53 protein-coding genes (2 of these 53 running past the window's edge) are annotated in these 55,447 nt (G+C 66.0%); 29 read left to right on the top strand and 24 right to left on the bottom strand.

Going from position 1 to position 55,447, the window contains the following annotated elements:
• The 5 genes from gabD to P5703_RS21560 form a co-directional block, all read left to right on the top strand.
• On the top strand, window positions 1–283 hold the 3' portion of the coding sequence (gabD, locus tag P5703_RS21580; protein WP_017245864.1) for an NADP-dependent succinate-semialdehyde dehydrogenase. 1,166 nt of this gene lie to the left of the window's left edge; only the last 283 of its 1,449 coding nucleotides appear in the window; its start codon lies beyond the left edge, outside the window; the stop codon is at window positions 281–283.
• 149 nt (window positions 284–432) lie between these two features.
• Window positions 433–1,638 carry an HDOD domain-containing protein gene (locus P5703_RS21575; protein ID WP_017245865.1) on the top strand — a complete coding sequence of 402 codons (1,206 nt, stop codon included), beginning with the start codon at window positions 433–435 and terminating at the stop codon, window positions 1,636–1,638.
• 221 nt (window positions 1,639–1,859) lie between these two features.
• Entirely contained in the window at window positions 1,860–3,965 is a 2,106-nt protein-coding gene (locus P5703_RS21570; protein WP_285589704.1) for a 3-hydroxyacyl-CoA dehydrogenase NAD-binding domain-containing protein, read from the top strand.
• A 43-nt stretch (window positions 3,966–4,008) separates the two neighbouring features.
• Complete coding sequence (locus tag P5703_RS21565) at window positions 4,009–5,205, top strand: acyl-CoA dehydrogenase family protein (protein ID WP_285589701.1); 1,197 nt, start codon at window positions 4,009–4,011, stop codon at window positions 5,203–5,205.
• Window positions 5,206–5,217: 12 nt separating this feature from the next.
• Window positions 5,218–6,360, top strand: a complete 1,143-nt coding sequence (locus P5703_RS21560) for an acyl-CoA dehydrogenase family protein (RefSeq protein WP_111481802.1) — start codon at window positions 5,218–5,220, stop codon at window positions 6,358–6,360.
• A gap of 365 nt (window positions 6,361–6,725) precedes the next feature.
• On the opposite strand, the gene P5703_RS21555 is transcribed toward P5703_RS21560, so the two are convergent.
• The 5 genes from P5703_RS21555 to P5703_RS21535 form a co-directional block, all read right to left on the bottom strand.
• A complete protein-coding gene (locus tag P5703_RS21555) occupies window positions 6,726–7,769 on the bottom strand; it encodes a hypothetical protein (RefSeq protein WP_014595388.1) in 1,044 nt (347 codons plus the stop codon).
• Window positions 7,766–9,064: a hypothetical protein gene (locus P5703_RS21550; RefSeq protein ID WP_052301441.1), complete on the bottom strand. Its 1,299-nt coding sequence runs from the start codon at window positions 9,062–9,064 to the stop codon at window positions 7,766–7,768. Before P5703_RS21550 ends, P5703_RS21555 begins: the two co-directional genes overlap by 4 nt.
• A gap of 608 nt (window positions 9,065–9,672) precedes the next feature.
• Window positions 9,673–10,557 (bottom strand): SH3 domain-containing protein, encoded by an 885-nt coding sequence (locus tag P5703_RS21545; RefSeq protein WP_014595390.1) that lies wholly within the window; start codon window positions 10,555–10,557, stop codon window positions 9,673–9,675.
• Window positions 10,558–10,900: 343 nt separating this feature from the next.
• Entirely contained in the window at window positions 10,901–12,247 is a 1,347-nt protein-coding gene (locus P5703_RS21540) for a spinster family MFS transporter (protein ID WP_053527746.1), read from the bottom strand.
• 142 nt (window positions 12,248–12,389) lie between these two features.
• A complete protein-coding gene (locus P5703_RS21535; protein WP_019407376.1) occupies window positions 12,390–13,274 on the bottom strand; it encodes an alpha/beta hydrolase family protein in 885 nt (294 codons plus the stop codon).
• Between the two features lie 98 nt (window positions 13,275–13,372).
• Here P5703_RS21535 and P5703_RS21530 point away from each other — a divergent pair, with 98 nt between their 5' ends.
• Window positions 13,373–13,951, top strand: a complete 579-nt coding sequence (locus P5703_RS21530) for a TetR/AcrR family transcriptional regulator (RefSeq protein WP_011911353.1) — start codon at window positions 13,373–13,375, stop codon at window positions 13,949–13,951.
• Between the two features lie 13 nt (window positions 13,952–13,964).
• Here the strand turns inward: P5703_RS21530 and P5703_RS21525 are convergent, their stop codons facing one another.
• On the bottom strand, window positions 13,965–14,750 hold the full coding sequence (locus P5703_RS21525) for an IclR family transcriptional regulator (RefSeq protein WP_014595394.1): 786 nt from the start codon (window positions 14,748–14,750) through the stop codon (window positions 13,965–13,967).
• 169 nt (window positions 14,751–14,919) lie between these two features.
• Here P5703_RS21525 and P5703_RS21520 point away from each other — a divergent pair, with 169 nt between their 5' ends.
• The 5 genes from P5703_RS21520 to P5703_RS21500 all read left to right on the top strand — a co-directional run bounded on the left by P5703_RS21520 (window position 14,920) and on the right by P5703_RS21500 (window position 20,337).
• Window positions 14,920–16,539, top strand: a complete 1,620-nt coding sequence (locus P5703_RS21520) for an AMP-binding protein (RefSeq protein WP_011911355.1) — start codon at window positions 14,920–14,922, stop codon at window positions 16,537–16,539.
• A 296-nt stretch (window positions 16,540–16,835) separates the two neighbouring features.
• On the top strand, window positions 16,836–17,072 hold the full coding sequence (gene rpmB / locus P5703_RS21515) for a 50S ribosomal protein L28 (RefSeq protein WP_003242523.1): 237 nt from the start codon (window positions 16,836–16,838) through the stop codon (window positions 17,070–17,072).
• A gap of 11 nt (window positions 17,073–17,083) precedes the next feature.
• The gene (rpmG, locus tag P5703_RS21510) at window positions 17,084–17,239 is read left to right on the top strand and encodes a 50S ribosomal protein L33 (protein ID WP_003284185.1); all 156 of its coding nucleotides are present in this window, start codon (window positions 17,084–17,086) and stop codon (window positions 17,237–17,239) included.
• Window positions 17,240–17,420: 181 nt separating this feature from the next.
• Window positions 17,421–19,571, top strand: coding sequence for an adenosylcobalamin-dependent ribonucleoside-diphosphate reductase (locus tag P5703_RS21505; protein ID WP_014595396.1), 2,151 nt, complete (start codon window positions 17,421–17,423; stop codon window positions 19,569–19,571).
• A 58-nt stretch (window positions 19,572–19,629) separates the two neighbouring features.
• On the top strand, window positions 19,630–20,337 hold the full coding sequence (locus P5703_RS21500; RefSeq protein ID WP_011911357.1) for a TSCPD domain-containing protein: 708 nt from the start codon (window positions 19,630–19,632) through the stop codon (window positions 20,335–20,337).
• A gap of 76 nt (window positions 20,338–20,413) precedes the next feature.
• Here the strand turns inward: P5703_RS21500 and ppnN are convergent, their stop codons facing one another.
• The 3 genes from ppnN to P5703_RS21485 all read right to left on the bottom strand — a co-directional run bounded on the left by ppnN (window position 20,414) and on the right by P5703_RS21485 (window position 23,291).
• Entirely contained in the window at window positions 20,414–21,787 is a 1,374-nt protein-coding gene (gene ppnN / locus P5703_RS21495) for a nucleotide 5'-monophosphate nucleosidase PpnN (protein ID WP_013981310.1), read from the bottom strand.
• Window positions 21,788–22,028: 241 nt separating this feature from the next.
• Window positions 22,029–22,982 (bottom strand): homoserine kinase, encoded by a 954-nt coding sequence (locus tag P5703_RS21490; protein WP_011911359.1) that lies wholly within the window; start codon window positions 22,980–22,982, stop codon window positions 22,029–22,031.
• Between the two features lie 24 nt (window positions 22,983–23,006).
• Window positions 23,007–23,291, bottom strand: coding sequence for a DUF2782 domain-containing protein (locus tag P5703_RS21485; protein WP_013981312.1), 285 nt, complete (start codon window positions 23,289–23,291; stop codon window positions 23,007–23,009).
• Window positions 23,292–23,367: 76 nt separating this feature from the next.
• On the opposite strand from P5703_RS21485, the gene polA reads away from it, so the two are divergent.
• The gene (gene polA, locus P5703_RS21480; RefSeq protein WP_017245873.1) at window positions 23,368–26,112 is read left to right on the top strand and encodes a DNA polymerase I; all 2,745 of its coding nucleotides are present in this window, start codon (window positions 23,368–23,370) and stop codon (window positions 26,110–26,112) included.
• Between the two features lie 283 nt (window positions 26,113–26,395).
• Here the strand turns inward: polA and P5703_RS21475 are convergent, their stop codons facing one another.
• The 6 genes from P5703_RS21475 to P5703_RS21450 all read right to left on the bottom strand — a co-directional run bounded on the left by P5703_RS21475 (window position 26,396) and on the right by P5703_RS21450 (window position 30,701).
• A complete protein-coding gene (locus P5703_RS21475; protein ID WP_279643052.1) occupies window positions 26,396–28,348 on the bottom strand; it encodes a DUF7844 domain-containing protein in 1,953 nt (650 codons plus the stop codon).
• Window positions 28,345–28,665 carry a DUF2388 domain-containing protein gene (locus tag P5703_RS21470; RefSeq protein WP_017245875.1) on the bottom strand — a complete coding sequence of 107 codons (321 nt, stop codon included), beginning with the start codon at window positions 28,663–28,665 and terminating at the stop codon, window positions 28,345–28,347. The genes P5703_RS21475 and P5703_RS21470 overlap by 4 nt, the downstream gene beginning before the upstream one ends.
• 42 nt (window positions 28,666–28,707) lie before the next feature.
• The gene (locus tag P5703_RS21465; protein WP_181122724.1) at window positions 28,708–29,004 is read right to left on the bottom strand and encodes a DUF2388 domain-containing protein; all 297 of its coding nucleotides are present in this window, start codon (window positions 29,002–29,004) and stop codon (window positions 28,708–28,710) included.
• A gap of 108 nt (window positions 29,005–29,112) precedes the next feature.
• Entirely contained in the window at window positions 29,113–29,430 is a 318-nt protein-coding gene (locus P5703_RS21460) for a DUF2388 domain-containing protein (protein WP_011911365.1), read from the bottom strand.
• 106 nt (window positions 29,431–29,536) lie between these two features.
• Window positions 29,537–29,746, bottom strand: coding sequence for a DUF1127 domain-containing protein (locus P5703_RS21455; RefSeq protein ID WP_279643051.1), 210 nt, complete (start codon window positions 29,744–29,746; stop codon window positions 29,537–29,539).
• A gap of 154 nt (window positions 29,747–29,900) precedes the next feature.
• Window positions 29,901–30,701 (bottom strand): AraC family transcriptional regulator, encoded by an 801-nt coding sequence (locus P5703_RS21450; RefSeq protein WP_026006628.1) that lies wholly within the window; start codon window positions 30,699–30,701, stop codon window positions 29,901–29,903.
• An 88-nt stretch (window positions 30,702–30,789) separates the two neighbouring features.
• Here P5703_RS21450 and P5703_RS21445 point away from each other — a divergent pair, with 88 nt between their 5' ends.
• Both P5703_RS21445 and mdaB read left to right on the top strand, forming a co-directional pair.
• A complete protein-coding gene (locus P5703_RS21445; protein WP_279643050.1) occupies window positions 30,790–31,779 on the top strand; it encodes a bile acid:sodium symporter family protein in 990 nt (329 codons plus the stop codon).
• A gap of 121 nt (window positions 31,780–31,900) precedes the next feature.
• Entirely contained in the window at window positions 31,901–32,491 is a 591-nt protein-coding gene (gene mdaB / locus P5703_RS21440; protein ID WP_017245877.1) for an NADPH:quinone oxidoreductase MdaB, read from the top strand.
• A 69-nt stretch (window positions 32,492–32,560) separates the two neighbouring features.
• On the opposite strand, the gene P5703_RS21435 is transcribed toward mdaB, so the two are convergent.
• From P5703_RS21435 to P5703_RS21425, 3 genes are read right to left on the bottom strand one after another with little or no spacing between them, the layout of a single operon-like run.
• A complete protein-coding gene (locus P5703_RS21435; protein ID WP_017245878.1) occupies window positions 32,561–33,997 on the bottom strand; it encodes an NAD(P)(+) transhydrogenase (Re/Si-specific) subunit beta in 1,437 nt (478 codons plus the stop codon).
• A 3-nt stretch (window positions 33,998–34,000) separates the two neighbouring features.
• Window positions 34,001–34,318 carry an NAD(P) transhydrogenase subunit alpha part 2 gene (locus P5703_RS21430; protein WP_003284152.1) on the bottom strand — a complete coding sequence of 106 codons (318 nt, stop codon included), beginning with the start codon at window positions 34,316–34,318 and terminating at the stop codon, window positions 34,001–34,003.
• Between the two features lie 13 nt (window positions 34,319–34,331).
• Entirely contained in the window at window positions 34,332–35,453 is a 1,122-nt protein-coding gene (locus P5703_RS21425) for a Re/Si-specific NAD(P)(+) transhydrogenase subunit alpha (protein ID WP_279643049.1), read from the bottom strand.
• Between P5703_RS21425 and P5703_RS21420 the strand changes: the two genes are divergently transcribed.
• From P5703_RS21420 to P5703_RS21375, 10 genes are all read left to right on the top strand, one after another.
• Window positions 35,446–35,613, top strand: coding sequence for a hypothetical protein (locus P5703_RS21420; RefSeq protein ID WP_155397247.1), 168 nt, complete (start codon window positions 35,446–35,448; stop codon window positions 35,611–35,613). The two genes, P5703_RS21425 and P5703_RS21420, sit on opposite strands and share 8 nt — an antisense overlap.
• 383 nt (window positions 35,614–35,996) lie before the next feature.
• The gene (gene gspE / locus P5703_RS21415; protein ID WP_502989189.1) at window positions 35,997–37,487 is read left to right on the top strand and encodes a type II secretion system ATPase GspE; all 1,491 of its coding nucleotides are present in this window, start codon (window positions 35,997–35,999) and stop codon (window positions 37,485–37,487) included.
• Between the two features lie 150 nt (window positions 37,488–37,637).
• Window positions 37,638–38,852, top strand: coding sequence for a GspF family T2SS innner membrane protein variant XcpS (gene xcpS, locus P5703_RS21410; protein ID WP_013981326.1), 1,215 nt, complete (start codon window positions 37,638–37,640; stop codon window positions 38,850–38,852).
• Between the two features lie 5 nt (window positions 38,853–38,857).
• Window positions 38,858–39,298: a type II secretion system major pseudopilin GspG gene (gene gspG / locus P5703_RS21405; RefSeq protein WP_011911373.1), complete on the top strand. Its 441-nt coding sequence runs from the start codon at window positions 38,858–38,860 to the stop codon at window positions 39,296–39,298.
• 3 nt (window positions 39,299–39,301) lie between these two features.
• Window positions 39,302–39,871 carry a type II secretion system minor pseudopilin GspH gene (gene gspH, locus P5703_RS21400; protein ID WP_017245881.1) on the top strand — a complete coding sequence of 190 codons (570 nt, stop codon included), beginning with the start codon at window positions 39,302–39,304 and terminating at the stop codon, window positions 39,869–39,871.
• Window positions 39,868–40,284 (top strand): type II secretion system minor pseudopilin GspI, encoded by a 417-nt coding sequence (gene gspI, locus P5703_RS21395; RefSeq protein WP_014595404.1) that lies wholly within the window; start codon window positions 39,868–39,870, stop codon window positions 40,282–40,284. Before gspH ends, gspI begins: the two co-directional genes overlap by 4 nt.
• Window positions 40,284–40,997, top strand: coding sequence for a type II secretion system minor pseudopilin GspJ (gspJ, locus tag P5703_RS21390; RefSeq protein ID WP_125875800.1), 714 nt, complete (start codon window positions 40,284–40,286; stop codon window positions 40,995–40,997). Before gspI ends, gspJ begins: the two co-directional genes overlap by 1 nt.
• Window positions 40,994–41,983: a type II secretion system minor pseudopilin GspK gene (gene gspK, locus P5703_RS21385; RefSeq protein WP_013981330.1), complete on the top strand. Its 990-nt coding sequence runs from the start codon at window positions 40,994–40,996 to the stop codon at window positions 41,981–41,983. Before gspJ ends, gspK begins: the two co-directional genes overlap by 4 nt.
• Window positions 41,984–41,985: 2 nt before the next feature.
• Window positions 41,986–43,116: a type II secretion system protein GspL gene (gene gspL / locus P5703_RS21380; protein ID WP_234492696.1), complete on the top strand. Its 1,131-nt coding sequence runs from the start codon at window positions 41,986–41,988 to the stop codon at window positions 43,114–43,116.
• On the top strand, window positions 43,116–43,634 hold the full coding sequence (locus P5703_RS21375; protein WP_019407387.1) for a type II secretion system protein M: 519 nt from the start codon (window positions 43,116–43,118) through the stop codon (window positions 43,632–43,634). The genes gspL and P5703_RS21375 overlap by 1 nt, the downstream gene beginning before the upstream one ends.
• A 37-nt stretch (window positions 43,635–43,671) precedes the next feature.
• Here P5703_RS21375 and P5703_RS21370 read toward each other — a convergent pair whose 3' ends face one another.
• The 3 genes from P5703_RS21370 to P5703_RS21360 form a co-directional block, all read right to left on the bottom strand.
• On the bottom strand, window positions 43,672–45,075 hold the full coding sequence (locus P5703_RS21370) for an aminoacyl-tRNA deacylase and HDOD domain-containing protein (protein WP_285589647.1): 1,404 nt from the start codon (window positions 45,073–45,075) through the stop codon (window positions 43,672–43,674).
• Between the two features lie 75 nt (window positions 45,076–45,150).
• Window positions 45,151–47,223, bottom strand: a complete 2,073-nt coding sequence (gene recG / locus P5703_RS21365; RefSeq protein ID WP_151320511.1) for an ATP-dependent DNA helicase RecG — start codon at window positions 47,221–47,223, stop codon at window positions 45,151–45,153.
• A gap of 4 nt (window positions 47,224–47,227) precedes the next feature.
• Complete coding sequence (locus tag P5703_RS21360; protein ID WP_013981335.1) at window positions 47,228–48,148, bottom strand: hydrogen peroxide-inducible genes activator; 921 nt, start codon at window positions 48,146–48,148, stop codon at window positions 47,228–47,230.
• A gap of 131 nt (window positions 48,149–48,279) precedes the next feature.
• On the opposite strand from P5703_RS21360, the gene P5703_RS21355 reads away from it, so the two are divergent.
• From P5703_RS21355 to P5703_RS21340, 4 genes are all read left to right on the top strand, one after another.
• Window positions 48,280–49,140 carry an NAD-dependent epimerase/dehydratase family protein gene (locus P5703_RS21355; protein WP_019407389.1) on the top strand — a complete coding sequence of 287 codons (861 nt, stop codon included), beginning with the start codon at window positions 48,280–48,282 and terminating at the stop codon, window positions 49,138–49,140.
• 183 nt (window positions 49,141–49,323) lie between these two features.
• Complete coding sequence (locus tag P5703_RS21350) at window positions 49,324–50,496, top strand: zinc-dependent alcohol dehydrogenase (RefSeq protein ID WP_011911384.1); 1,173 nt, start codon at window positions 49,324–49,326, stop codon at window positions 50,494–50,496.
• A gap of 59 nt (window positions 50,497–50,555) precedes the next feature.
• Window positions 50,556–51,074: a hypothetical protein gene (locus P5703_RS21345; RefSeq protein WP_045158144.1), complete on the top strand. Its 519-nt coding sequence runs from the start codon at window positions 50,556–50,558 to the stop codon at window positions 51,072–51,074.
• A 118-nt stretch (window positions 51,075–51,192) separates the two neighbouring features.
• Window positions 51,193–52,125: an AEC family transporter gene (locus P5703_RS21340; RefSeq protein WP_011911386.1), complete on the top strand. Its 933-nt coding sequence runs from the start codon at window positions 51,193–51,195 to the stop codon at window positions 52,123–52,125.
• 70 nt (window positions 52,126–52,195) lie between these two features.
• Here the strand turns inward: P5703_RS21340 and P5703_RS21335 are convergent, their stop codons facing one another.
• Window positions 52,196–53,143: a N5-glutamine methyltransferase family protein gene (locus tag P5703_RS21335; RefSeq protein WP_126527099.1), complete on the bottom strand. Its 948-nt coding sequence runs from the start codon at window positions 53,141–53,143 to the stop codon at window positions 52,196–52,198.
• A gap of 23 nt (window positions 53,144–53,166) precedes the next feature.
• Complete coding sequence (locus P5703_RS21330; RefSeq protein ID WP_095460380.1) at window positions 53,167–54,588, bottom strand: iron-containing redox enzyme family protein; 1,422 nt, start codon at window positions 54,586–54,588, stop codon at window positions 53,167–53,169.
• 187 nt (window positions 54,589–54,775) lie between these two features.
• Here P5703_RS21330 and P5703_RS21325 point away from each other — a divergent pair, with 187 nt between their 5' ends.
• Complete coding sequence (locus tag P5703_RS21325) at window positions 54,776–54,991, top strand: hypothetical protein (RefSeq protein WP_014595411.1); 216 nt, start codon at window positions 54,776–54,778, stop codon at window positions 54,989–54,991.
• Window positions 54,992–55,106: 115 nt separating this feature from the next.
• On the opposite strand, the gene P5703_RS21320 is transcribed toward P5703_RS21325, so the two are convergent.
• Window positions 55,107–55,447, bottom strand: partial view of a lactonase family protein gene (locus P5703_RS21320; protein ID WP_020308004.1) — the final stretch only. 823 nt of this gene lie beyond the right edge of the window; the window shows 341 of its 1,164 coding nt (coding positions 824–1,164); its start codon lies beyond the right edge, outside the window — the gene reads right to left on this strand; the stop codon is at window positions 55,107–55,109.

Raw genomic sequence — 55,447 nt, 5'->3', positions numbered from 1 at the left:
CCCGCTGGCGCCGCTGTTCCGCTTCAAGGACGAGGCCGAAGCGATCGCCAAGGCCAATGACACCGAGTTCGGTCTGGCGTCCTATTTCTATGCTCGCGATCTGGGCCGGGTGTTCCGCGTCGCCGAGGCGCTGGAGTACGGCATGGTCGGCATCAACACCGGGCTGATCTCCACCGAGGTGGCGCCGTTCGGAGGGGTCAAGTCGTCCGGCCTGGGCCGTGAGGGCTCCAAGTACGGCATCGAGGACTACCTGGAAATCAAGTACCTCTGCATGGGCATCTGACGCCCCCTGCGACAGTCGGTCTCAGGGGCTGGCTGTCGCGTTCTCCTGCGGTCAGAATCGCGCCCCCAGCGGCGTGCCCATTTCTTGCGGAGCAGTCGTCGCCCTGGCCATCTGGCCAGGCTGTAGTGACCTGTTCAGCGAGTAATGCAGTGAGCGTCTCGGCCCAAGTCTCCTTCGTACTGGTCGCCTACAACGAACCGTGGCGGGCGGACCAGCTTTGTCAGCTGGTACGCGAGCTACGTCCCGGCATGCGCGTGCAACCGGCAGCCGATGGCCATGCTGCCCTGGCGGCGTGCCAGCGCCAGGTGCCCAGCCTGCTGATCGTCGATGGCGAACTGGACGGGCTTGATGGTCGGCAGCTCCTGCGCGAGCTGCGTCGCCATGGTCCGACCCAGCGCCTGCCCTGCGTGCTGATCAGTGCCCGTACCGATACCGCCAGCGTGCGCACCGTGCTGCCGCTCGCACCGGCCGCCTATCTCGGCAAACCCTACGATCTGGCTGACCTGCGCGAGCGCCTGGACAAGCTGCTGCCGCGTTCGGCGGGTCACGCCGGCGCGCCGCGCCGCGCCGTGGTCGATGACCTCGACAGCTTTCTCGAACGCATGCGTCCGCACAATCGCGGCGCGCCGCTGCTGGAGACCGTGCTGAGTGCACTGCAACGCCTGCAGGGCGGCGATCAGGACTATGCCCAGCTCGAGGAGCTGCTGGCTCGCGATCCGCAGGTGACGGCGCGGCTGATCAGCGTCGCCAGCAGCGCAACACAGCCGCCGAAGTCCTGTCTGAGCCTGGCGCAGGCGCAACGGCAGCTGGGCTTGGCGCGCAGTCTGCAACTGGTGACCGAGCTGGCTCTGCAGCACAACGCCCGGCTGGTCGAGCCGCGTCTCGCCGAGCTGGCGGCGCAGCTCAGCGCCCAGGCCCTGCGCACGGCGCGTCTGGCGAGCTGGTTGGCACGCCAGCTGAAGTTGGATGTCGAGCTCTGTTTCAGCGCCGGGTTGCTGCAGAACATCGGCGAGCTGGCGCTCCTGCGCAGCCTGCAAGAATGGCTCGACAGCGGCGGCGCGCTGGATGAGGCGCAGCTGCAGCGCTGCCTGCGTGAGCGTGCAGCCGGCTTCGGCTCGGCGCTGCGGGCGCAGTGGGCGCTGCCCTTGGAGCTGCGTCAGGTGATCAGCGCCTACTACGCCCTGGGGGCTGGTGTGCTGCGCCGCGAAGCGCTGGTGCTCAATGTCACGCGGTTGCTGGTCGAGCTGCCCGAGGGCGCCGAACCTGCCTCGCTGGCCAGCGAACGTACGGTACGTTTGCTGCGCATCGACCCCGATCTTCTGGCCCGCGCCCCTCGCCACGCTGTCGGCGGCTAGCCGGCTTCTGGTCCGATATTCCCTGCATTGATAGCGGCCACCGGTCGCCTCGAGGTTGCCCGCCAGCCCTTGCGTGGCGCGGTGCTGCGCCTTCTTTTCGCGCGAACGCCCTGGCCGTGTGGTGCTATCGACACGTGGAAATGAGTCATTTATTCTGCAGTGCGAAACATGGTTCCGTGAAATAACAATTCCAATCAGCATTCACAGAAAGGGAGGCCTGCATGACGGATGTCATTCGGCTCGAACGCCGGGGCGATATCGCTCTGATCCTGGTCAATAACCCGCCGGTCAACGCCCTTGGCCATGCCGTACGAAAAGGCCTGTTGGATGCCTTTCAAGAGGCTGACGAGGCGCCCGAGGTGACGGCCGTGGTGCTGGTCTGCGAAGGCCCGACCTTCATGGCCGGCGCCGATATCAAGGAGTTCGGCAAACCGCCGCAGGCACCGAGCCTGCCGGAGGTGATCGAGGTGATCGAGGGCTGCCGCAAGCCGAGCGTCGCGGTGATCCACGGCACCGCCCTGGGTGGTGGGCTGGAGGTCGCGCTGGGCTGCCATTACCGTATCGCCCGGTCGGACGCCAAGGTCGGCCTGCCGGAGGTGAAGCTGGGCCTGCTGCCCGGCGCCGGCGGTACCCAGCGCTTGCCGCGGCTGGCCGGTGTCGAGAAGGCGCTGGAGATGATCGTCAGCGGCCAGCCCATCGGTGCGGCGGAGGCGCTGGAGCACCATATCGTCGACGAGCTGTTCGAAGGCGATCTGATCGAGGCCGGTCTGACCTATGCGCGTCGCCTTGTCGAGGAGGGCCGCGGTCCGCGCCGCAGTGGCGAGCAGACCCGCGGTCTGGAAGGCGTCGACAACGAGGCGCTGATTCGCGCCAAGCACGCCGAGGTGGCCAAGCGCATGCCGGGGCTGTTCTCGCCGCTGCGCTGCATTGCCGCGGTGGAAGCCGCCACCAGGCTGCCGCTGGCCGAAGGCCTCAAGCGCGAGCGCGAGTTGTTCACCGAGTGCCTGAATTCACCGCAGCGCGGCGCGCTGATCCATTCGTTCTTCGCCGAGCGTCAGGCCGGCAAGATCGACGACCTACCATCCGACGTCACCCCCCGCCCGATCAGGACCGCCGCGGTGATCGGCGGCGGCACCATGGGCGTCGGCATCGCCTTGAGCTTCGCCAACGCCGGGGTGCCGGTGAAGCTGCTGGAAATCAATGACGAGGCGTTGCAACGCGGCCTGCAGCGTGCCCGCGAAACCTACGCGGCGAGCGTCAAGCGCGGCAGCCTGACCGAGGATGCGATGGAGCAGCGCCTCGCGCTGATCGCTGGCGTCACCGACTACGGCGCCCTGGCTGATGCCGACGTGGTGGTCGAGGCCGTGTTCGAAGAGATGGGCGTCAAGCAGCAGGTGTTCGATCAGCTGGATGCGGTGTGCAAACCCGGTGCGATTCTCGCCTCCAACACCTCGTCACTCGATTTGAACGCCATCGCCGCCTTCACCAGGCGCCCCGAGGACGTGGTCGGCCTGCACTTCTTCAGCCCGGCCAATGTCATGCGCCTGCTGGAAGTGGTGCGCGGTGAGCGGACCAGCGATGAAGTGCTCGCCACCGCCATGGCGATCGGCAAGCAGCTGAAGAAGGTCTCGGTGGTGGTCGGCGTCTGCGACGGCTTCGTCGGCAACCGCATGGTCTTCCAGTACGGCCGCGAGGCGGAGTTCCTGCTGGAGGAAGGCGCCACGCCACAACAGGTCGACGCTGCCCTGCGCAATTTCGGCATGGCCATGGGACCGTTCGCCATGCGCGATCTGTCCGGTCTCGACATCGGCCAGGCGATCCGCAAGCGCCAGCGCGCGACGCTGCCGGCGCACCTGGATTTCCCCACCGTCTCGGACAAGCTCTGCGCCGCCGGCATGCTCGGGCAGAAGACCGGTGCCGGCTACTACCGCTACGAACCCGGCAACCGCACCCCGCAGGAGAATCCCGACCTCGCGCCCATGCTGGAAGCCGCGTCGCGGGAAAAGGGCATCAAGCGGCAGGCGCTGGACGAGCAGTACATCGTCGAGCGCTGCATCTTCGCGCTGGTCAACGAGGGCGCGAAGATTCTTGAGGAAGGCGTTGCCCAGCGCTCCAGCGACATCGACGTCATCTACCTCAACGGCTACGGCTTCCCGGCCTTCCGCGGCGGGCCGATGTACTACGCCGACAGCGTCGGCCTGGACAAGGTGCTGGCGCGAGTAAAAGAACTGCACGCGCGTTGCGGCGACTGGTGGAAGCCGGCGCCACTGCTGGAAAAACTGGCCGCCGAAGGCCGCACCTTCACCGAATGGCAGGCCGGGCAATGAACGCGACCCGCCTGCATTCCGAACGCACCATGAGGACCTTCCCATGAACGTCAACTACACGGCCGAAGAGCTCGCCTTCCGCGATGAAGTACGCGCCTTTCTGAAAAGCGAGCTGCCGGCGGACATCGCCGCCAAGGTCAAGCTCGGCAAGCACATGTCCAAGGACGATCACCAGCGCTGGCAGCAGATCCTGGTCAAGCGCGGCTGGTACGCGCCGGGCTGGCCGGTGGAGCTGGGCGGCACCACCTGGGGCCCGGTGGAAAAGCACATCTTCGACGAGGAGTGCTCCGCCTTCGGCGCACCGCGTACCGTGCCCTTCGGCGTCAACATGGTCGCTCCGGTGATCATCAAGTTCGGCACCCAGCAGCAGATCGACCATTACCTGCCGCGCATCCTCTCCGGTGAGGACTGGTGGTGCCAGGGCTATTCCGAGCCCGGTGCCGGTTCCGACCTGGCCAGCCTCAAGACCCGCGCCGTGCGTGACGGCGACCACTACGTGGTCAACGGCCAGAAGACCTGGACCACCCTTGGTCAGCACGCCAACATGATCTTCTGCCTGGTGCGCACCGACCCCGAGGCCCAGCAGCAGCGTGGCATCAGCTTCCTGCTGATCGACATGAAGAGCCCGGGCATCAGCGTGCGGCCGATCATCACCCTGGACGGCGACCACGAGGTCAACGAAGTCTTCTTCGACAATGTCCGCGTGCCGGTGGAAAACCTTGTCGGTGAGGAAAACCTGGGCTGGACCTGCGCCAAGTACCTGCTGACCCACGAGCGCACGGGCCTGGCCGGCATCGGCTCGTCCAAGGCGGTGCTGGCACATCTCAAGCGCATCGCCATGAAGGAAGTCTGCGACGGCAAGCCGATGCTCGAAGACCCGCTGTTCCGCGCTCAGGTCGCCGAGGTCGAGATGCAGCTGATGGCCATCGAGATGAGCACCCTGCGCATCCTCGCGGCGGCGAAGGAGGGCGGCGTACCCGGCGCCGAGTCGTCGATCCTCAAGATCAAGGGCACCGAGATCCGTCAGGCGATCACTCACCTCTTGCGCAAGGTCATCGGCCCCTACGCGTTGCCCTTCCTCGAAGAGGAGCTGCAGCTGGACTACGAAGGCGAGCTCTTGCACGCCGACTACAGCGCATCGTTGGCCGGCGATTACTTCAACATGCGCAAGCTGTCGATCTTCGGCGGCTCCAACGAAATCCAGAAGAACATCGTCTCGAAGATGATTCTCGAGCTGTAAGGGGACAACGCCATGGACTTCAAACTGACCGAAGAGCAGCAGATGCTGCAAGACACCGCGGCGCGCCTGGTGCGCGACGCCTATCCGTTCGAACAGCGCGAGAAGTTCAGCGAGTCCGAGCTGGGCTTTTCCGCCGAATTCTGGTCGCAGCTGGGCGAACTGGGCCTGACCGCGGTGCCGTTCTCCGAGGAGATCGGCGGCTTTGGTGGTAGCGGCGTGGAAACCATGCTGGTCATGACCGAGCTGGGCCGCGGCCTGACGCTGGAGCCGTATCTGCAATCGGTGATCCTGGCGGGTGGCCTGATCAACCAGCTCGGTTCCGACGCGCAGAAGCAGGACCTGCTGCCGCAGGTCGCCGCCGGTTCGCTGCAACTGGCGGTCGCGTTCGACGAGCCGCAGAGCCACTACAACCTGAACGATGTACAGACCCGCGCCGAAGCGGTCGACGGCGGCTATCGGCTCTCCGGACGCAAGGCCGTGGTCATCGGCGGGCACAGTGCCGGGCAGATCATCGTTTCCGCGCGCACGTCCGGCGACAGCCGCGACGAGGCCGGCATCAGCCTTTTCCTCATCGACCCGAACGCCCAGGGCGTCAGCCGTCGCGTCTACCCGACCATCGACGGGCGCAAGGGCTGCGACTTGTTCCTCGACAACGTGCAGGTGGGTGCCGAGGCGCTGCTTGGCAAGCTGGGCAATGCCTTGCCCGCGATGCGCTACCAGCAGGGCCGCGCGATCGCCGCGCAGTGCGCCGATGCCCTCGGCAGCATGGATGAAGCCTGCAAGCTGACCCTCGACTACCTGAAGACACGCAAGCAGTTCGGCGTGCCGATCGGCAAGTTCCAGGTCCTGCAGCACCGCATGGTGGACATGCAGACCGAGCTGGAGCAGGCCACCAGCATGGCGATCCTCGCCGCGACCTTTGCCGATGGCGAAGACAACGACGAGCGCAGCCGTATCATCGCCGCCGCCAAATACATCTGCGCCCGCGCGGCGCGCAAGGTGGCCGAGGAAGCCATCCAGCTGCACGGCGGCATCGGCATGACCTGGGAATACAACCTTGCCCATCACGCCAAGCGGCTGGTGATGATCGCCCACCAGTTCGGTGACGACGACCACCACCTGAAGGCCTATGCGAAGCTGATGCAGGTGGCCTGATCGCCCCGCCTGCAGCATGAAAAAACCCGCTCTCAGGAGCGGGTTTTTTATGGCCCGATGGTTGTGTGTGGTTCGAGAGTGCAGAGGGTGGAGCGTGGGCTTCACATCCGCGTGGCCGGGTCGGTGCCCCTAGCCCGACAGGGCGGACGTCGTCTTCAACATCCATGCGAAATAAATCGGTGGCGCGTTGCGGTGGTTCGGGGCGCGATCCACCCTGCGGATAAAAAGAGCGATTGCGATGCAAACAGCCGAAGGCATACGCAGCTTTTACCAGGCGGTGATCGCACCGACTGCGGCTCATTCGTTCCAGATATGAAAAAGGCCGGGCAATGCCCGGCCTTTTTAGCGACGCGATCAGCTGGCGATCAGATGCTGTCGAGTTGCGGGTTCAGGCGGTCCAGCAGGCGCTTGCTGCGGCGGCCATCCTGCAGGTCGCCCAGATCTGACAGGCGCACGCGCTCTTTCGGTTCGACCTTCAACTCCATGCCGCTGACCTTGCCGAGCAGAGCCTTCCTGAGCAGTTCGCAGCCGTCTTTCATGCCCTTTGGCAGGTCCTTGAATACACGGTTGCAGTCCTTCTCGGTCCGTTCAACGACCTTCTCGTAATGCGCTTGGCGTTGTTTGTCGGCGCTGCCTTCGCTGGGGTTCAGGGGGGTGTTGTAACGCTGATACAGCGCAATGCTGCGCTCGGCCATGCCGCGATCCTTGACGCTGAACAAGGCGCTTTGCAATTCGGCGCGCTCGACGCTCGATACCAACTCGCCCAGCTCGCTCATGAATGCCCGCTGCTCCCGGCCATTGCCACCGAAGCTCTCGCTCAGGCGCTGCAGCTTGCGATTCAAATCCCGCAGGTTGCTCAGGCGGTAGCTGACACGCGAATCGAACAGCTCTGGCAGATCGACCGCCAGCTCTGTTTCCAGCGTGCCGGCATCGTCATCGATATCCACGTAGATCTCGACGTCGTAGGGCTTGAGTTCGGCCAGGCCGCTGATCAGGGCGGGTTCGAAACCGCGAGCGGTAGCCATGCCTCGGCCGAAGCCGCCGCCGGCCATCGCGCCGAAGCTGCTCAGGCCGCCGAGGGCATGGCTGTCGGCCTCGACGCCGTTGAAGCGCAAGCGCAAGCGGGTCCGCTCGTCGTTTATGGAACGGTCGCTGATGATGACTTCAGCCACCTGCAGGCTTGGCTCGCGTTCACCGGCTTCCACTTTGAGCTCGGAGATCGTCACGCGGCCGCCGAATGGGCTGGACGAAACCGACTTCCAACGCAGGGTGTCCTCAAGCTCGTGCTCGTAAACCCAGTCTTCGATCAGCTTTTCTGCCTGGCTGCTGCTGTAGGCGCTCAGGCCGAAGTAGCCGGCCACCAGCACGGCAACGGCAGCGCCGGCGATCAGGGGTAGGCGCTTGCTCATTCGTCATCTCCTTGGAGCTCGGCACGTTCGGGCCAGGCTTGTTGTATCAGCGATTTCGCCTCTTCCGGCGTCCAGTCCGGGTCACCGATTTCATGTCGTGCGAGTTTCAGCGGATCGCGCAGATCCGCGCAGCCCTTTTCGCTGCAGGCCTGCAGCGTATTGGCGCTGATCAGCGTCAGCGGCAGGTTCTGCTCATCCTTGCGCGATGCATCCAGGCGCGCCTCGCCCTTGACCAGGAACCAGCCCTCGTCGGCGTCTTGCTCGCTGTCTCTGGTATCCAGTACGGCCGCGTACGGATAGTCGATCTTCCAGCCACCATCGGTTTTGCCATCGATATGGACGATCTGGCTGTAGCGTTGCGCGCGGCCTTGCATCATCGCGGCATAACCGCCGCCACTGAACGGCGAATAGCTGGCATCGCTGAGGATGCGGCCGTAAAGTTCTTCGGGTTTGCGAGTTTCGCGGCGTAACTGGCGATACAGCTGCAGCTGTTGCTCTGCCTGACGAGCCAGCAGCTCGCGCTGGCGCTGGGCTTCACGCTCGCGCTCCAGCTCGGCGCGGCGCTGCAGTTCAGCTTCCTTGCGCTCATATGCGAACAGGTGGTTATCGGCGCGAGCCGGGTCGTATTCCCACTTCTGCGTGCGGTAATGACGGGACAGCGATATGTCGTAGAGCCAGAAGTCCCGATCGCCCTCGTACAGCCCTTTTTCCAAATCCCGCATGCCGTAGAACTGGATCGCCCTGATCTTGGGCGCGCTCTTGTCGAGGTGTGCGGTGGCGAGGTCGATCGTCCGGCGAATACTTTCCAGGTCGCGGAAAAGGTCACGGTTTTCGGTAAGAGCGATCAGTGTGACGTTGCCACCATTCCAATGGCCGCCATAGCTATGGCCCATGCGCAGCAGGTAATGCACCTTGCTGGCAGGTTCGCTATGCAACAGCAGCAACAGGTTCTTGCGTTGGTCAATGCCCACTACCGGAAGCTGCGGCGCGTCGCCGTAGATTTCCAGGCCATCGAGGAAGCTGCCTTTGAACTGATGCAGACGCACGCCATCGCGGCGGTTGAGCGTCAGCGAGCCGTTGCCCTGCGCGTAGCCGTCCGGGCCGCATGTCACGCCGCTGGATGTCGCGGAGATATTCGCTATGTCGTCCTCCGGCTTGAACCCCAGGCGGAAGCGGCAGCCGCTCTGATCCGCGATCTCGGTGATGAAGTCGGCCTTGGCAAAAACGTCCCGGGCCAGCGGAGGTTGCCAGCCGTTGACGCTGAACTCTTTGGTGATAACCGGGGCGGGGGCCACAGCCTGCTCTATTGGGGCTGGCTTTTCTGCCGGCTCAGCGGGTTGGGCGTCGGCCACAGGTGCTGTCGGCGCTGGGGATGTAGCTGGGGGTTGTGGTGCTTCGGCTTCTGCTTGCGTCGGTTTGGCCGGTTCCGGCTCTGCGGTGGCCGGAGCGGTCTCGCGCGCAGCAGGTGAAGCGGCAGCGGGGGCTTCAGCAAGCGCTTGGGCGACGGTTGGCGCAGGGGCTTGCTCGGCGGCTGGTTGCGTGGCTACGGGGGCAGTACTCGCCGCTTGTGCCAGCCAGCCTGCGGCTTGGCTGGAGTGGCCGCGGGCTTGCGTCTTGCCAGCGCTGTCTACGCTGGTCCAGCTCAGCTGCGTAGCGCTCGAGCACTGGCTAGCGAACAGGCCGCCGAGTTTTGGCAGCAACCGGTTGATGGAGTCCTGGTTTGCTGGGCCGGCAAAAGCGAAACGCAGCTGTAGGTTGTCGCTGCACCAAGGTTCGCCATCGGCATGGTCGACAAAGACCTCGACGTTTTCCGCCTTCGAATAGGCCAGTCGGTGGCTGGCTGCCTGGGCCGAAGCCGCCACGGCCAGGCTTAAGGCCAGTAGGGAAATGTGGCGTACGTTCATCAGATCAGCTCCCAGGCACCGTCGGCCGCCTGACAGGCTTTTGCAGTCTGCTGCTCATTGCTGCCCTGGGCTGTCACGTCGTACTTGATCGTCCGGCAGGTGGCCTGTGCCGTCATGGTCTGCTCGACCGGAACAGCATCCAGGTCGATGGCGTCTAGGTCGATTCCCTTGGAGGCTGCGCTAGCGACATCAAGGCTGTCGAGATCGGTAGCCGTTTCGGCTGCAGCGGTCTGGGTCGACTGGGCGGGCTTTTTGACCTGTGCCACCAGCGGCGCGTAGACGTAGCCGATGGTTACGCCGCGGCGGCCCACCATGATCCAGTCATTTTCGGTGCGACCAATTGCAGTAAAGGTAGTGCCGACGGGCAGACCGGCAACCTTGTCGGCTTTCAGGTCGGGTGCATTACGCACGTTCGCTGACTTGACCGCCTGATAGGGCTGGTTGATCAGCGTCATGTTCGCTACCGGCTGCACCTTGGGCGTGTGCTTGACCGCAACTTCGCGTTGCACGGTTTCGGTCTTGACCGGGGTAATGGTGGCTTTGGCATCGCTATGGCTCGATGACCACTGAGTGGCTTGCCCGTCCTGAGCATGCTGCAGCGCCTGCTGAGTCTGCAGGGCCAGCGCTTCGCGGTCCCGCGCATCGAGCTTGGCGCCGATGGTCTTGCCCAGGTAACCACCGGCCAGTGCGCCTGCGATCATCGCAGCGGTGCGACCGCTACCGTTCCCGACCTGACTGCCGATGAGAATGCCTGCAGCGGTGCCGACCAAGGTGCCGATGTTCTCTTTACTCGCCCACTCGTTTTCGGCCATGTTGGCGCAACCGGCGCTGAACACGGTGGCGGTGCTGAGCAGCAGCACGCTGGTTTTTTTTGCGAAGCGCATGAGGTAGTCCTTATCTGAATGGCTGGCAGGTGGCATTCAGGACTGACGCGACGGCCGTTGCTGTGCCGACGGGGCTGCCGTTTCAATCCCTGAAATGGCCGGCAATTACACACAAATATGGCCTGCATCACAAACTCAAAAAGCGTCTAGAACGGCAGGCCGAGTTCGAGCAGCGGTAGTTTCAATCGCCTGGTAGGGCCGTGAAGGTCGGCCCCCAGCTCCGCGGGGCCGACCACTTTGGCGGGCTGAAGTTGTCGCCACACCTGACTTGTTGGGCAATGACGGCCTGACCGTTGGCGGCCGATGCGCATGATGAAAGTACAGGTCGCCATGCTTCGATTTGTCACGTTGGGGCTGGCGCAGCTGCGCTCTGCGGCTTCCATTCCTGCAAGCGATCCAGGCTGCCGCGGTAGTGCTTGAGCCCCATGCCGAGCAGGATCATCGCACCGACAAGGGCGATGCCGGTGACGATCAGCAGCGAATAGCGCAGGGCGTTGTCGTCGCCGAAGACGAAATCGGTGCCCAGCGCCACCGCGGTCGGGCCGATGCCCAGGCCGACCATGGTGATGACGAACAGGTATACCGCCGACGCCTGGCCGCGCATGGAGTTGGGCATGATCTCCTGGATCGCCGCCGGGCCCACGCCGAAGGGCATGGCGATGGTGAAGACATGCAGGGCGATCAGCGCCAGCGCCAGTTCGCCGGTGCCGGCCAGGTAGGCGAGATTGAGCGGCAGGGTCAGGGCGGCGGAGATGATGCCCACGCGCAGTGGCGCGTCGCGATAACCGCGCCGGTGCAGCAGGTCCGACAGTCGCCCGCCGGCGATGATGCCGATCGAGCCGGCCACCGCGACGACCGAGCCGTAGAGCACGCCGACGTCGCTGGCCGACCAGCCGTAGGTGCGGATAAAGAAGGTCGGAATCCATGCCGAACTGCCATAGGCGGCGAAGGCCAGGCAGGCGAAGCCGAAGTTATGGCAGAGCACGGTACGGCGGTTCTGGCGAATGTAGCCGGCCACTTCGCTCAACGGCACCTCGACGCCGGCGCCGACGCCCTTGCGCGATGGCTCGCGAATCAGCAGCAGGACGGCGGCGAAGAGCACACCGGCCGCGCCGAGCACAAGAAAGATCAGCTGCCACGGGCGCACCATGCCGAGCACCGGCAGTTCGACGTCGCCCTGTGCCGAGGCGAACTTGACCACCAGCCCGCCGAGCAGGAACGCCAGACCCGAGCCGATGTAGATGCCCATGGAGTAAACGCTCATCGCGGTACCGCGCAGCTTCGGCGGGAAGCTGTCGGCGATCAGCGAGTAGGCCGAGGGCGAGAGCGCCGCCTCGCCGACCCCGACGCCGATGCGGAACACGAGAAAGTGCCAGAAGGTCTTGGCCGTGCCGCACAGCGCGGTCATCAGACTCCAGACCAGCACGCCGATGGCGATGATGCCGCGGCGGCTCTTGCGGTCGGCCAGGCGCCCGATGGGCACGCCGCAGATGGTGTAGAACACTGCGAAGGAAAAGCCCATGAGCAGGCTCATGTGGGTGTCGGTGATATCCAGATCGCGGCGGATCGGCTCCACCAGCAGGTTGAGAATCTGCCGGTCGACGAAGGACAGCACGTAGGCGAGCATCAGGATCGCGACCGTCATCCAGGCGCGGGTGCTCGAGGGATAGCCGTTATTGTTGTTGTGCATGGCAAGCTCCGATTAGCGAGGGGGGCTGCAGCCCATCCTCACTTTTGTCGGAGATCGCCGATCCGGCAAGCGGAATAACTCTCACATATGTTCCGAAATATGCTTGATATGTTTCGCTCTGCGAAACTGTATCTGTGGTCTATTACGCAACAGCGCCCTGCTTGTCTGCCACCAGTTCCGGTAGAAGATGCCGCGTCCAGAGGCTGTCGGCGAATTGCCGGCGGAAGAAGCCGAAGTGGCCGATGCGTGTGGCGCCGATTTCTGCCGGGGCGATGCGCTGCATGGTCTTTGGCGCCGAGCTGTAGAACCCGTGGAGGGATTCGGTGTTTCGTGCCGACATCATCTCGTCGTCGCTGAAGGACAGTGAGGTCAGCGGAGTCCGCACTGCGGCGAAGGCCTGACGCACGGGCTCGCCCTCCACACCGACCAGGTATTGCGGGTGCAGGCACCAGCGCCGCCACTGGCGAATCACCCCGGCGGGCAGGTCGCCGACTGCGCCGATGCGACCGCCTGGGAAGTAGCCTGCCACCGCGGTCAGCACGGGCGCCAGGCCATGCCAGAGCAGCCAGGCCTTGTTGCGGATCTGCGGGCTGTTCTCGCGCCAGTAGCCGCTGCCGGCGGCGATGGTGACGATGCGGGTCAGGCGTTCGTGGCCGTCGACCAGTGGCAGGATCTGCGCACCGACGCTGTGTCCGATCCAGTACAGAGGCAACCCGCCGGCGACCTCGGCCGCCGCGGCGAGCACGGCGCTGCAGTCGTGACGGCCCCAGTCGAGGATGTCCACGTTCAGCTGCCGCAGCGGCATCCGACGCGAGCGCCCCATGCCCAGGTAATCGAAGGTCACCGCCAGGTAGCCCCGGTCGGCCAGCCAGTTGGCGAAATCGGTATAGAAGCGCTGCGGTACGCCCATTGCCGGGGCGATCAGCACGACGCCGGCTGGCTCCTGGTCGGGCTGGTACCAGCAGCTGGACAGGACATGGCCGTTGCCGTTGTCGATGAAGCGTTCTTCAACCTGTATCGTCGCCATCTTGTTGTTCTCCGCACTGTTGCGATTGCCACGTCGGTGCAGTATACGAGCAGTAGAAGATAATTCTAGAAAAATATTCTAGTTAGACGGGAGGCCGGATGGCCCGCAGTAGCCGCAAGCAGGAAATCCTTCAGGCCGCGCTCGCTTGTTTCACTGAATTCGGTGTCGAGGCGACGACCATCGAGATGATTCGTGATCGCTCCGGCGCCAGCATCGGCAGCCTCTATCACCACTTCGGCAATCGCGAGCGGATCATCGCCGCGCTGTATCTGGAGGGCATTGGCGAGTACGCCGCGCTGCTCGAGGCCGGGCTGATCGAGACGCTGGATGCCGAGGCCTGCGTCCGGCTGTTCGTCACCAGCTATATCGACTGGGTGGTGGCGAATCCGGACTGGGCGCGTTTCGTCCTGCACAACCGCGGGCGGGTCGAGGCGGGGGAAATGGGCGAGCAGCTACGCGAGGTCAACCGCGTGCATGGTGAACGGGTCGGAGCGATCCTGCGTCGGCATCGCGAAAGCGGAGCCTTTCGCCGCATGCCCGGCGACTGCTTCCTGGCAGTGGTGATCGGCCCCTGCCACGACATGGCGCGCAACTGGCTGGCCGGACGTTCGCGCACCTCGCTGGCCGACTGCCGCGAGCTGCTGGCGGATATCGCCTGGGTCAGCGTCAGGGCCTAATCAGGCGGGCAGGCTAGACGCCCAGGCTCTCGATATCGCGGGCCAGCATCTCCAGCTGATGCGCCAGCGAGCCCTTGAGGGTCTCCTCGCTGAGCTGGAACGACGGGGCACCGCAGGTCAACGCCATGATGCTGCCATCGGCCAGGTGCAGCGGCACGCCGGCGGCCATCACGTTGCGGTCCCAGTCACCCAGTGACAGGCAGAAGCCGTGCCGGGCGAACTCCTCGAACGAGGCCTGCAGGGAGTCGCGGATCGCCACCCAGCCCTCTCCATATTTGGCCGCCAGCGCCGCCATCAGGTGCTCACGCTCTTTTTCCGGGGTGGCGGCGAGAAAGGCGCGGCCGGCTGCGGTGGTGGCCAGCGGCAGACGCACGCCAGCGTCCATGCGCAGGGTGGTGACCTCGGCCGGGCGGCAGTTCTCCACGTAGATCATCGACAGCCGGTCGCGGCAGGTCAGACCCACCGTGGTGTTGGTACGGCGGGCGAAGTCGTCCATGTAGGGTTTGGCCAGCTGGCGCACCCGCAGATTGGACACATAGGCGTAGCCGAGCGCCAGCACGCCGGAGTCGAGCTGGTATTTCTCCAGCTGCTGGGAGTAGCTGAGGTAGCCGAGCTTGGTCAGGGTATAGGTCATGCGCGACACCGTGGGCTTGGGCAGCCCGGTGATGCGTGCGATGTCCTGGTTGCCCATCACCACCGAGCCGTGGGTGAAGGCGCGCAACACGTCCAGCCCGCGGGCCAGGGCCTCGACGAACTTGCGATCCTTGGGAGTGCCGGTGTCTTCGATGTCGTCGCTCATGGTTTCGGTCTTTCTGGCTAGTGGGCAGCGGTGGCGAACGATAGCAGATCGCCCGACCGCGAGCAGTGCGGCCAATGGCGATCATTGCGAGGAGAAAATCGATCGTCTAATATCGAATTCGACATCCAGTTTCGCACAGTAAAACAATAATTCATTTTGGAGAATGTCGATGTCCGCTCCCGTGCAAGGCTACGTGGCCGCCGAACTGGCCCGTGGCGGCTATCAGAACGTCCATGACCTCTTGACCCTGGCCTGCGCGAAGCACCCGCACCGCACGGCATTCTCCTGTGGCGATGACCGCCTCAGCTACGCCGACCTGGCCCGGCAGGCCGACGCCTTCGCCCGGTACCTGCGCCATCATGCGGGGCTGCAACCCGGTGATCGCCTGGCGCTGCAGCTGCCCAACTCGTTGCAGTACCCCATCGCCACCTTCGGCGCGCTCAAGGCGGGGCTGGTGATCGTTAACACCAATCCGCAATACACCGCCGCCGAAGCGCGCCACCAGTTCCGCGACTCCGGTGCCAGGGCGATTCTCGTGCTCGACCGGCTGTTGCCGCTGGTGCGGGCGGTGCAGGCCGACACCGCACTGGAACGGATCATCCTCACCAGCGTCGAGGATCTGCAGGCGCCGGTCTATGACAGCCTGGAGCCGGCAACAGAGCGCTTCATGCAGGCGCTGCGGCTGGGTGAACAGAGCCCGGCGCTGGACTGCGTGGTCGGGCTCGAGCGGCTGGCGCTGCTGCAATACACCGGCGGTACCACCGGTGTGTCCAAGGGCGCGATGCTCAGTCACCGCAACCTGCTGGCCAACGTGCTGCAGACCATCGAGCTGTTCGACAAGCCGGGCCTGCTGGAGCCGGAGAAGGATGTGCGCATCGCGCCGTTGCCGCTGTATCACATCATGGCTTTCGCCACGAACTGCCTGAGCTCGGTGGGCATGGGGCTGCACACCGTGTTCATTCGCGACGGGCGCAACCTGGACGAAACCATCGGCGCCATGCAGCGTCACCCATTCAGCCTGCTCAGCGGCATCAACACGCTGTTCGTCGGGCTGATGAACCACCCGCAATTTCGCAGCATCGATTTCTCGCACCTCAAATGGGCGACCTCCGGCGGTGCGCCGCTCAACAGTGAGGTCGGGCGCCGCTGGCAGGTGTTGACCGGCGCGCCGATCCGCGAAGGCTTCGGTCTCACCGAGGCGTCACCGGTGGTGGCCACCGGGACCGCGCTGAGCCCCTATCGCGAGGGTTACATCGGCCAGGCACTGATCGATACCGAGCTGCGCACCGTGGACGACGACGGCAATGACGTGCCGGCAGAAAGCCCGGGCGAGCTCTGGTTGCGCGGCCCGCAGGTGATGCAGGGCTACTGGCAGCGACCGGAGGAGACGGCCAAGGTGATCACCGCGGACGGCTGGCTCAAGACCGGTGACATCGCGCTGCTGGATGCCGAGGGTTTCGTGAAGATCGTCGATCGCAAGAAGGACATGATCCTGGTGTCCGGCTTCAACGTGTTCCCCAACGAGATCGAGGATGTGCTGATGCAGCACCCTTCGGTACGCGAATGCGTGGCGGTGGGGATCCCTGATGCGCGCAAGGGCGAGGCGGTGAAGGTCTTTGTCAGCCTGCGGGAGGCAACCGATGATCAGGCCCTGCTCGAGCATTGCCGCCAGTTCCTGACCGGCTACAAGCTGCCGAGCGCCATCGAGATCCGCGACGAGCTGCCGAAGACGGCGGTGGGCAAGCTGCTGCGCCGTCAGCTGCGTGACGAGGCGCGGGCAGCGGGCTGATCGCTGCCTATATATATGTAGCGAGGCGACGAGCGGGGCTGTTGCAGCGGGCGCCCCACGGGCTTGCCGGCGGGGCTCGGCAAGCCCAGCGCAGCCGGGCGGAAAAATCAATCCGCGCTTGTTGCTCCGGGGCCTTTCTGATATAAAGCAGCGCTCTTTTCTAGGGGCCCGGTATCTTCGCTCGCAGCGTGACCGGTAAGACCCCCATGAATCGTGGCGCTGAGCGCCGAACTGACAAGTGAATTCAAGCGGCCAACCCATGCCGGGTTGGGCATGTGGTTTTAGAGGGCTGAGGCATGTCGAGAGTCTGTCAAGTTACCGGTAAGGGTCCGGTAACCGGGAACAACATTTCCCACGCGAACAACAAAACCCGTCGTCGTTTCCTGCCGAACCTGCAGCATCATCGCTTCTGGGTCGAGTCCGAGAAGCGCTTCGTGCGTCTGCGCGTCTCCGCCAAGGGCATGCGCGTTATCGATAAGCGTGGCATCGACGTCGTTCTGGCCGAGCTGCGCGCCCGCGGCGAAAAGGTTTAAGGAGAGCAATCATGCGTGACCTGATCCGTTTGGTGTCCAGCGCCGGTACCGGCCACTTCTACACCACCGACAAGAACAAGCGCACCACCCCCGACAAGATCGAAATCAAGAAATTCGATCCGGTCGTTCGCAAGCACGTGATCTACAAGGAAGCCAAGATCAAGTAATTGATCGGCCCTTGAAGGAAGAACCCGCCTCACGGCGGGTTTTTTCGTTTATGGGCCGGCACCTGGCGCCCCGTTCGTCAGCGCTCCGGGTAATTTGACAAGAGTCATATGCTCCCCACGGAAATTCGCTATCGTACGAGCTTCCCTTTCTCCCACTTTTCGGCACGAGGATGCGCAGCGCATGGCGAAGACGGACGGGCCCATCGCGGCAGACAGCAAGAGCACTTCCAGCATCGCCCTGCAGGCGGCTTCCGAGGACATCTGGTCGCAGAAATACCGCCTGAGCAGCAAGGACGGCACGCCCATCGACCAGACCGTCGATGACACCTGGCAGCGAGTCGCCCGTGCCCTGGCCGACGTCGAACCGGCCAAGCAGCGTGAGCACTGGTACGAGCGCTTCCTCTGGGCGCTGCGCAATGGCGCCATCCCGGCCGGGCGGATCATTTCCAACGCCGGCGCGCAGGACTACAAGCCGGCCACCTCGACCATCAACTGCACCGTCTCCGGCTCGATCACCGACTCGATGGACGACATTCTCGGCAAGGTCCACGAGGCCGGGCTGACGCTCAAGGCCGGCTGCGGCATCGGCTACGAGTTCAGCACCTTGCGTCCGCGCGGCTCGTTCGTTTCCGGCGCCGGCGCGCACACCAGCGGCCCGCTGTCGTTCATGGATATCTTCGACAAGATGTGCTTCACCGTGAGTTCGGCCGGTGGCCGCCGCGGCGCGCAGATGGGCACTTTCGACGTCGGCCATCCGGACGTGCGCGAGTTTATCCGTGCCAAGCGCGAGGACGGCCGCCTGCGTCAGTTCAACCTGAGCCTGCTGATCACCGACGAGTTCATGCAGACCGTCGAGGCCGACGGCGAGTGGCCGCTGATCTTCCCGGTGCATGCCAAGGAAGCCGCCGAGCTGGATCTGGCCGACGATGCCCAGGTGATCTGGCGCGAATGGCCGGTGCACGACGGCTACATCGTGCGCGATGATGGCCTGGTGGCCTGCAAGATCTACGGGCGGGTCAAGGCTCGGCATCTGTGGGACATGATCATGGTCTCCACCTACGACTACGCCGAGCCAGGCTTCATCCTCATCGACCGGGTCAACCAGCTGAACAACAACTGGTGGTGCGAGGCGATCCGCGCGACCAACCCCTGCGGTGAGCAGCCGCTGCCGCCATACGGCTCCTGCCTGCTGGGCTCGATCAACCTGACCCACTTCGTCATCGACCCGTTCGGCGTCGAAGCGCGCTTCGACTGGGACAAGTACCGCGAAGTGGTGCGCGTCTTCACCCGCATGCTGGACAACGTCGTCGAGATCAACGGCCTGCCGCTGGAGCAGCAGCGCCACGAGATCGAGAGCAAGCGCCGCCACGGCATGGGCTTCCTCGGTCTCGGCTCGACCCTGACCTTGCTCAAGCTGCGCTATGGCAGCCCGGAAGCCTGCGTGTTCACCGAGGAAGTTTCCCGCGAGATGGCGCTGGTCGGCTGGGAGCAGGCGCTGGAGCTGTCGAAGGAGAAGGGCCCGGCGCCGCTGTTGAGCCAGAACTTCGAGGTTACCGCAGAGATGCTGCGCAAGCGTCCGGAGATGGCCAAGGACGGCTACAAGGTTGGCGACCAGATTGCCGGCCGTGTGCTGCACGCCAAATACTCGCGGTATATGCAGAAGATCGCCGAATACGCGCCCGATCTGATCGAGGCACTGGCCGAGCAGGGCGCGCGCTTCACCCACCACAGCTCCATCGCGCCCACCGGCACCATCAGCCTCAGCCTGGCCAACAACGCTTCCAACGGCATCGAGCCGAGCTTCGCCCATCACTACTCGCGCAACCTGATCCGTCCGGGCCGCAAGGCCAAGGAGAAGATCGAGGTGTTCAGCTACGAGCTGTTGGCCTATCGCACGCTGATCAACGCGCGCGCCAAGCCAGGCTCCGACGAGCCGGGCGAGAAGCTGCCGGACTACTTCATCACCGCCGATGACGTCAGCCCGACCCAGCATGTGGACATCCAGGCCGCGGCGCAGAAGTGGGTCGACTCATCGATCTCCAAGACCGCCAACGTGCCGACCGACTACCCGTTCGAAGCGTTCAAGGACATCTATCGCTACGCCTGGCGCCAGGGCCTCAAGGGCTGCACCACCTTCCGCTTCAACCCGGCGGCATTCCAGGGCGTGCTGGTCAAGGAGGCCGACCTGGAGAAGACCCTGTACCGCTTCACCCTTGAAGACGGCAGCGTGGTCGAGCTCAAGGGCAACCAGGAAGTCGAATACGACGGCGAGGTGAACACCGCCGCCAACCTCTTCGACGCCCTCAAAGAAGGCTACTACGGCAAGTACTGATTCCGCCTGAACCGCTTGTACGCCGGGCCGTTCATGGCCCGGCAGGAGAGATTGCACAATGACCGTAAAGATCACCCAGCGCATCAAGGGCTTCAAGGTCGTCGACGAGACCCTCGAGCGTCCCGCGACCGCCACCAGCGGCAGCGATGGCACGGCGAGCAAGGCCGTCAACGTGGTGGAGATGGACGAGAGCCTGCAGCGCCCGGAAACCCTGATCGGCATGACCTACAAGATCAAGTCGCCGCTGTTCGAACATGCGCTGTACGTCACCGTGAACGACATCGTGCTCAACGCTGGCACGCCGCACGAGCAGCGCCGGCCTTTCGAGATCTTCATCAACTCGAAGAACATGGACCACTTCCAGTGGATCGTCGCGCTCACCCGGATCATGTCCGCGGTGTTCCGCAAGGGCGGTGACTGCACCTTCCTCGTCGAGGAGCTCAAGGCGGTGTTCGATCCGCGTGGCGGCTACCTGAAGAAAGGTGGCGTCTACATGCCCTCGATCGTTGCCGAGATCGGCGCGGTGCTGGAGCGCCATCTGATCGCCATCGGCATGCTCGAAGGCCATGCGCTGGACGAAACCCAGCTCAAATACCTGGCCGAGAAGCGCGCCGCCTACGAGGCCAGCCAGGGTGCGGTGGCGGTGGAGCCGGGCGAAGGCTTCCCGGCCGGCGCGCAGCTGTGCAACAAGTGCAACACCCAGGCCGTGGTGCAGATGGATGGCTGCGCCACCTGCCTGAACTGCGGCAACTCAAAATGCGGCTGACCGCTTGAGCGGTCTCATGAAAAAAGGCCCGGGCTGATGCCCGGGCCTTTTTTGTTGCGCGCGAAGCGACTTGCGCTCAGGTCACCACGCGATAGCACGGCGTGTACGGCACGCCTCCCGGCAGTTTCATGCGGTGCTGCTCGACGAAGGCCTGCAAAAGCTTGTCCAGCGGCTGCATGATCGCCGCGTCGCCATGGATCTCGTAACGGCCGTACTGCTCGATGCGGCGAATGCCCTTGTCCTTGACGTTGCCGGCGACGATGCCGGAGAACGCCCGGCGCAGATTGGCGGCCAGCTCGTGGGCCGGCAGGTCGCGACGCAGCTGCAGGTTGGCCATCGCCTCGTGGGTGGGATCGAAGGGCCGCTGGAAGCCTTCCTCGATCTTCAACAACCAGTTGAAATGGAACGCGTCGTTGCGTTCGCGGCGGAAGCGGCGCACCTCGCGCAGGCCCTCGGTCATCTGCCGCGCCACCTCGGTGGGGTCGTTGAAGATGATCTGATAGCGCTGCTGCGCTTCTTCGCCGAGGGTGGCGCCGACGAAATCGTGCAGCTGCTGCAGATAGTCCGCTGCGTCGCTCGGGCCGGTGAGGATGACCGGGAAAGGCACGTCGCGATTGGCCGGGTGCAGGAGGATGCCGAGCAGGTAGAGGAACTCTTCGGCGGTGCCGACCCCGCCGGGAAAGATGATGATGCCATGGCCGACCCGGACGAAGGCTTCCAGGCGCTTCTCGATGTCCGGCAGGATCACCAGCTCGTTGACGATCGGGTTTGGCGCCTCGGCGGCGATGATGCCCGGCTCGGTCAGCCCCAGGTAGCGGCTGCCGACGCGGCGCTGCTTGGCATGGCCGATGGTGGCGCCCTTCATCGGACCCTTCATCACGCCGGGGCCGCAGCCGGTGCAGACATCCAGGCTGCGCAGCCCCAGTTCATGGCCGACGCGCTTGCTGTACTTGTATTCCTCGGTGCTGATCGAGTGACCGCCCCAGCACACCACCATGTTCGGCTCGACACCCGGGCGCAGCGTGCGGGCATTGCGCAGCAGGTGGAAGACGTAGTCGGTGATGCCCTGCGAGCTGTCCAGGTCGATGCGTGCACTGCTCAGCTCGCTCTCGGTGTAGACGATGTCGCGCAGGGCACTGAACAGCATCTCGCGGGTGCTGGCGATCATCTCGCCATCGACGAAGGCGTCGGCCGGTGCGTTGAACAGCTCCAGGCGTACACCGCGGTCCTGCTGCAGGATGCGTACCTCGAAGTCCTCATAGGCTTCGAGAATGGTCTTGGCGTTATCGATGCGGGTGCCGGTGTTGAGGATGGCCAGCGCACACTGGCGGAAGAGTTTGTGCGTGCGTCCCGAGCCGACTTCACTCAGCTGTTGCACTTCGCGCTGGGACAAGGTTTCCAGGCTGCCCTTGGGGCTAACCGAGGCGTTGATTACATAGCGTTGGGTCATTCGTCGTTCCCTGAAATGCCACCGGATCGGCTGCATTGCGATGGTGAGCCCGGGGGCTGCAAGACTACGGGGTCGCCGGTTCATGGCGTGTCGAGGCACTCGCATGGCGAGCGGCCGTGAACACGGCAGGAAAAAGGTGCGCCATCTTACCTGTGATGCGCGGCATTGCGGGTTGGCGCTTGGTCGAGCCATCGACCAGGCACTGCCTGGTCAGGTGGCTTCGCCCCTTCAGGCCGCGGCGTCAGAACGCAAAAGGTAAGACACTCTGAGGGCGCTGGCGTGCGGCGAGCAGGCGATGAAATTCGCCGGGGTCTTTCACCTGCACGTCCGCCTTGCCTTCGTGACGCTGCGCCGCGATCAGCCGCGACAACCAGAAGCGCACGCAGGCGACCCGCAGCATCGGCTGCCAGAGTTCGGCTTCGGCCGGGGTGAAGCGGCGCAGGGCCGAATAGGCCGCCAGCAGCGGCTCGCTGCGTTCACCGTCGATCTCGCCGTTGGGGTGCGAGCACCAGTCGTTCACGGCAATCGCCAGGTCGTAGAGCATCGGCCCGGAGCAGGCGTTGTAGAAGTCGATCACTCCGGTCAGGTGGCTGCCTTCGAACAGCACGTTGTCGCGGAACAGGTCGGCGTGCAGGTTGGCGCGGGGCAGGGCGAGGAGTTTCGGTCGCAGCTCGGCGATTTCCGCCAGGCCGTCGCGCAGCAGCGGCAGCTGATCCTCGGGCAGGCTCAGCGCCAGGCTCGGCCCCTGCTCCTGCATCCAATCCAGGCCGCGGTCGCTGGCGCGTTCGAGGATGTGGTCGCGGGTGGCCAGATGCAGACGCGCCAGCAGCCGACCGACTTCGGCGCAATGGTGCGGGTTGGGCTCGACCACGTGCTTGCCGGGCAGTCGCGGCTGCAGCAGCGCGGGCTTCTCCGCCAGCTCGCGCAGGGCCTCGCCCTGTTCGGTGCGCAGCGCATAGGGCACCGGCAGGCCGGCGCGGTGCAGCACGTCGAGCAGTTCGATGAAGAACGGCAGGTCCTGGCGCGGGCCGCGCTCGATCAGGGTCAGCACGTATTCGCCCTGCTCCAGGCTGATGAAGAAGTTGCTGTTCTCGCTGCCTGCGGCGATGCCCTGGAAGTCGCGCAGCCGACCGAGCCGGTAGGGCGCCAGAAAGGCCTCCAGTTCATCGCGTTGCAGGGGCGTGAATACCGACATGTTGTCCTCCGGCGGATGTCTGGATTACCAGCTGAAGATCTTCCACGCGGGGATCAGCATGTCCGGCTGGTCGGAGCGCACGAAGTTGCCGTCATTTCCGTCCGCCCGCACCAGGAAGTAGGGCTTGCCGTGCTTGGGCGTGACTTTCACGGCGTAGAGGAAGCCGTTGACGCGATATTCCTCGACGGTGCGATCGCCTTCCTGACGGATGGTTACGTCCGGCTCACCTTCGACCGACTCCTGGGCGAAGCCGGCCAGAGGGGCGCATGCCAGCAGGCTGGCCAGCATCAGGTGTTTGAGAGCGCGCATGGTAACCTTGTCCCTTTGTCGATAAGTGGTCCTTCGCATTCTAGCTCCGGGCCCGCCGAAAAGGTTGATTCCGCTCATGAGCCAAGCCCCCCTCGTCCTGGTGGACGGTTCGTCCTACCTGTACCGCGCCTTCCACGCGCTGCCTCCGCTGACCACCTCTACCGGCAAGCCGACCGGTGCGGTCAAGGGTGTGCTGAACATGTTGCTTAGCCTGCGCAGGCAGTATCCGGACAGCCCGTTCGCAGTGGTTTTCGATGCCAAGGGTCCGACCTTTCGCGACGCGCTGTTCGAGAACTACAAGTCGCACCGCCCGCCGATGCCCGACGACCTGCGCGTGCAGGTCGAGCCGCTGCATGCCAGCGTCCGTGCACTGGGGCTGCCGCTGCTGTGCGTGGAAGGGGTCGAGGCAGACGACGTCATCGGCACCCTGGCGCGGCAATGCGCGGCGCTGGGCCGTGATGTGGTGATCTCCACCGGCGACAAGGACATGGCCCAGCTGGTCTGCCCGCACGTCACCCTGGTCAACACCATGACCGGCAGCGTCTATGACATCGAGGGCGTGAAGGCCAAGTTCGGCGTCGGCCCGGAACTGATCATCGACTTCCTCGCGCTGATGGGCGACAAGGTCGACAACATTCCTGGCGTGCCAGGCGTGGGCGAGAAGACGGCATGTGGCCTGCTCAACGGCATCCCGGGCGGGCTCAAGGGGCTCTACGAGCACCTCGACCAGGTCGCCGGGCTGCCTATTCGCGGTGCCAAGTCGTTGGGCGCCAAGCTGGAGGAGCATCGCGATGCCGCCTTCATGTCCTACGAGCTGGCTACGATCAAGATCGACGTGGCGCTGGACGTCGAGGTCGGTGACCTGATGCCCGGTGAACCGCACCGCGAGGCGCTGATCGCCCTTTATCGCGAGCTGGAGTTCAAGCAGTGGCTGGACGAGCTGCTGCGCGAGGCCAAGGCGGCGGGGGAGAACTGCGAGGTGCAGCCAGAAGGCTGTTCGATCCAGGCCGAGGCCCAGTACGAGACCCTGCTGGAGCAGGCCGATTTCGAGCGCTGGCTGGCGCGTCTGAAGGCGGCCGAATGTTTTGCCTTCGATACCGAAACCACCAGCCTTGATGCGCAGCGCGCCGAGCTGGTCGGCGTGTCTTTCGCCGTAGAGCCGGGCCAGGCGGCTTACGTGCCGCTGCGCCATTCCTACATGGGCGTTCCGCAGCAGCTCGAGCTGGATGCCGTGCTCGGCGCGCTCAAGCCGCTGCTGGAAGATCCGGCCAAGACCAAGATCTGCCAGCACGGCAAATACGACATGAACGTGCTGATGCACTACGGCATCGAGATGCGCGGCATGGCTTTCGACACCATGCTCGAATCCTACGTGCTGGACGCCACGGCCACCCGTCACGACATGGACAGCCTGGCGCTCAAGTACCTCGGCCGCGGCACCATCCGCTTCGAGGACATTGCCGGCAAGGGCGCCAAGCAGCTGACCTTCGACCAGATCGCCATCGAGCAGGCCGGCCCGTATGCCGCCGAGGACGCCGACGTCACCCTGCGCCTGCACCAGACCCTGCTCGGCAAGCTGGAGCAGACGCCATCGCTGCTCAAGGTGCTGACCGAGATCGAGATGCCGCTGGTGCCGGTGCTGGCGCGCATCGAGCGCAACGGCGCGCTGGTCGATGCACAGTTGCTTGGCCAGCAGAGCGTCGAGCTGGGCGACAAGCTGGTGCAGCTGGAACGCGAGGCGTTCGACATCGCTGGCGAGGAGTTCAACCTCGGCTCGCCCAAGCAGCTCTGCGCGATTCTCTACGACAAGCTCGGCTGCCCGGTGATCTCCAAGACCGCCGGCGGCCAGCCGTCAACGGCCGAGAGCGTGCTGGCCGAACTGGCCGAGCAGGATTACCCGCTGCCAAAGGTCATCATGCAGCACCGCAGCCTGAGCAAGCTCAAGGGCACCTACACCGACAAGCTGCCGCAGCAGATCAACCCGCGCACCGGGCGCATCCACACCAGCTACCACCAGGCGGTGACCGCCACCGGCCGGCTGTCCTCCAGCGACCCGAACCTGCAGAACATCCCGATCCGCACCGCCGAGGGGCGGCGCATTCGCCAGGCCTTCGTCGCGGCGCCGGGCTACAAGCTGCTGGCGGCGGACTACTCGCAGATCGAGCTGCGTATCATGGCCCACCTGGCGCAGGATGCCGGCCTCTTGCACGCGTTCCAGAACGACCTGGACGTGCACCGCGCCACGGCCGCCGAGGTGTTCGGCGTACCGCTGGAGCACGTCAGCAACGACCAGCGCCGCAGCGCCAAGGCCATCAACTTCGGCCTTATCTACGGTATGAGCGCCTTCGGCCTGGCCAAGCAGATCGACGTCGGCCGCAAGGAAGCGCAGGAGTACATCGACCGCTATTTCGCCCGCTACCCCGGCGTGCTCGCCTACATGGAGCGCACCCGCACCCAGGCCGCCGAGCAGGGCTATGTCGAGACGCTGTTTGGTCGCCGGCTGTACCTGCCGGAGATCAACTCGAAGAACGGCGCCATGCGCAAGGGCGCCGAGCGCACCGCGATCAACGCGCCGATGCAGGGCACCGCAGCGGACATCATCAAGCGCGCCATGATCGCCGTGGACAGCTGGCTGCAGGACAGCGGGCTGGATGCGCGGGTGATCCTGCAGGTCCACGATGAATTGGTGCTGGAAGTGCGCGAAGACCTGGTCGAGCAGGTCCGCGAAGCCATCTGCCCGCTGATGAGCGGGGCCGCCCAGCTGGACGTGCCGCTGCTGGTCGAGGCGGGGGTTGGCAACAACTGGGACGAGGCGCACTGATCGAGCTGCCGAAAAATGTCGGTAGTCGACGAATTTTTTTTCGTTCGCGTTGAACTTACGGCGCAACGCTCCGGTCAGAGCATGCGAAGGGTGTAAAAGCCCTTCGATGCTCCTTGTTGTGTTAAGTGTTGGCAGATCTCTGGACCCCGCCCTAGCGGTCCGGATTCGACCTCGAACTTCCCCCTCCCCCAATGAAGTTCGAGGTTTTTTTTGCCTGGAGAAAAGTTTGCGAGCCGGATCCTCTGCCGCGATGCGTCCTTGCTCGCACGCCTGAAGCGCCAAATTATGGCAACTCCAACCCACCCCCAGCCTTATGCAACCCGCGCAGTCGCTCACCGATCTGGGCCAGGTTCACTTCGATCGCTTCGAGTTCCTCGCGTCGCTCATCGCCCAGCAGCACCCGGACTTCCTGGTCCAGCTCTTCGGTTAGCTGATTCAGGCGCAGTTGGCGTTGTTCGCTTTCGCGTTCCAGGCGGGTCCATTCGCGGGTTTGGGGCAGGCCGTAGCCGTCGCCGTCGAGCAGTTCGGCCGGGCGGCTGAGGTAGCCGCTGCTGGCGAGGATTTCCTGCAGCGCGCCGTCAGCCTTGTTCAGGCTGGCGTCGCGGCCGCGGCCGTCGAGGTAGCGGTTCTTCAGCTCGTCCTGGGCCAGGAGCAGCTGGCGGCGCAGGGCGGCCTGTTCGACCAGCAGCAGGGCGGCGGCGGCACGCAGGTCGGCGCGGTCGATCCATGGCTGGCGTTCGGCAGCGTCGAGCTCGAGCCACTGCTCGACACTGTGCTGGGGTAGGCCCAGGCGTTCCTTGAGCACGGCGAACATGGCCTGGTAGCGGTCGCGGTAGGAGTCGAAGCGGTAGCCCAGACGCAGCGCCTCGCGGGCGTCGTCGAGCACGCTGGCGTCGGCCAGGCCGCGGTGGATCAGCACTTCCAGCAGTCCGTTGGGCATGATGCTGTCCAGTGCGACCAGATCACTGCGTGCCGTGCCGCTGCGCAGCAGTTTCAGGGTTTCCACCGCGCAGTTGTTGGACAGGAAGTAGTAGTCGCCGTCGTAGCTCCAGTGCAGTTCGGCGCTGCGCTCGACCAGCTGGCGAATCTCTTCGGGGTGCAGTCTCAAGGGCACCGAGGCCAGCCCGCGCAGCTCCACCTTGGTGTATTCGTCGATCACCTGGCCCAGCGGCAGAATGAACAGCCGCGAGGGGTAGACGCCGGTGAGGCCGTCCCAGCTGGAGAGCTGAACGTCATCGACGAAGGCGCGGAAGGACAACACCAGATGGTGGTCCAGATCCAGTCGACAAGCGGGGCCGGGCTCGCGGCCGGGCGCGCAGATCACCAGGCGCAGCATGCTATGCCCCCAGCGGCTGACCCAGGCGTCGTTGGCTTCGGCGAACAGGTAGTCGACCTCGTAGACACGCGCAGGGTCAAGGCTCAGCAGGGGCGTGCGGCCGAACTCGCGACCGGCGTTGAGGAAGGGGTAGCCCGGCGTGCAGTCCGCAGGCTCCGGTGCCCAGCCGAAGTGCTCGCTGAAATAGCGGTGCAGGGATGGGCGGCGGCAGGCGTAGCTGGGGTCGAGCAGGAAGTACTCGAGGTTCACCGCGACGAACTCCAGCGGGCTGGTCAGCTCGTACGGGTCGGGACTGCGCGCCAGCTGCGCGTTGTCCTGTTCGCGCAGGCCGCGCTTGCCGACCCGTTGCGGCCAGCCGGCCAGGTCGAGCAGGCGCGGGTCATCGCTGAGGGTGAAGCGGCGGTCGGTCTGCCCGCGGCAGTCGTCCGGCAGGCCGATCTGCCCGAGATTGCTGGCGCGCTGACGGCAATGGCCCTGCAGCAGGTGTTGATCCGGCGACCACAGGCGCGCGCGATCGTACAGATGCGCCACTTCATGAATGACGGTGGCGAGCAGCTCGCGGCGTACCGTGCCGTGGGGACGATTGGTCTTTTCCTCGGCAGCGCTGCCGTCGGTGAGCGCCGGCAGCAGGCGACGGTTGAGTTCCAGGCGCTTGCCGCCGGCGCGGCCATAGGCCTGTTCCGGCAGGTTGTCGCGCCATTGCACGCGCACCTCGCGATCGAGGCTCTGCACCAGGCGCGGGGGCAGGGCGGCCATGGCTTCGTCCAGCAGCGCCTGGCTGGCGGCGCGTTGCTCAGCGTCCAGCGTGCGTGCGTCGAGAACCAGGCGCAGCTCGGCATGAGCCGCGATGCTGGCCAGGCTCAGGCCGCTCGCCAGCAGCCAGGCGCCGAGGCGGGTCACAGCGCGAGGATGGCTTCGGCCAGTTGCAGATCGCTGGCGTTGCGCGCCGCGGGGAACTCGCTGCGCAGGGTGCCGATCGCCGCTTCCAGATGGGCACCGCGGATCTCGCCGGCGCTGGCGACGAAGCTGGCAGCGTCTTCACGCGCTTCGACGACGACCTTCATGTCACTGATGCGGCTGGTCACGTCGGAGGTGAAGTTGATGCTGCGGTCCAGGGCACGCACGACGATGTTGCTGGTGGCCACGAGGGTCTGCGCCTGGGCTGTGCCCGCGGCGACGGCCAGCGCCAGCGGGGCGGCGAGCAATAGCTTGTTCATCGATGAATCTCTCATGGGTCTGGGCACCGGCAGGCGGTGCGGTTATTGGACGAGGATGGCTTCGGCCAGTTCCAGGTCGCTGGCGGCAAGCTCCGGGTGTTCCTGGCGCAGGCGCGCCATGGCCGCTTGCAGGCGAGCCGCGGCGAACTGGCCTTCGCTGGCGACGAAGCCGGCCGCGTCTTCGCGGGCCTCGGTGATCAGCTTGTTGTCGAAGGGGGCGCTGGTCAGTTGGCTGCTGACGTAGCTGGTCTGCACGACACCTGCGGTGGTGACATCGAAGGCGTGCGCCGAGCCGGTGGTGAAAGCGATAAGCAGAATGGCGATGGAAAACGAACGCATGGGAACCCTGTTGCCGAGTAAAACGGCGCCAAGGCTAGCGAAACGCCTGTCCCAGAGCCAGTGCCCGGTTGCATCCGCAGGTTTCGGCAGCGTCCACTGCCTGGCTCATCAAAGCGCGAGTATCGCCTCGGCCAGCTGCAGGTCGCTGGCCTGCAATTGCGGCTGCTGGCTGCGAATGTGCTGCAGCGCCGCCTCGAGATGGGCGCCGCGCAGATCACCACGGCTGGCGACGAAGCGTGCGGCGTCGTCACGGGCATCGAGTACCAGCTTGTCGTCGCGCAGGGACGAGGTCAGGTCCGAGGTGGCATCGACGGTATTGATCAGGCCGCCGACCACCACGTCGGTGGTGGCGGTGAAACTGGCCGCCGAAGCAGCGCCACTCAGCAGCAGGCCGGCGGCGAGGAAGGGAAGCAGGATTCGGGACATGGCAGATCTCCAGTAATGAGGCTCTAGACCGTGCCATGGGCGTTGCGTTCCGCCGCCAGGGCCGTGCCGGTCAGCCTAGGCGACAGACTCTAGAGCGCGAACCGCTTCAGCGCCAGAACGGCTTGTCCAGTTCGGCGGCGCGCTCGCTGTGACTGATGCCGACATCGGCGAGCTGGCGGTCATCGAGCTGCGCCAGTTGCTGGCGGGTACGGTAGTTGCGTTGCCAGCGCTGCAGCAGCCGCAACAGCCGCAACAGCGGCTGCCAGTTGCGGCTCTGGAGGGTGGCCTGGTATGGACGGGTCAGCGAGCGGGCCATGAGCGCGTTCCTTCCCGGCAAGCCGGGTGCGGGTTATGGGCAGACAGGATCGCGCGCGGCCAGCGGCTGTTACAGCCACAGGGGAAGTCAATTGTGCCGGTTCAGTTTGATGGCGAGCGTAACTGTACTGCTCGCGCGACGAGCAACTGTTCGCTTACGGGCGCGGCGACCTTGCTAGCGCACCGGGCGTAGTGCCGAACTGTTGGCCGAATGCGGCGATGAACGCCGAGGTGGAGTCGTAGCCGCAGGCCAGGGCGACGTCGGTCACCGGTTGGCCCCGCTCCAGCAACGGCAGCGCGCTGAGCAGGCGCAAACGCTGGCGCCAGGCGCGGAAGCTGAGGCCGGTGTCGCGCTGGAACTGGCGGGTCAGGGTCTTCTCGGATATGTGCAGTTGCTCGCTCCACTGCGCCAGGCTGAAGGACAGGTCCGGCTGTTCATACAGTGCCTCGCAGATGCCGCGCAGGCGTCCGTCGTCGGGCCAGGGCAGCGAGTAGCCGAGCTCCGGGGCGGCGCGTAACTGGTCGAGGATGACGGCGGCCAGACGGCCATCTGCGCCCTGTTCGTCGTAGTCCACCGGCAGCGTGCCGAATGCTCGGATCAGTTCGCGCAGCAACGGACTCACCGCCAGCACCTGGCAATGCGCAGGCGCCCAGGGCATGGCGCGCTGGTCGATGTACAGGCTGCGCATCTCGGTCTGCGGCGAACTGATTACCTCATGCAGCAGGCCCGGCGGAATCAGGATGGCGCGCTGCGGCGGGGCGAGAAAACGCCCGCGCTCGGTATGCACGCGCAGCACGCCGCTGATGGCGTAGGACAGCTGAGCCCAGGGATGGCTGTGGCGCGGTGTGGTGGTCCGTTCGGCGAGGGACTCGCTGCGTGCGAACAGCGGTCGCGGCAGCGCATCCATGACCGGGATGCTGCGCTGGGCGAGGCTGGCCTGTCCTTTTCTCGACATTTGTCTGGCTAATGGCGTTAGTCGGATGTTCAAGCCGACAGTAGACTCCAGAGCCATTCGCTGCAAGCCACACGCATCAGGAGCATCCATGGCCAGACCCCGCCTGCTACCGGACAATTTCACCCTCGCGCTGCTCGGCGCAGTGGCCATCGCCACGCTGCTGCCGGCGCGCGGGCAGGGCGTGGTGGTGTTCGAGTGGATCACCAATCTGGCCATCGGCCTGCTGTTCTTCATGCATGGCGCCAAGCTGTCGGGCAGCGCGATTCTCGCCGGCATGGGGCACTGGCGCCTGCATCTTTTGGTGTTCAGCTGCACGTTCGTGCTGTTCCCGCTGCTCGGCCTGGCGCTGCGCCCGCTGCTGACGCCGATGATCGGCGCCGAGCTCTACCTGGGCATGCTCTACCTATGCGCGCTGCCGGCCACGGTGCAGTCGGCCATCGCCTTCACATCGCTGGCACGCGGCAATATCCCGGCGGCGGTATGCAGCGCGGCGGCTTCGAGCCTGATCGGGATCTTCCTCACACCGCTGCTGGTGCTGCTGCTGATGGGCGCCCAGGGCGAAGGCGGCTCGACGCTGGAGGCCATCGGCAAGATCGTCGTGCAGCTGCTGCTGCCGTTCATAGCCGGGCAGATCGCGCGGCGCTGGATTGGTGACTGGGTGGCGCGCAACAAGGGCTGGCTGAAGAACGTCGATCAGAGTTCCATCCTGCTGGTGGTCTATACCGCCTTCAGCCATGCGGTGGTCGAGGGCATCTGGCAGCAGGTGCCGCTGCCGCAGCTGCTGGGTCTGGTGCTGGCCTGCTGTCTGCTGCTGTCGCTGGCCCTGCTGATCACCTGGCTGGTGGCGCGCTGGCTGGGCTTCGACCTGGAAGACCGCATCACCATCCTCTTCGCCGGCTCGAAGAAGAGCCTCGCCACCGGCATCCCCATGGCGCAGGTGCTGTTCGCCGGCGGCGCGCTGGGCACGCTGATCCTGCCGTTGATGCTGTTCCACCAGATCCAGCTGATGGTCTGCGCGGTACTGGCGCAGCGCTATGCATCGCGACCGGAGACAGCAACGGTCGCAAAAGCCGGCTGAACCCGAAGCCAATCAGGGACAGATTCGTGACCGGTGAGCAAAGATGATTTGCCTGTCAGGGGCTGGGTGTGGTGCGCAGGCGTGGCTAAGCTGCGCGCCATTCTGTTGCTGAGGCGTTCCCATGAAGAAGATTCTGCTACTCAACGGCGGCAAGGCCTTCGCCCATTCCGCCGGCCAGTACAACGCAACGCTGCACCAGGCAGCCATCGAAACCCTCATGGCTGCCGGCTTCGAGGTGCGCACCACCGAGATCGATGCCGGTTACGACGTGCAGCAGGAGGTCGAAAAGATCCTCTGGGCTGACGCGCTGATCTATCAGATGCCCGGCTGGTGGATGGGCGCACCCTGGACGGTGAAGAAATACCTGGACGAGGTGTTCACCGCCGGCCACGGCAGTCTTTACGCCAACGACGGCCGCACCCGCTCCGACGCCTCGCAGAAGTACGGCAGCGGCGGTCTGCTGCAGGGCAAACGCTACATGATCTCCGCCACCTGGAATGCGCCGCAGCAGGCCTTCGACGACCCCAGCGATTTCTTCGCCGGCAAGGGCGTGGATGCCGTCTACCTGCCGTTTCACAAGGCCAACGAGTTTCTCGGCATGCAGGGCCTGCCGACCTTCCTCTGTGTCGACGTGATGAAGCGGCCGCAGGTCGAGGCGGATGTCGAGCGCTATCGCCGGCACCTGGGTGAGGTGTTCGGCTTCAGCGTCTGACCTTCGACAGGCAAAGAAAAACCCCTCGCGGCATGGCCGGGAGGGGTTTTTCGTTTAAGTACGAGGCGATCAGTCCACGGCCTTGACCATGTCCTCGACGACCTTCTTGGCGTCGCCGAAGACCATCATGGTCTTGTCCATGTAGAACAGCTCGTTGTCCAGGCCGGCGTAGCCGCTGGCCATGGAGCGCTTGTTGACGATGACGGTCTTGGCCTTGTACGCCTCGAGGATCGGCATGCCTGCGATCGGCGACTTCGGATCGGTCTTGGCCGCCGGGTTGACCACGTCGTTGGCGCCGAGCACCAGCACCACGTCGGCCTGGCCGAACTCGGAGTTGATGTCCTCCATCTCGAAGACCTGCTCGTACGGCACCTCGGCTTCGGCCAGCAGCACGTTCATGTGCCCCGGCATGCGGCCGGCGACCGGGTGAATCGCGTACTTCACGGTCACGCCCATGTGCGTCAGCTTCTCCGCCAGTTCCATCAGCGCGTGCTGTGCGCGGGCCACCGCCAGGCCGTAGCCGGGCACGATGATCACGGTGTCGGCGTTGGTCAGCAGGAAGGCGGCGTCGTCGGCCGAACCGGACTTCACGTTGCGCTCCAGCTGCGCGCCCGCCGGGCCGCCGGCATCCGCGTCGGCGCCAAAGCCGCCGAGGATGACATTGAAGAACGAGCGGTTCATCGCCTTGCACATGATGTACGAGAGGATCGCGCCGCTCGAGCCTACCAGCGAGCCGGCGATGATCAGCATCGAGTTGTTCAGCGAGAAGCCGATACCGGCGGCCGCCCAGCCCGAATACGAGTTGAGCATCGACACCACCACCGGCATGTCCGCACCGCCGATGGGGATGATGATCAGCACGCCGATGACGAAGGCCAGCGCCACCAGGATGGCGAAGGCGCCGAGGTTGCCGGTGAAGGTGTAGACCAGGCCCAGGCCGACGATCGCCAGGCCCACGGCCAGGTTGACCATGTGCTGGCCCTTGAACACCACCGGAGCGCCCTGGAACAGGCGGAACTTGTACTTGCCGGACAGCTTGCCGAAGGCGATCACCGAACCGGAGAAGGTGATGGCGCCGATGGCCGCACCGAGGAACAGCTCCAGGCGGTTGCCCACCGGAATGGCGTAGCCCATGTGCTCGACGATGCCCAGCGACTGCGGCTCGACCACCGCCGCGATGGCGATGAACACCGCGGCCAGGCCGATCATGCTGTGCATGAAGGCGACCAGCTCGGGCATCTTGGTCATCTCGACGCGCTTGGCCATGACGGTGCCGACGCTGCCGCCGATCAGCAGACCGACGATCACGTAGCCGATGCCGGCGGTGGCCAGCTCGCTGCCGAGCTTGAAGATCAGGCCGACCGTGGTGAGCACCGCGATGCCCATGCCGATCATGCCGAACAGGTTGCCGCGGCGTGAGGTGGTGGGGTGGGAGAGGCCCTTCAGCGCCTGGATGAAGCACACCGAGGCGACCAGATAGAGCAGGGTGATCAGGTTCATGCTCATGGCTTACTTGCCCTCCGCCTTGGCCGCGCTGCGGTCCTTCTTCTTGAACATTTCCAGCATGCGACGGGTGACCAGAAAGCCCCCGAACACGTTGACCGCGGCCAGCGCCACGGCGAGCGTGCCCATGGCCTTGCCCAGCGGGGTAACGGTGAGCGCGGCGGCCAGCATGGCGCCGACGATGACGATTGCCGAGATCGCGTTGGTGACCGCCATCAGCGGCGTGTGCAGGGCTGGGGTGACGTTCCAGACCACGTGGTAGCCGACGTAGATCGCCAGCACGAAGATGATCAGGTTGTAGATGCCGTCCGAAATCAGATCCATGTTCGCGTCTCCCTTAACCGTTGGTCCGCACGACCTGGCCGTCGCGGCACATCAGGCACGCGGCGACGATGTCGTCTTCGAGGTTGAGCTGGAACTGGCCGTCCTTGTCGATGACCAGCTTGAGGAAATCCAGCAGGTTGCGGGCGTACAGCGCCGAGGCGTCGGCCGGCACCAGCGTCGCCAGGTTGGCGTGGCCGACGATGGTCACGCCGTGGCGCACCACCACCTGATCGATCTCGGTCAGTGGGCAGTTACCGCCATGCCCGGCCGCCAGGTCGACGATCACCGAGCCGGGCTTCATCTGCTCGACGGTGGCTTCCTGCAGCAGTGTCGGCGCCTTGCGGCCCGGGATCAGCGCGGTGGTGATGACGATGTCCGACTGCAGCGCGCGCTCGTGCACCGCCTGCGCCTGACGCGCCATCCACGAGGCCGGCATCGGCCGCGCATAGCCGCCGACGCCTTCGGCGCATTCGCGCTCCTCGTCGGTCTCCAGCGGCACGTCGACGAACTTGGCGCCGAGCGATTCGATCTGCTCCTTCACCGCCGGGCGCACGTCCGAAGCCTCGACCACCGCACCCAGGCGCTTGGCCGTGGCGATGGCCTGCAGCCCGGCGACGCCGGCGCCGAGGATCAGCACGCGCGCAGCCTTCACCGTACCAGCGGCGGTCATCAGCATCGGCATGAAGCGCGGGTAGTGATGGGCACCGATCAGCACCGCCTTGTAGCCGGCGATGTTGGCCTGCGACGAGAGCACGTCCAGGCTCTGTGCACGGGACGTACGCGGCGCGGCCTCCAGGGCGAAGGCGGTGATACCGCGGGCAGCCATGCGCGCGATGCAGTCATTGTCGAACGGGTTGAGCATGCCCAGCAGCACGCTGCCGGACTGCATCTGCGCCAGTTCGGCCTCGTCCGGCGCATTGACCTTCAGCACCAGCTCGGCGGCAAGTGCCGCGGCCGCATCGCCGATGGTCGCGCCGACCGCTTCATAGGCGCTGTCCGGCACGCTGGAAAGCAACCCGGCGCCGCTTTGCAGCGTCACCCGGTGCCCTTGGCCGATCAGTTTCTTGACGGTTTCCGGGGTCGCGGCGACGCGCGTTTCCCCGGAGTGGGTTTCGAGAGGAACACCGATGTGCATTGTTGTTGTTCTCCTGCGTGATCATGACCGGTGCTGCGGCGGACCGCGCACCGACGTGCTTTTCACCCGCCCGCTGCTCTGGCGGACGGGGTTGGAACGGATGGAGCAGGCCGGACGGCTCGAAAACGAACTGCCCGGCGCGGCATTCTGCAAGCCCTGAAAAAATCAAACAACTGTTTCAATCAAACGATTGTATTTGACGCATCGGTCGCAGGATGACTGCCTGTTTTCCGCGCTTCGCTGCAGATTGCGTCCTGTTTGGCTCTGCGCAGCCTTGGCCAGCCCCGGTCAGGCAGACGAAGCGGCCGCATCATGAATGACGCGCCATTGACGTGGTATTCGTCAGCGGTGCCGGGCGTCTGCGACCTTGGTGCCGGGTTAAGTCGGCTAATCAGGAAAAACGCACGCACGTTGAAATGTCATCCAATCCTTGTAGTCCAACTAGGCTGGTTGGACCCGATTGGAGTGTTTCGAGCGCGGCGACGTCGGGTCGTTGCGTATCGCCGGTGGAGCTGCACGATGCCCGAACTCGATGTGAACGAGATGACCGCGCTGCTCGAGCCACCAGCCCAGCGCCGCCTGCCGTTCGCCTTTGCTCGTCGCCACGGCGTGCTGCTGCTCGAGCGCGGCGGCGAGCTGCGCCTCGGCCTGCGCGAGGGCGCCGCACTGACGGCGGTGCAGGAGGCGCAGCGGGTGGTCGGCATGCGCCTGCCCATGCAGTGGCTGGCCCAGGCGGATTTCGACCAGGCCCTCGGTGCGGCGTACCAGCATGATTCGTCGGCGGCGATGCTGATGGTCGAGGGGCTGGGCAACGACCTCGACCTGGCCAGTCTGGCCGACCAGATCCAGGAAACCGAGGACCTGCTGGAGCAGGAGGACGATGCGCCGATCATCCGCCTGATCAATGCGATCCTTGGCGAGGCGATTGCCGAGAACGCCTCGGATATCCATATCGAAACCTTCGAGAAGCGCCTGGTGATCCGCTTTCGCGTCGACGGCATTCTCCGCGAAGTGGTGCAGCCCAAGCGCGAGCTGGCGGCGCTGCTGGTCTCGCGGATCAAGGTCATGGCCAAGCTGGACATCGCCGAGAAGCGCATCCCGCAGGACGGGCGTATCTCGCTGCGGGTCGGCGGTCGCGAGGTGGACATCCGCGTTTCCACGCTGCCCTCGGCCAATGGCGAGCGGGTGGTACTGCGCCTGCTGGACAAGCAGGCCGGGCGCCTGACTCTGCGCCACCTGGGGATGAACGAGCAGGACCGCCGCCAGCTGGAGCAGGCGGTGAAGAAGCCCCACGGCATCATCCTGGTTACCGGCCCCACCGGTTCGGGCAAGACCACCACACTCTATGCCGCGCTGACGACCCTCAACGACCGTACGCGCAACATCCTCACCGTCGAGGATCCCATCGAGTACCACCTCGAAGGCATCGGCCAGACCCAGGTCAACACCAAGGTCGACATGACCTTCGCCCGCGGCCTGCGCGCCATCCTGCGTCAGGACCCGGACGTGGTGATGGTCGGCGAGATCCGCGACCAGGAAACCGCCGACATGGCCGTGCAGGCCTCGCTCACCGGTCACCTGGTGCTCTCCACGCTGCACACCAACAGCGCCATTGGCGCCGTCACGCGCCTGGTGGACATGGGCGTCGAGCCGTTTCTGATCTCCTCGTCGCTGCTCGGCGTGCTGGCCCAGCGCCTCGTGCGGGTGCTGTGTAATGACTGCAAACGCGCCTACAACGCCGATGCCGCCGAGTGCGAGCTGCTCGGCGTCAGTCCGGCCGAGGCGCCGACGCTGTACCACGCCGAAGGCTGCGAGCAATGCCGTGGCCTCGGCTACCGCGGGCGTACCGGCATCTATGAGCTGGTGCTGTTCGACGACACCCTGCGCACCATGGTGCACACCCGCGCCAGCGAGCAGGACATGCTGCGCCATGCCCGTGAGCTGGGCCCGAGCATCCGCGAGGACGGGCTGCGCAAGGTGCGCGAGGGGGTGACCACCATCGAGGAAGTGCTGAGGGTGACGCGTGAGGAGTGAGGGGATGAGGTTGATTCCGACGCGCCTGCAGAGGCATCCGCAGCCTGACCGACGTCGCATGGTGGCGCCATTCGCGGCCGCTCCCTCGGCTGTGCGGTATCTGTGTAGAGGCGCTCTCGACCGCGGATCGCCGCTGTTGGAGACCGCCTGATGGCTGCCTTCGAATACCTCGCCCTCGACCCCCGTGGCCGTGAGCAGAAGGGCCTGATCGAGGCCGACAGCCCGCGTCAGGCGCGGCAGTTGCTGCGCGAGAAGCAGTGGGCGCCGCTGGAGGTGAAGCAGGCCAAGTCCAAGGAAGACGTCAGCCGTGGCGGCTTCAGTTTCGGCCGCGGCCTGTCGGCGCGTGATCTGGCATTGGTCACCCGGCAGCTGGCGACGCTGGTGCAGGCCGCGCTGCCCATCGAGGAAGCCCTGCGCGCGGCGGCCGCGCAGTCCACCTCGGCGAAGATCAAGTCGATGCTGCTGGCGGTGCGCGCGCGGGTGATGGAAGGCCACAGCCTGGCCGCGGCACTGCGCGAATATCCGTCGGCCTTTCCCGAGCTTTACCGCGCCACCGTGGCGGCCGGGGAGCACGCCGGCCATCTCGGGCTGGTGCTCGACCAGCTGGCCGACTACACCGACCAGCGTCAGCAATCGCGGCAGAAGATCCAGCTGGCGCTGCTTTATCCGGTGATCCTGATGGTCGCCTCGCTGGCCATCGTCGTGCTGCTGCTCGGCTACGTGGTGCCGGACGTGGTCAAGGTATTCGTCAACACGGGGCAGGAACTGCCGGCGCTGACCCGCGGGCTGATCGCCACCAGCGACGTGGTGAAGAACTGGGGCTGGCTGATCGTGCTCGGCCTTGTCGGCGCGTTCCTGGCCATGCGTGCGGCCCTGCGCGACCCGGCGCTGCGCCTGCGCTGGCATGCGTTCATCCTGCGGATACCGCTGATCGGTCGGCTGAGCCGGGCGACCAATACCGCGCGCTTCGCCTCCACCCTGGCGATCCTGACGCGCAGCGGCGTGCCGCTGGTGGAAGCGCTGTCCATCGCCGCTGCGGTGATCGCCAACCTGCGCATCCGCGAGCGGGTGGTGGAGGCGGCGCAGAAGGTGCGCGAGGGCAGCAGCCTGACCCGTGCGCTGGATGCCACCGGGGAATTCCCGCCGATGATGCTGCACATGATCGCCAGCGGGGAGAAATCCGGTGAACTGGATCAGATGCTGGCGCGAACCGCGCGCAATCAGGAGAACGACCTGGCCGCCCAGGTGTCTCTGCTGGTCGGCCTGTTCGAGCCGTTCATGCTGGTGTTCATGGGGGCGGTGGTGCTGGTCATCGTGCTGGCCATCCTGATGCCGATCCTCTCTCTCAACCAACTGGTGGGTTAACGACCATGACAACAAGACTGCAGCGCCGCACCCAGGGCGGTTTCACCCTTATCGAGATCATGGTGGTGGTGGTCATCCTCGGCATTCTCGCCGCGCTGGTGGTGCCGCAGGTGATGAGCCGGCCGGACCAGGCCAAGGTCACCGTGGCCAAGGGCGACATCAAGGCCATCGCCGCCGCGCTGGACATGTACAAGCTGGACAATTTCGCCTACCCGAGCACCCAGCAGGGGCTGGACGCATTGGTGAAGAAGCCTTCCGGCAACCCGCAGCCGAAGAACTGGAACCGCGACGGTTACCTCAAGCGTCTGCCGAAGGACCCATGGGGCAACGACTACCAGTACCTGTCGCCGGGCACCCAGGGCCAGTTCGACCTGTATTCCTTCGGTGCCGACGGCAAGCCCGGCGGCAGCGATCTCAACGCCGATATCGGGAACTGGGACCTGTAATCGATGCGGCAGCGCGCCCGCGCCTTCACGCTGATCGAGCTGCTGGTGGTGATCGTCCTGCTGGGCATTCTGGTCAGCGTGGCGGTGCTCAGCGTCGGTGGATCCAGTACCTCGCGCGAGCTGCGTGACGAGGCGCGGCGGCTGGCGGCGCTGATCGGCGTGATGAGCGACGAGGCGGTGCTCGACAGCCGCGAGTACGGTCTGCTGATCAACAGCGAGGGGTATCGCGTGCTGCGCTATGACGAGACGGCCATGCGCTGGTTGGAGGTCGAGCGGCGCAAGACGCACAAGGTGCCGGCGTGGATGCGTCTGGATCTGGAACTGGACGGCACGCCGCTTGAACTGGTGGCGCCGGCCCGGCGTGAGGACGACCGTGCAGGGCTGTCGCGCGAGGGCGAGCGGACTGAACGGCGCGCACCGCAACTGGAGCCTCAGTTGCTGATACTGTCCAGCGGCGAGCTGTCGCCGTTCAGTCTGCGCCTGTCCGAGCGCAAGCCGGGCGGTGGCACCTGGCTGATCGCCAGCGACGGCTTCCGCCTGCCCGAGGCCGAGCCGCTCGGAGAGCGGCGATGAGAGTATCTCTGGCCAGGGCCGGCCGCGGTTTTACCTTGCTCGAAGTGCTGGTGGCGCTGGCAATCTTCGCCAGCGTATCGGCCGTGGTGCTCACCGCCGCCGGGCGCAGCCTGAGCAATGCCGGGCGGCTGGAAGAACTGACCCTGGCCGGCTGGATCGCCGACAACCGCATCAGCGAGCTGCAGTTGCAACAGGTTCCGCCTGCCATCGGCCGCGAGACGCGGGAACTGGAGTTCGGCGGCCGCCAGTGGCAGACCCTCAGCGAGGTCGAGGCCAGCGCCGACCCGGGCCTGCTGCGCGTCACCGTCTGGGTCGCGCTGCAGACACCGCGCGCTCGCAGCGGCTCGCTGGCCGAGCGCGCGGTCACCAGCCTGACCGGCTTCATCGGCGTCGAGCCGGGAGCCGCGCCCTGATGATCGATCGCATGCGCGCCGACGCCGGCTTCACCCTGCTGGAACTGCTGATCGCCATCGCCCTGTTCGCGCTGCTGGGGCTGGGCACCTATCGCATGCTCGAAGCGGTGTTGCAGAGCGATGAGGCGGTGCGTGCCCAGGAACTGCAGCTGCGTGAGCTGAGCCGGGCGGTGTGGGCATTCGAACGTGACCTGCAGCAGGTGGTCGGGCGGCCGATCCGCGACGGTTTCGGCGACGAGCGCAGTGCCTTGATCGGCCAGCTGGGTGGTGAGGATGGCGCGCCGGTACTGGAGTTGACCCGCGCCGGCTGGCGCAACCCCACCGGCCTGCGCCGTGCCAACCTGCAGCGGGTGCGCTGGCGACTGGCCAGCGACAACCTCGAGCGCGTCTACTGGGTGGTGCTGGACCGCGACATCGACAGCGAACCGCGCGTGCAGCGCGTGCTGGACAACGTCCAGGGCCTGCAGCTGCGCTACCTCGACGAGGAGGCCGTGTGGCACGAGGAATGGCCGCCGTTCGATTTCGGCCGCGGCAGCCCGGAGAACGCCGCCGAACGCCTGCCGGTCGCCGTGGAGCTGAGTGTCGATCACGCCCGCTACGGCCGCATCACCCGTCTGCTGCGCCTGCCCGATGCCGCCGAGCAGACGATGCAGCAGGCATTGCCCGGCGCCGAGGGTGTGCCCGAGCCGTTCGAAGGGGAGCTGCCGCAATGAGTCGTCAGCGCGGCGTGGCGCTGATCACCGTGCTGCTGGTGGTGGCCATCGTCACCGTGGTCAGCGCGGCAATGGTGGCGCGCCAGCAGCTGAGCATCCGCGCCACCAGCAATCAGTTGCAGGCGCGTCAGGCCTGGCATTACGCGCTGGGCGGCGAGGCGCTGGCGCAGGCTATCCTGGCCCGTGACCTGCGGTCCGCTGCCGGTGCTGACCCGGGCGCCAGTGGTGAGGCAGCGGCCGTCGATCATTTGCTGGAACCCTGGGCCCAGCCGCTGCCGGCGTTCGAAATCGACCAGGGCGAGATCCTCGTGCGCATCGAGGATATGGCCGGGCGCTTCAACCTCAACGACCTGCTGCGCGATCAGCAGCCCAACCCGGCTGCCGTCGAGCAGTTCCGCCGGCTGCTGCTGCGCCTGCAGATCAGTGCGCCCTATCCGGAGCGCCTGCTCGACTGGCTCGACCCCGACCAGCAGCCCAGTGGCGAGCTGGGCGCCGAAGACAACGCCTACCTCAGCCTCGACCCGCCGTATCGCAGCGCCGGACGCCGGCTCCACGACCTCTCCGAGCTGCGCCTGCTGCTGGACATGCGCGAGGAGGATTTCCAGCGACTGGCGCCCTACGTGGCCGCGCTGCCGAGTGGCGTGCCATTGAACGTCAACACCGCCAGCGCGATGGTGCTCTCCAGCCTCAGCGACAACCTCAGCCTGGGTGCCGCCGAGTCGCTGGTCGAGCTGCGGCGCAGCGCGCCGTTTCGCAACAGCGCCGCCTTCCTCGCGCAGCCGGCCATGGCCGGAACCACGCTGCAGGGCACTGCGCTGGCGGTTGGCAGTCAATTCTTCCAGGCCACCAGCGAAGTGCGCCTGGGCGACCGCCGGCTGGCGCTGGTCAGCCTGCTGCAACGTGAGCAGGACGGCAGCGTCCGCGTGCTCGCGCGAAACCTCGGTCAGCCCGCCCGGCTGGCCTCACCGAACCGGAGCAGACCCTAACCATGGATTGCCTTTTCCTGCCCGCCGATTGCCCGGCCCGGCTCTACCCCGAGACCCGCGTGTACTGGCTGCCCAAGGATGAGCCCGGGCGCTGGCAAGCGCTGGGCGACTGCAGCGCGGCCGGCGCCATTAGCCTGATCCTGCCGACGGAGGTCTGCAGCTTCTTCGCCATCAGTCTGCCGACCCGCAAGGCGCGCTGGATGCAGCAGGCGCTGGCCTATGCCGCCGAGGAACTGTTGGCCGAGAACGTCGACGAGCTGCATCTGGCCGTGGGCGAGACGCTCCCGGATGGCCGCCAGCGCGTCGTGGCGATCCGCCGCCAGCTGCTGGCCGGCTGGCTGGAGCAGTTGCGCGAACTGGGGCTGCTGATCGTGGCAATCCATGTCGACGCCGACCTGTTGCCGCGCGAGGCGACGCAGCTGCTATTCATCGGCGAGCGCGGCCTGCTCGGTGGCGAAGGCGAGACCCGGCTGGCCTTCGCCGCCGTGGACTGGCCGCAGCTCGCCACGCTCTGCCCGGCACCCTGGCACGCCCAGGGCAACGTGGCCGAGCCGCCGCTGGCACTGGACGACTATCGCCAGCTGGACGACCCCTATGCCTTTCTCGCCGCGCAGCGTGCGGCGGCACTCAACCTCGCCCAGGGCGATTTCGCGGTGGAGGTCGGCAATACCGGCCTCGGTTACTGGAAACCGCTGTTCGCCGCCGCCGGGCTGATCCTGCTGGTGCAGCTGGGCTTCAACCTGGGCCAGGCCTGGTACTTCCAGCGCCAGGGCGACGCCTACGCCGAGGCGAGCCTGGCGCTGTATCGCGAGCTGTTCCCGGAGGACATCCGCATCGTCAACATGCGCGCCCAGTTCGATGATCATCTGGCTCGCGGCAGCGGTGGACAGGCGGGCTTTCTGCGCCTGCTCGATCACGCCGCCGCGGCACTGGAAGACGGCATTCCGGTGACCATCGGCCAGCTCGACTACAACCAGGACCGCGGTGATCTGGCGCTGCAGGTGCAGGCGATGGACTTCGCCACCCTGGAAACCCTGCGCCGGCGCCTGGGCGATGCGGGGCAGAGTGTGCAGCTGGGCTCGGCCAGCCGCGAAGGTGATGGCGTCAGTGCGCGCGTGGTGATCGGAGGCTGATGATGAATCTCAAGCAGCAACTGGCCGTACGTCTTGCCGACTCGCCGCTGTGGCAGCGCTGGCAACGCCTGGCGCCGCGCGAGCGCACCTCGCTGAGCCTGCTCGGCGCCTTTCTGCTCGCCGTGCTGTTCTACCTCTGGCTGTGGCTGCCGGCGCAGCGCCAGGCGGCCGCGGCGCGCGACTACTATCAGGCGCAGCGCGAGCTGCACGCCTACATGGAGCAGAACACCGAACTGGCGCGGCAGATGGAGCGCAGCAATCAGGTCGAACTGGCGCCCGAGCAGCTGCAGGGCGTGATCACCGAAAGCGCGCAGCAGGGCAACCTGTCCATCGAAAGCTTCGACAACGGCAGCGACGGCAGCCTGCAGGTGAGCCTGCCCGGGGCCTCCTATGCCCTGCTGCTGCGCTGGTTCGACACCCTGCAGGGGCAGGGGGTGAGCGTCACTGAGGTCAGCCTGGAGCGCGCCGGCGAGGGGCTGGTCAACGCGCGGGTGAGCTTTCGTGCCGGCAACGGCTGAGGCCGCGGGGCAGCGGCGCCTGCGCGCCGGTAGCCGGTCAGTGCGAGGGGTTGAACTGCATGGCCAGCGCGCGTAGTGCGGCTTCGGCGGCGAGCACCTTGGCAATGGCGTCGTTGGCCTTCTCGCGGGTGATACCCAGGCGATCGAACAGCTGCTGCGGCACCTCGGCGTCCGGCCCGCTGCCGATACCGCGGTTGCGCAGCATGCGCACCGCCAGGCAGACCAGGTTCGGATAGGCCGCATCCTCGCCGTCATAGCCCGGGTCGTTCTGGAAGCGCAGGGCGGCCGCCAGTTCTTCGGGCATGCCCCACAGGCGCATCAGCCAGGCGCCGATCTGTTCGCGGGTGATGCCCAGCAAATGCTGCTCGACATGGTCGTGCGAAAGGTGCGGATTGGCCTCCAGGTGGCGGCAGATCAGCGAGAAATGCGGCGGGAAGACGTGCGCCAGCACCAGATAGCCGAAGTTGTGCAGCAGCCCGGCGAGGTAGCTCAGGCCCGGCTCCGGGCGTTGCTCGCGGGGGATGGCGCGGGTCAGTCCCTCGATCACCGCGGCTGTGTAGATCGCCTGCTGCCAGTAGGGCGTGGCGTCCTGCGGCTTGTCGTTCGGCAGGCTGATGGTCTTGCCCAGGGCCAGACCGAGAGCCAGGTTGATCACCAGATCGAAACCGAGCACGCGGACGATGGCGTCTTCCACCGAGCGGATACGCCCGGGTGCGGCGTAGTAGGGCGAGGCCGCCCAGCTGATCACCTGCGCCGCCAGTGCCGGGTCGGTTTCCACCACGCCGGTGATGTCGTCGACGGTGGCCTCGGGGTTGACCCGCAGCTTGATGATCTTCTGCGCCGTATGCGGCAGCGGCGGAATCTCGATGGTCTCTTCCAGGCGCTTCTGGATGCGCCGCGCGGTGAAGCTCTGCACCGCCTGGCTGATCTCCGCGCGGTCGTCGTGCGGGCGGTCCAGGTTCGGCCGGATGCTGCTCAGCGGCACGGCGAAGCTACCGGCGCTGGCCTTGCTCAGCAGACGCTTGAAGTCGCCACTGCTGACCTCCACCAGCAGGCCAGGCTGGCCGGATTCCAGCAGCAGCCGGGGCTGCTGCATCAGGCACTCTTCGTACAGGCAGGGCGAACTGGTCAGCGGCGGCAGACCGGGCAGGCGGCTCAGCTCGTGCTTGGCGAGCATGCGTGCCAGCCGCTCCGGCTTGACCGCAGCCAGCTCGCGGCCGGTGAGTTCGGCCAGTCGGGCAAGGTCGAGCAGATGATCCTGCGGGAAGAGCACCAGCATCGCGCCGATGCTATCGTCCAGCAGCACCGCCTGCACCCGCTGCGCAGCGGGAAAATTGGGGCGATCGCGCTGGATCTGGTAGTCCACACCGAGGTCTTTCAACAGCTTGGTGATCAGCAGGGGCAGTTCGGAGCAGCTTTCGGTGTCGACAGCAGTATTCATAAGCGGACCTGTTGTAGTGACCTGCCGGAGTATAGCGAAGCCGTCACGCGTGGACGCTGCGGCGACGGATGGTTGTCATACCTGGCCGTATTCCTGGCCGTGACGCAGCCAGCGCTCGAGCAGCGGGCTGACGTGCTGCGGCCAGCGTGCCAGCAGTGTCTGGGCGGCGTCGCGCACCGCCGGTAGCAGCTCGGCGTCGCGCATCAGGTCGGCGACCTTGAACTGCAGGAGGCCGGTCTGACGAGTACCGAGCATCTCGCCGGGGCCGCGCAGCTCCAGGTCCTTTTCGGCAATCAGGAAGCCGTCGCAGGTTTCGCGCATGATCGCCAGGCGTTCGCGGCCCAGCTGCGACAGCGGTGGGTGGTAGAGCAGCACGCAGTGGCTCGCCGCGCTGCCGCGGCCGACCCGTCCGCGCAGCTGATGCAGCTGCGCCAGGCCCAAGCGTTCGGGGTTCTCGATGATCATCAGGCTGGCGTTGGGCACGTCGACGCCCACCTCGATGACGGTGGTGGCCACCAGCAGCTGCAGTTCGCCGCGCTTGAACTGCTCCATCACCGCGGCCTTCTCGGCCGGCTTCATGCGCCCGTGGATCAGTCCCACGCGCAGCCCGACGAGCGCCGCGGAAAGGTCCTCGAACGTGGTTTCCGCGGCCTGGCAGGTGAGTTCCTCGGATTCCTCGATCAGCGTGCATACCCAGTAGGCCTGGCGGCCCTCGTTGCAGGCGATGCGCACCCGCTCGATGACTTCCAGGCGCCGGCTGTCGGCGATCACCAGGGTATTCACCGGCGTACGTCCCGGCGGCAGCTCGTCGAGGATCGAGGTATCGAGGTCGGCATAGGCGCTCATCGCCAGGGTCCGAGGAATAGGCGTGGCGGTCATGATCAGCTGATGCGGGCAGAGCCGGCCGTCGATGCCCTTCTGGCGCAGGGCCAGGCGCTGCTGCACGCCGAAGCGGTGCTGCTCGTCGATGATCACCAGGGCCAGGCGCTTGAAGACCACCTCGTCCTGGAACAGCGCATGGGTGCCGACCACCATCGGGCAGCCGCCGGCGATCTGCTCCAGCGCCGCGGCGCGGGCCTTGCCCTTGAGCTTGCCGGCCAGCCAGGCGACCTCGATGCCAAGCGGTTCCAGCCACTTGCTGAAGTTGAGAAAGTGCTGCTCGGCGAGGATTTCCGTCGGCGCCATCAGCGCCACCTGATAGCCGGCTTCCAGTGCCTGCAGCGCAGCAAGGGCGGCGACCACGGTCTTGCCGGCACCGACGTCGCCCTGCACCAGGCGCAGCATGGGTTCGTCCTGGGCCAGGTCATAGGCGATCTCGGCGCCGACGCGCTGCTGCGCGCCAGTGGGGCTGAAGCCGAGGTTGGCGAGAAAGCGCTGCGGCAGCCTTTTCGCCGGCGGCAGTTGTGGTGCCTGCTGGGCGCGTATCCGCTCGCGCAGGCGCTGCAGCGACAGCTGATGGGTCAGCAGCTCTTCGAAGGCCAGGCGATGCTGGGCCCAGTGGCGGCCCTCGGCGAGCTCCTCCAGATCGGCGTCCGGTGGCGGCCGGTGCAGGTAGCGCAGGGCCTGATCCAGCGGGCCGAGCCGGTACTCGCGGGCCAGCTCCGCCGGCAGCCAGTCCGGCAAACTGTGCGGGCCGAGTCGGCTCAGCGCCTGCTCGCTGAGGTTGCGCAGGCGCTGTTGGGTCAGGCCCTCGGTGGTCGGGTAGATCGGCGTCAGGGTCTGTTCCACCGGCGCCGGCTCGCCGGTCAGCGCGCGGTACTCGGGATGGTAGATCTCCAGTCCCGAGGCCCCGGGACGGGCTTCGCCGTAGCAGCGCAGCTGGGTGCCGCGCTTCATCGCTTCTTTTTGCGCCTGACTGAAATGATAGAAGCGCAGGCTCAGCGTGCCGCTGCCGTCCTGCAGGCGCACCAGCAGGCTGCGCCGACGGCCCATGACGATATCCGCGCCGGCGACGATGCCTTCGATCACCGCGTCCTGCCCCGGTCTCAGCGAGCCGATGGGCACCACGCGGGTGCGGTCCTGGTAGCGCAGCGGCAGGTGGAAAAGCACGTCCTGCAGGGTTTCCAGGCCGACCCTGGCCAGCTTTTCTGCCAGCGCGGCGCCGACGCCCTTGAGTGCGGTGACCGGAATGGTCGCCAGTTCGCTCATGGCCTCAGGCTTTCGCCGACGGCGGCTTGCCTACCGAACACAGGCGGATCGAGTCGGCGAGGATCTCGATGGCCTTGGGCCGCGGGAAGCTGGCACGCCAGGCGATCGCCACGGTGCGGAACGGCACCGGCGGCGTCAGCGGGCGGATCTCCAGCACGCCGGGGGAGTAGTGATGGCTCTCTACCGCCGACAACGGCAGGATCGACACACCCAGGCCCGAGGCGACCATGTGGCGGATGGTTTCCAGCGAGCTGGATTCCACCGTGGTATGGCTGGCCGCTTCGCCCTTGCGCACGGTCGGGCAGGCCTCGAGCACCTGGTCGCGGAAGCAGTGCCCCTCGCCGAGCAGCAGCAGGCTCTTGTCGTTGAGCATCTCCGCGTCGATGGTTTCCTTGGCGGTCCAGGGATGGTCGGCGGGCATCAGCACGTAGAACGGCTCGTCATACAGCGGCTTGGTCAGCACATCGGCTTCCTGGAACGGCAGCGCGATGATGATCGCGTCCAGCTCGCCGGTGCGCAGCTTGTCGCGCAGGACGTGGGTGAAGTTCTCTTCGATGTACAGCGGCATGTCCGGCGCCACGCGGTGCAGCTGCGGGATCAGGTGCGGGAACATGTAGGGGCCGACGGTATAGATGGCACCGACCTTGAGCGGTGCGGCCAGCTGGTTCTTGCCGACCTGGGCCAGCTCGCGAATGCTCTGCGCCTGCTCCAGCACCTTCTGCGCCTGGGTGACGATGCCTTCGCCCACGGGGGTCAGGCGCACGGCGCTCTTGGTGCGTTCGAAGATCAGTACACCCAGCTCGTCCTCGAGCTTCTTCACGCCAACCGAAAGGGTCGGCTGACTGACGTGGCAGCGCTCGGCGGCACGGCCGAAGTGCTGTTCCTGGGCGAGGGTGACGATGTAGCGCAGTTCGGTCAGAGTCATAGTCAGCATCCATCAGATTGCCGGCAAGCATAGCCTTTTGCGTAGCCCTTAACCAACCAGTGGCATGCGTGGAAAGCCGGTACACTCCAATGCATACGGCCCGCGTTCGGGTACCACTGAGGGAGCAGAAGATGGGCAAGCGCCTTAGCGTATTGATCGCCGGTTGCGGCGACGTGGGCAGTCGTCTGGGCCTGCAGCTCGGCCGTGACGGCTGGCGGGTGTACGGTCTGCGGCGCAACGCCGCCGAGCTGCCGGTGCCGATCCTGCCGGTCAAGGGCGACCTGACCGATCCCACCTGTCCGCGCTGCTGGCCCAACGGCGGGCTGGATTATCTGGTCTATGCCGCGTCCGCCACCGAGCATGATGAGGCCGGCTATCGCCAGGCCTATGTCGAGGGGCTGCGCAACGTGCTTCGCTGGCTGCGACAGCATGAACAGCAGCCGCGCCGTCTGCTGTTCGTTTCCAGCACCGGCGTCTATGCCCAGCGCGACGGCGAATGGATCGACGAGGATTCGCCCACCGAGCCGACCGGCTTCACCGGGCAGGTAATGCTCGAGGCCGAGCAACTGGCCCTCGGCTGCGGCCTGCCGGTCACCTGCGTGCGCATGGGCGGGCTGTACGACCCGAGTCGCCCCTGGCTGCAGAACCAGGTGCGTGCCGGCCTGCGGGTCGAGCGCGATCCGCCGCAGTACAGCAACCGCATTCACCGCGACGATGCCGCCGCGCTGCTGGCCTTCCTGCTGCAGGCGGACGCCAGCGGCACCGCGTTGCAGCCCTGCTACCTGGGGGTCGACGACGAGCCGGCGCCGCTGCACGAGGTGGTCGACTGGCTGCGCGAGCGGCTGGGTGTCACCCACTGGGCCGAGCAGAGCATGACCCGACGCGCCGGCAGCAAGCGCTGCAGCAACGCCCGCGCCCGCGCGCTGGGCTGGAAGCCGAGGTTCGCCAGTTACCGCGACGGCTATGCCTCGCTCGGGCGCAATCGGCACTAGTCAGCCGCCGTTGCGCTCGTGTTCTGGCGGTGCGGCGGGCATGCATCCCGTCGGTAACCGGGCACTCTCGTGCGGCGCTGCTTACTAAAACCTTGACAGCACGCCGCACCGACAGAGGAGCAACAGCGAGGCAGAAGGAGAATCACCGAGACGGCGTTTCCGAAACCCGACAGGAGATTGTCCATGAGAGCCCTTCGCTGGCACGGCAAGCACGACATCCGCTGCGACAACCACGTCCCCGATCCCTCCATCGAAGACCCGCGCGACGCCATCATCAAGGTCAGTTCCTGCGCCATCTGCGGCTCCGACCTGCACCTGTACGACGGCTTCATGCCCGGCATGCAGCACGGCGACATCATGGGCCACGAGTTCATGGGCGAGGTGATGGAGGTCGGCTCGGCGAACAAGAAGCTCAAGGTCGGCGACCGCGTGGTGGTGCCCTTCACCATCGTCTGCGGCGAATGCGACCAGTGCCGGCGCGGCAATTTCTCGGTCTGCGAGCGTACCAACCGCAACAAGGACATCGCCGACAAGGTGTTCGGCCATACCACCGCCGGGCTTTATGGCTATACCCATCTCACCGGCGGCTATGCCGGCGGCCAGGCCGAGTATGTGCGCGTGCCCTACGCCGATGTCGGCCCGGTGGTGATCCCCAATGGCCTGACCGACGAGCAGGTGCTGTTTCTCGGCGACATCCTGCCCACCGGCTGGCAGGCCGCGGCGCAGTGCGATATCCAGCCCACCGACACGGTGGCGATATGGGGCGCCGGACCGGTCGGCCAGTTCGCCATCCGCAGCGCGATCATGATGGGCGCCGAGCAGGTCATCTGCATCGACAACGTGCCCGAGCGGCTGTCCATGGCCCGCGCCGGCGGCGCCATCACCATCAACTTCGACGAGGAAAGCGTGCTCGAGCGGCTCAAGGAGCTGACCCGCGGCAAGGGTCCGGAGAAGTGCATCGACTCCGTGGGCATGGAGGCGCACGCGGCGCGTTCGATCGATTCGATGTATGACCGCGCCAAGCAGGCGCTGATGCTCGAGAGCGACCGGCCGCACGTGCTGCGCGAAATGATCTACGTCTGCCGCCCGGCCGGGATCATCTCGATTCCCGGCGTCTACGGCGGGCTGATCGACAAGATCCCGTTCGGTGCCGCGATGAACAAGGGCCTGACCTTCCGCATGGGCCAGACCCACGTCAACCGCTGGACTGACGACCTGCTCAACCGCATCCAGGAGGGGCAGATCGATCCGAGCTTCGTCATCACCCACAGCGTCAGCCTCGAGCAGGGCCCGGAGATGTACAAGACCTTCCGCGACAAGCATGACGGCTGCATCAAGGTGGTGCTGAAGCCATGAACCGGTCGCGATCCCTGCAGTAGGGATCGGCCGAGCCACGATATCGAGCGAGGAGTCTTATGAGCATTCCACGTCAAGTCACCCGGCCCAACCATTCGGCGCGCTCGCTGGCGCGGGGACTGGGCTGGTTCAGCATCGGCCTGGGCGTCGTCCAGCTGGTGGCGCCGCGTCAGGTCGCGCGTTTCATCGGCATGCCCGGCAGCGATGGAGTGATCCGTGCCTGCGGTCTGCGCGAAATCGCCACCGGCGTCGGCATTCTGCTGGCGGATGATCCCAAGCCCTGGATCTACGGCCGTATCGGCGGTGACGCGCTGGACCTGGCCGGCCTCGGCTGGAGCATCGAACACGGCAACGAGCCGGCCAATGCGGCCATCGCCGCCGGTGCGGTGGCCGGCATCACCGCACTGGACCTGAGCTGCGCCAAGGGTCTGGATGCCGAACGGGTGCCAGTGGTCGAGTGGGACTACAGCGATCGCAGCGGTTTCCCCGCAGGCACGCAGCAGGCTCGCGGCTGCGTCGAGGCGGAATTCGCTGCGGCCCGCGCCGAACCCAACGGCTACTCGCCCTCGCTGCACTGACGTACTGCGCCGAGCCGGGGCGCCTGCGCTCTCGGTTCGGCGAAGTTTTTGTTAAGGTGGCCGGCAGTTCCGGTCGTCCGCCCGCTGGGCTCAGCGACGACGCTTCAGATGAGAGCCCATGTCTTCGGTCATCAACGTTGTCCTGCCCGTCTTCGCCCTGATCCTGCTCGGCTACCTGTGCCGCCGCAGTGGGCGCATGGGGCCGACCGGCGCTTCGGAACTCAACCGTTTCGTGGTCTGGCTGGGCCTGCCGGCACTGCTGTTCAGCGTGGTCGCCACCTCCACCTGGGAGCAGCTCTGGCAGCCGGGGTTCATCGCCGCCTTCGCCATCGGCTGCCTTGGCGTGTTCGCCTTCACCCTTGCGTATCGCCTGCTGCAGAAGCAGCCGCTGGTCGATGCCAGCCTGGATGCGCTGGGCGCGTCCTATGCCAATACCGGCTATGTCGGGATTCCGCTGTGCATGCTGGTGCTCGGCGACGAGGCACTGCAGCCGGCGATGGTCGCTTCGATCATTGTCGTGTGCGTGCTGTTCGCCATCGCCCTGGCCTGCGTGGAGACCGGGCTGCACGCCGGCCAGGGGCTGCTGCGCACGCTGGGCAAGGTGAGCGGGGCGCTGGTGCGCAATCCCCTGGTGATCGCGCCCATGCTCGGCGCGCTATGGGCTGCCGGCGGTGTACAGCTGCCGGTGCCGCTGGCCACCCTGCTCAAGTTGTTGGGCGCAGCGGCGGCACCCTGTGCGCTGGTCTCGCTGGGCCTGTTCCTCGCCCAGCCACAGCCGGCCGGTCGGGTGCAGGGCGTCTGGCCGCTGGTGGGGTTGAAGCTGGTGGTACAGCCGCTGATCACCTGGTACCTGGCGTTTCAGGTGTTCGAACTACCGACCCTGTGGGCCTATTCGGCGCTGCTGCTGAGTGCGCTACCGACCGGCACCGGGCCGTACATGCTTGCCGAGTTCTATGGCCGCGAGGGCTCGCGGGTATCGCGGGTGGTGCTGTACTCGACGCTCGGCTCGCTGCTGACCCTGTCGCTGATCCTGCTGCTGTTGCCGGTCTGAACTGCGTGCGCTTGCTTGTTGCGTGGATAAGCCTGGCGGGGTTATCCACGGGCCACCCTTCGCCCTGCTGTCAGCTCGCTGGTCGCGTCACTTCCAGCACCACGGCGGCGATGCGGTCGCATTTGACGTAGGCGCCGCCGAGTAGCTCCTCGCCGAACACGTCCGGGTCCAGCTCGCGATAGGTCCAGCTGAAGGCGCCGCCCGGCAGGCGTCGGCGCACCTCCGCGAGGAACGGATCCTGGTTGTCCAGCATCGCCACGCCGGTATACAGCAGCAGCGTTCCACCCGGCGCCAGGCGCTGCAGCGCGGCATCGAGGATCGCCAGCGACAGCCCGGCGCCCAGCGGTCCACCGCCGTGGCGATAGGCGCGCTGGTCGGCGTCGACCAGATAGGGCGGGTTGGCCAGGATCAGATCGAATTCGCCGTCCACCGCGCTCAGCAGGTCGCTGTGCAGGGCGCGCAGGTTGTCGGCACCGGCCAGCGCCGCGTTGATGTGCGTCAGGCGCAGCGCCTCTGGATTGATGTCCACCGCCAGCACCTCGGCCTGCGGCCGCGCCAGCGCGGTGAGAATCGCCCCGGCGCCGGAGCCGCAGCCGATGTCCACGGCGCGGCGAATCATCCCGGTGTGCTGGTTCAGATGGCAGCGGATGGCGTTGGCGAAACGGTAGGTATCCGGGCCGAAGAACACCGCGTCGCTGGCGGTGGTGGGAAATGCCGAGTGCAGGAACAGCTGGCCGTCGAGGCTCGACAGCCGCACCTTCGAACGCCAGCGCGAGCCGCAGGCTTCCAGCACCTGCGCCTGATCCATCAGGCTGAACAGCGGGCCCGGCAGCAGCTCGTGCTGGAAGGGCCGGCTCCAGCCGAACACCCCGTGCAGGTCGTCGGCCAGCGCATTCTCCGGCCGCTGGTTGACCCGTTCGTGGGTCAGCGGGGTGGGCGTGATGAAGTGATAGCCGCGATCGCGCAGGGCCTGGCCCAGATGCAGCAATGCGCGGTCCTGCGCAGTGTCCATGGTCATGGTGCTTTCCTTGATCGATCCTTTCAGTTGAACAGGCCGTTGAACAGCCGCGTGGCCAGCAGGCCGGCGGCGCTGTGATGGCGTTGCGGCGCCAGCAGCGGCAGCAGCAGGCGCATGCGGGCAGCGCGGTCGGGCAGGCGGGCGACCTGCTGTTCGAGCAGCTGCAGCTCCTCATCGAAATCGTTGCCACTGACGTGTTCGGCGGGTTGCGGCATGGCCGGCGCCGAGGCGGCGCGGCGCCCGTTGAACAGCGCCTGGCGCTGCAGCAACGCACCGCGCGGGCTGCGCTTGCCATCGGCCTGCCAGTCGTCGGCGATCCAGTCATGGATCATCTGCTGCTCGTAGGCGCTGAATACTCCGAACATGGGCGCCTGTTCGCCGACGATGAGCTGCCAGAAACGACTTTCCTGCGGGTCGTGGCCGCGCTTGATCCAGCCGCGCTTGTCCAGCACCGCGAGGAACTGCTCGACGTCTTCACCGAGCCACTGGTTGACCGTGCGGCCTTCGAAGCGGCAGTAGTCGGAATGGACGAACTGGCCGACCGCGGCCTTCTTCTCGAAGATGCGCTGCACCTCGCGGCCGAGGTCGAAGTTGCCGATCACCGAGACGGTGCTGGCGCCCAGGTCGTTGAGGCGATAGCCATCGCGCACGCGGCGATAGAACTCGGCGCTGTCGCCCACCTGCGGCCAGGCATCCAGCAGACCTTGCACGGCTTTCTTCGCGTGGCCGTTGTCGGCGTTGTCGACGGTGACGTGCAGGGTGAAGTAGTAGGGGTCGATGCCCAGTTCGGTCAGCTCATAGGAGGTGATCAGCAGGTGCAGTGGCAGCTGCTCGTAACCGAGGTTGAAGCCGATGATTTCCGGCAGGAACTGCTCGGCGTGCTCGGCCAGCGCCAGCTGGATGGCACCCTGGACGAAGTGTTCGTCGTCCAGCTCCTGCCAGTCGTCGCAACCCTGACTCGCCAGCAGCTTGCGGTAGAGCACCACGTGGTTCTTCTCCGGCAGCCCGTCGCCGAGCTCCTCCAGGTAGGTCTGGATCAGCGCGGTGAAACGCGCATCGTCCCACCGCTGCAACAGGCCGTAGAGCCAGGCACCGTCCACCAGCTTGGTCGGCGCCACGCCACGCAGAAAGTGCAGCGCATGGGCCTTGCTCGGGAAATAGCGGCGCGGCCCGCCGACCCGGCGCTGTTCCAGGTAGGCCTGGTACTGATGGCCGACCGCCTCGGTACGCTGCAGCACCCAGGCGTCCAGATCGGCGGGGTCCGCCGGCAGGTCGCAGGGCAGGGCAGCGGCCGCTTCGAGCTGCGTGCGCAGGTAATCGGCGGCGTTCTCCCGCGCGTGCTCGTCGACCTCGCGGACGAGGGCGAAATACAGCGCCCGTGACGGCTGATCCGGCTCCGGGGTGATGGCAGGGGTGATCGGCAGGCTGCGGGAAGTCAGTTGCATGATTCTGTTCTATGGCAGTTCCAGTTGAGTTTTGGCTGCCCCGCCACTGGATTAGTTCAGCTGCGCCGCCGAGCGGCCATTGGTCCAGAAATGGCCTCACGGCCCTGCACCTTCTGCCGGCCCCGCCATCCTAAAAACCATGGCGCTCCGGATCGGCCGGGGTGCGGCGACGAACGAGGAACTGCTGATGAGCCAGAGCGAACCGGGCCGCGAGAGCATCGAGTCCATCGATCAGAGCGGCGATGCCCACGAACAGAATCCCGAAACCACCACCACTCATGGGGATGTCGCCGGCGGCAGCGAAAGCGACGTGCCGGGCGGCGCCTACAACGTGCCGCCGGGTATGGCCGAGGAGGTGAGCGACGAAGAGGCACTGCCCGATGGCGAGCAGCCGGAGCGCTGAACGCGCGCGGGGTGATCGACGTCACGCTCGACGCATTTGCCGGGCGTTGATGCCGCCATCGGCTTAATTCAGGGCGCGACCGGGTCGCCTGCTGGCTGTCCTGAAACGTCGCGGATCAGTTCGGCGTGAGCAGCTTGATATCCGAAGGCCGCCCGACCGCCAGGGTCTGCAACGTCTCGCCGAGCTTCCCGCTCTCCGGGTCGCGGCGGATCACCACCAGCGCATCGCTAAGCTGATTGGCGATCAGCATGAAGCGACCGTCCGGCGTGATGGCGAACTCCCGCGGTTCGCGGCCTTCGCTCGGGCGGCGCTGGATTTCGCGCAGCGTGCCGTCGGCCTCGATGGCGAAGACGATGATGTGGTTGTAGTCGCCGCGGTCGCTGACATAGAGAAAGCGGCCATCGGCCGAGGTGTGGATCGCGCCGGGTGAATGACGCACTTCGCTATCGGACTCTT

It is taken from the genome of Stutzerimonas sp. FeSN7, from assembly GCF_030263795.1.
Lineage (GTDB): Bacteria > Pseudomonadota > Gammaproteobacteria > Pseudomonadales > Pseudomonadaceae > Stutzerimonas > Stutzerimonas stutzeri.
This window is presented reverse-complemented; position numbering and strand designations above follow the sequence as displayed.

Bases quoted from the DNA above. Each gene is read 5' to 3' on its own strand.
- gspL (WP_234492696.1), top strand. From the start codon at position 41,986: ATGGATTGCCTTTTCCTGCCCGCCGATTGCCCGGCCCGGCTCTACCCC.
- P5703_RS21425 (WP_279643049.1), bottom strand. From the start codon at position 35,453: ATGCACATCGGTGTTCCTCTCGAAACCCACTCCGGGGAAACGCGCGTC.
- rpmB (WP_003242523.1), top strand. From the start codon at position 16,836: ATGTCGAGAGTCTGTCAAGTTACCGGTAAGGGTCCGGTAACCGGGAAC.
- P5703_RS21435 (WP_017245878.1), bottom strand. From the start codon at position 33,997: ATGAGCATGAACCTGATCACCCTGCTCTATCTGGTCGCCTCGGTGTGC.
- gspG (WP_011911373.1), top strand. From the start codon at position 38,858: ATGACAACAAGACTGCAGCGCCGCACCCAGGGCGGTTTCACCCTTATC.
- P5703_RS21460 (WP_011911365.1), bottom strand. From the start codon at position 29,430: ATGTCCCGAATCCTGCTTCCCTTCCTCGCCGCCGGCCTGCTGCTGAGT.
- mdaB (WP_017245877.1), top strand. From the start codon at position 31,901: ATGAAGAAGATTCTGCTACTCAACGGCGGCAAGGCCTTCGCCCATTCC.
- gspE (WP_502989189.1), top strand. From the start codon at position 35,997: ATGACCGCGCTGCTCGAGCCACCAGCCCAGCGCCGCCTGCCGTTCGCC.
- P5703_RS21325 (WP_014595411.1), top strand. From the start codon at position 54,776: ATGAGCCAGAGCGAACCGGGCCGCGAGAGCATCGAGTCCATCGATCAG.
- P5703_RS21570 (WP_285589704.1), top strand. From the start codon at position 1,860: ATGACGGATGTCATTCGGCTCGAACGCCGGGGCGATATCGCTCTGATC.
- xcpS (WP_013981326.1), top strand. From the start codon at position 37,638: ATGGCTGCCTTCGAATACCTCGCCCTCGACCCCCGTGGCCGTGAGCAG.
- P5703_RS21540 (WP_053527746.1), bottom strand. From the start codon at position 12,247: ATGCACAACAACAATAACGGCTATCCCTCGAGCACCCGCGCCTGGATG.
- P5703_RS21360 (WP_013981335.1), bottom strand. From the start codon at position 48,148: ATGACTCTGACCGAACTGCGCTACATCGTCACCCTCGCCCAGGAACAG.
- gspH (WP_017245881.1), top strand. From the start codon at position 39,302: ATGCGGCAGCGCGCCCGCGCCTTCACGCTGATCGAGCTGCTGGTGGTG.
- P5703_RS21500 (WP_011911357.1), top strand. From the start codon at position 19,630: ATGACCGTAAAGATCACCCAGCGCATCAAGGGCTTCAAGGTCGTCGAC.
- ppnN (WP_013981310.1), bottom strand. From the start codon at position 21,787: ATGACCCAACGCTATGTAATCAACGCCTCGGTTAGCCCCAAGGGCAGC.
- P5703_RS21370 (WP_285589647.1), bottom strand. From the start codon at position 45,075: ATGAATACTGCTGTCGACACCGAAAGCTGCTCCGAACTGCCCCTGCTG.
- P5703_RS21530 (WP_011911353.1), top strand. From the start codon at position 13,373: ATGGCCCGCAGTAGCCGCAAGCAGGAAATCCTTCAGGCCGCGCTCGCT.
- P5703_RS21375 (WP_019407387.1), top strand. From the start codon at position 43,116: ATGATGAATCTCAAGCAGCAACTGGCCGTACGTCTTGCCGACTCGCCG.
- gspK (WP_013981330.1), top strand. From the start codon at position 40,994: ATGAGTCGTCAGCGCGGCGTGGCGCTGATCACCGTGCTGCTGGTGGTG.
- P5703_RS21470 (WP_017245875.1), bottom strand. From the start codon at position 28,665: ATGAACAAGCTATTGCTCGCCGCCCCGCTGGCGCTGGCCGTCGCCGCG.
- P5703_RS21350 (WP_011911384.1), top strand. From the start codon at position 49,324: ATGAGAGCCCTTCGCTGGCACGGCAAGCACGACATCCGCTGCGACAAC.
- recG (WP_151320511.1), bottom strand. From the start codon at position 47,223: ATGAGCGAACTGGCGACCATTCCGGTCACCGCACTCAAGGGCGTCGGC.
- P5703_RS21455 (WP_279643051.1), bottom strand. From the start codon at position 29,746: ATGGCCCGCTCGCTGACCCGTCCATACCAGGCCACCCTCCAGAGCCGC.
- P5703_RS21345 (WP_045158144.1), top strand. From the start codon at position 50,556: ATGAGCATTCCACGTCAAGTCACCCGGCCCAACCATTCGGCGCGCTCG.
- P5703_RS21355 (WP_019407389.1), top strand. From the start codon at position 48,280: ATGGGCAAGCGCCTTAGCGTATTGATCGCCGGTTGCGGCGACGTGGGC.
- gspJ (WP_125875800.1), top strand. From the start codon at position 40,284: ATGATCGATCGCATGCGCGCCGACGCCGGCTTCACCCTGCTGGAACTG.
- P5703_RS21525 (WP_014595394.1), bottom strand. From the start codon at position 14,750: ATGAGCGACGACATCGAAGACACCGGCACTCCCAAGGATCGCAAGTTC.
- P5703_RS21485 (WP_013981312.1), bottom strand. From the start codon at position 23,291: ATGCGCGCTCTCAAACACCTGATGCTGGCCAGCCTGCTGGCATGCGCC.
- P5703_RS21490 (WP_011911359.1), bottom strand. From the start codon at position 22,982: ATGTCGGTATTCACGCCCCTGCAACGCGATGAACTGGAGGCCTTTCTG.
- P5703_RS21340 (WP_011911386.1), top strand. From the start codon at position 51,193: ATGTCTTCGGTCATCAACGTTGTCCTGCCCGTCTTCGCCCTGATCCTG.
- P5703_RS21450 (WP_026006628.1), bottom strand. From the start codon at position 30,701: ATGTCGAGAAAAGGACAGGCCAGCCTCGCCCAGCGCAGCATCCCGGTC.
- P5703_RS21465 (WP_181122724.1), bottom strand. From the start codon at position 29,004: ATGCGTTCGTTTTCCATCGCCATTCTGCTTATCGCTTTCACCACCGGC.
- P5703_RS21505 (WP_014595396.1), top strand. From the start codon at position 17,421: ATGGCGAAGACGGACGGGCCCATCGCGGCAGACAGCAAGAGCACTTCC.
- P5703_RS21330 (WP_095460380.1), bottom strand. From the start codon at position 54,588: ATGCAACTGACTTCCCGCAGCCTGCCGATCACCCCTGCCATCACCCCG.
- P5703_RS21445 (WP_279643050.1), top strand. From the start codon at position 30,790: ATGGCCAGACCCCGCCTGCTACCGGACAATTTCACCCTCGCGCTGCTC.
- rpmG (WP_003284185.1), top strand. From the start codon at position 17,084: ATGCGTGACCTGATCCGTTTGGTGTCCAGCGCCGGTACCGGCCACTTC.
- P5703_RS21545 (WP_014595390.1), bottom strand. From the start codon at position 10,557: ATGCGCTTCGCAAAAAAAACCAGCGTGCTGCTGCTCAGCACCGCCACC.
- P5703_RS21535 (WP_019407376.1), bottom strand. From the start codon at position 13,274: ATGGCGACGATACAGGTTGAAGAACGCTTCATCGACAACGGCAACGGC.
- P5703_RS21335 (WP_126527099.1), bottom strand. From the start codon at position 53,143: ATGACCATGGACACTGCGCAGGACCGCGCATTGCTGCATCTGGGCCAG.
- polA (WP_017245873.1), top strand. From the start codon at position 23,368: ATGAGCCAAGCCCCCCTCGTCCTGGTGGACGGTTCGTCCTACCTGTAC.
- P5703_RS21555 (WP_014595388.1), bottom strand. From the start codon at position 7,769: ATGAGCAAGCGCCTACCCCTGATCGCCGGCGCTGCCGTTGCCGTGCTG.
- P5703_RS21520 (WP_011911355.1), top strand. From the start codon at position 14,920: ATGTCCGCTCCCGTGCAAGGCTACGTGGCCGCCGAACTGGCCCGTGGC.
- P5703_RS21560 (WP_111481802.1), top strand. From the start codon at position 5,218: ATGGACTTCAAACTGACCGAAGAGCAGCAGATGCTGCAAGACACCGCG.
- P5703_RS21430 (WP_003284152.1), bottom strand. From the start codon at position 34,318: ATGGATCTGATTTCGGACGGCATCTACAACCTGATCATCTTCGTGCTG.
- P5703_RS21420 (WP_155397247.1), top strand. From the start codon at position 35,446: ATGTGCATTGTTGTTGTTCTCCTGCGTGATCATGACCGGTGCTGCGGC.
- gspI (WP_014595404.1), top strand. From the start codon at position 39,868: ATGAGAGTATCTCTGGCCAGGGCCGGCCGCGGTTTTACCTTGCTCGAA.
- P5703_RS21565 (WP_285589701.1), top strand. From the start codon at position 4,009: ATGAACGTCAACTACACGGCCGAAGAGCTCGCCTTCCGCGATGAAGTA.